53 protein-coding genes and 1 pseudogene (1 of these 54 only partly in view) are annotated in these 54,945 nt (G+C 73.2%); 32 read left to right on the plus strand and 22 right to left on the minus strand.

Annotated elements, in window-relative coordinates; all coding sequences use genetic code 11:
- Window positions 1-113 (minus strand): annotated as a pseudogene (locus ACIRRH_RS29985) (electron transfer flavoprotein subunit beta); the annotation flags it as partial.
- 373 nt (window positions 114-486) lie between these two features.
- Between ACIRRH_RS29985 and ACIRRH_RS29990 the strand changes: the two are divergent.
- Window positions 487-1,758, plus strand: a complete 1,272-nt coding sequence (locus ACIRRH_RS29990; RefSeq protein ID WP_403073623.1) for a hypothetical protein — start codon at window positions 487-489, stop codon at window positions 1,756-1,758.
- The gene (locus tag ACIRRH_RS29995; protein WP_403073625.1) at window positions 1,755-2,324 is read left to right on the plus strand and encodes a hypothetical protein; all 570 of its coding nucleotides are present in this window, start codon (window positions 1,755-1,757) and stop codon (window positions 2,322-2,324) included. The genes ACIRRH_RS29990 and ACIRRH_RS29995 overlap by 4 nt, the downstream gene beginning before the upstream one ends.
- Here ACIRRH_RS29995 and ACIRRH_RS30000 read toward each other — a convergent pair.
- Window positions 2,293-4,464 (minus strand): ATP-binding protein, encoded by a 2,172-nt coding sequence (locus tag ACIRRH_RS30000; protein WP_403073626.1) that lies wholly within the window; start codon window positions 4,462-4,464, stop codon window positions 2,293-2,295. The two genes, ACIRRH_RS29995 and ACIRRH_RS30000, sit on opposite strands and share 32 nt — an antisense overlap.
- A gap of 258 nt (window positions 4,465-4,722) precedes the next feature.
- Between ACIRRH_RS30000 and ACIRRH_RS30005 the strand changes: the two genes are divergently transcribed.
- The gene (locus tag ACIRRH_RS30005; RefSeq protein WP_403073628.1) at window positions 4,723-7,767 is read left to right on the plus strand and encodes a tetratricopeptide repeat protein; all 3,045 of its coding nucleotides are present in this window, start codon (window positions 4,723-4,725) and stop codon (window positions 7,765-7,767) included.
- Window positions 7,768-7,934: 167 nt separating this feature from the next.
- Here the strand turns inward: ACIRRH_RS30005 and ACIRRH_RS30010 are convergent, their stop codons facing one another.
- The 3 genes from ACIRRH_RS30010 to ACIRRH_RS30020 all read right to left on the minus strand — a co-directional run bounded on the left by ACIRRH_RS30010 (window position 7,935) and on the right by ACIRRH_RS30020 (window position 11,585).
- Window positions 7,935-8,732 carry a family 1 encapsulin nanocompartment shell protein gene (locus ACIRRH_RS30010; RefSeq protein WP_403073629.1) on the minus strand — a complete coding sequence of 266 codons (798 nt, stop codon included), beginning with the start codon at window positions 8,730-8,732 and terminating at the stop codon, window positions 7,935-7,937.
- 25 nt (window positions 8,733-8,757) lie between these two features.
- Entirely contained in the window at window positions 8,758-9,783 is a 1,026-nt protein-coding gene (locus tag ACIRRH_RS30015; protein ID WP_403073630.1) for a Dyp-type peroxidase, read from the minus strand.
- A 362-nt stretch (window positions 9,784-10,145) separates the two neighbouring features.
- Window positions 10,146-11,585 (minus strand): MFS transporter, encoded by a 1,440-nt coding sequence (locus tag ACIRRH_RS30020; protein ID WP_403073632.1) that lies wholly within the window; start codon window positions 11,583-11,585, stop codon window positions 10,146-10,148.
- Between the two features lie 107 nt (window positions 11,586-11,692).
- On the opposite strand from ACIRRH_RS30020, the gene ACIRRH_RS30025 reads away from it, so the two are divergent.
- Window positions 11,693-12,118, plus strand: coding sequence for a winged helix-turn-helix transcriptional regulator (locus ACIRRH_RS30025; protein ID WP_403073634.1), 426 nt, complete (start codon window positions 11,693-11,695; stop codon window positions 12,116-12,118).
- A 55-nt stretch (window positions 12,119-12,173) separates the two neighbouring features.
- On the opposite strand, the gene ACIRRH_RS30030 is transcribed toward ACIRRH_RS30025, so the two are convergent.
- Together ACIRRH_RS30030 and ACIRRH_RS30035 are read right to left on the minus strand one after the other, a co-directional pair.
- Window positions 12,174-12,797, minus strand: a complete 624-nt coding sequence (locus tag ACIRRH_RS30030) for an FMN reductase (protein WP_403073636.1) — start codon at window positions 12,795-12,797, stop codon at window positions 12,174-12,176.
- The gene (locus ACIRRH_RS30035; RefSeq protein ID WP_403073638.1) at window positions 12,794-13,891 is read right to left on the minus strand and encodes an LLM class flavin-dependent oxidoreductase; all 1,098 of its coding nucleotides are present in this window, start codon (window positions 13,889-13,891) and stop codon (window positions 12,794-12,796) included. Before ACIRRH_RS30035 ends, ACIRRH_RS30030 begins: the two co-directional genes overlap by 4 nt.
- A gap of 147 nt (window positions 13,892-14,038) precedes the next feature.
- On the opposite strand from ACIRRH_RS30035, the gene ACIRRH_RS30040 reads away from it, so the two are divergent.
- Window positions 14,039-14,800 carry a PP2C family protein-serine/threonine phosphatase gene (locus tag ACIRRH_RS30040; RefSeq protein ID WP_403073640.1) on the plus strand — a complete coding sequence of 254 codons (762 nt, stop codon included), beginning with the start codon at window positions 14,039-14,041 and terminating at the stop codon, window positions 14,798-14,800.
- A 91-nt stretch (window positions 14,801-14,891) separates the two neighbouring features.
- On the opposite strand, the gene ACIRRH_RS30045 is transcribed toward ACIRRH_RS30040, so the two are convergent.
- The 3 genes from ACIRRH_RS30045 to ACIRRH_RS30055 all read right to left on the minus strand — a co-directional run bounded on the left by ACIRRH_RS30045 (window position 14,892) and on the right by ACIRRH_RS30055 (window position 20,638).
- A complete protein-coding gene (locus ACIRRH_RS30045) occupies window positions 14,892-17,186 on the minus strand; it encodes a collagenase (protein ID WP_403073642.1) in 2,295 nt (764 codons plus the stop codon).
- 290 nt (window positions 17,187-17,476) lie between these two features.
- The gene (locus ACIRRH_RS30050; protein WP_403073644.1) at window positions 17,477-19,750 is read right to left on the minus strand and encodes a collagenase; all 2,274 of its coding nucleotides are present in this window, start codon (window positions 19,748-19,750) and stop codon (window positions 17,477-17,479) included.
- A gap of 318 nt (window positions 19,751-20,068) precedes the next feature.
- Complete coding sequence (locus ACIRRH_RS30055) at window positions 20,069-20,638, minus strand: DoxX family protein (RefSeq protein WP_403073646.1); 570 nt, start codon at window positions 20,636-20,638, stop codon at window positions 20,069-20,071.
- A gap of 212 nt (window positions 20,639-20,850) precedes the next feature.
- Between ACIRRH_RS30055 and ACIRRH_RS30060 the strand changes: the two genes are divergently transcribed.
- Together ACIRRH_RS30060 and ACIRRH_RS30065 are read left to right on the plus strand one after the other, a co-directional pair.
- Entirely contained in the window at window positions 20,851-21,447 is a 597-nt protein-coding gene (locus ACIRRH_RS30060) for a TIGR03086 family metal-binding protein (RefSeq protein ID WP_403073648.1), read from the plus strand.
- A 69-nt stretch (window positions 21,448-21,516) separates the two neighbouring features.
- Window positions 21,517-21,972, plus strand: a complete 456-nt coding sequence (locus tag ACIRRH_RS30065) for a hemerythrin domain-containing protein (protein WP_403073650.1) — start codon at window positions 21,517-21,519, stop codon at window positions 21,970-21,972.
- 16 nt (window positions 21,973-21,988) lie between these two features.
- Here ACIRRH_RS30065 and ACIRRH_RS30070 read toward each other — a convergent pair whose 3' ends face one another.
- Entirely contained in the window at window positions 21,989-22,777 is a 789-nt protein-coding gene (locus tag ACIRRH_RS30070; RefSeq protein ID WP_403073651.1) for a VOC family protein, read from the minus strand.
- Between the two features lie 386 nt (window positions 22,778-23,163).
- Here ACIRRH_RS30070 and ACIRRH_RS30075 point away from each other — a divergent pair, with 386 nt between their 5' ends.
- The 4 genes from ACIRRH_RS30075 (at window position 23,164) to ACIRRH_RS30090 (ending at window position 27,821) form a co-directional block, all read left to right on the plus strand.
- Window positions 23,164-23,841 carry a TetR/AcrR family transcriptional regulator gene (locus tag ACIRRH_RS30075; protein ID WP_403073653.1) on the plus strand — a complete coding sequence of 226 codons (678 nt, stop codon included), beginning with the start codon at window positions 23,164-23,166 and terminating at the stop codon, window positions 23,839-23,841.
- A gap of 146 nt (window positions 23,842-23,987) precedes the next feature.
- A complete protein-coding gene (locus tag ACIRRH_RS30080; protein ID WP_403073655.1) occupies window positions 23,988-25,514 on the plus strand; it encodes an MFS transporter in 1,527 nt (508 codons plus the stop codon).
- A 224-nt stretch (window positions 25,515-25,738) separates the two neighbouring features.
- Window positions 25,739-27,349 carry a cytochrome bc complex cytochrome b subunit gene (locus tag ACIRRH_RS30085; RefSeq protein WP_403073657.1) on the plus strand — a complete coding sequence of 537 codons (1,611 nt, stop codon included), beginning with the start codon at window positions 25,739-25,741 and terminating at the stop codon, window positions 27,347-27,349.
- Between the two features lie 31 nt (window positions 27,350-27,380).
- A complete protein-coding gene (locus tag ACIRRH_RS30090; protein WP_403073659.1) occupies window positions 27,381-27,821 on the plus strand; it encodes a PPOX class F420-dependent oxidoreductase in 441 nt (146 codons plus the stop codon).
- Window positions 27,822-27,935: 114 nt separating this feature from the next.
- Here the strand turns inward: ACIRRH_RS30090 and ACIRRH_RS30095 are convergent, their stop codons facing one another.
- Window positions 27,936-28,205: a DUF1876 domain-containing protein gene (locus ACIRRH_RS30095; protein WP_224280512.1), complete on the minus strand. Its 270-nt coding sequence runs from the start codon at window positions 28,203-28,205 to the stop codon at window positions 27,936-27,938.
- A 166-nt stretch (window positions 28,206-28,371) separates the two neighbouring features.
- Between ACIRRH_RS30095 and ACIRRH_RS30100 the strand changes: the two genes are divergently transcribed.
- From ACIRRH_RS30100 to ACIRRH_RS30145, 10 genes are all read left to right on the plus strand, one after another.
- Complete coding sequence (locus ACIRRH_RS30100; protein WP_403073894.1) at window positions 28,372-29,247, plus strand: YndJ family protein; 876 nt, start codon at window positions 28,372-28,374, stop codon at window positions 29,245-29,247.
- Window positions 29,244-29,864, plus strand: coding sequence for a DUF1990 family protein (locus ACIRRH_RS30105; RefSeq protein ID WP_403073661.1), 621 nt, complete (start codon window positions 29,244-29,246; stop codon window positions 29,862-29,864). Before ACIRRH_RS30100 ends, ACIRRH_RS30105 begins: the two co-directional genes overlap by 4 nt.
- Window positions 29,865-29,906: 42 nt before the next feature.
- Window positions 29,907-30,560, plus strand: coding sequence for a hypothetical protein (locus ACIRRH_RS30110; protein ID WP_403073663.1), 654 nt, complete (start codon window positions 29,907-29,909; stop codon window positions 30,558-30,560).
- On the plus strand, window positions 30,557-31,285 hold the full coding sequence (locus tag ACIRRH_RS30115) for a hypothetical protein (protein WP_403073665.1): 729 nt from the start codon (window positions 30,557-30,559) through the stop codon (window positions 31,283-31,285). The genes ACIRRH_RS30110 and ACIRRH_RS30115 overlap by 4 nt, the downstream gene beginning before the upstream one ends.
- Window positions 31,286-31,550: 265 nt before the next feature.
- A complete protein-coding gene (locus tag ACIRRH_RS30120; RefSeq protein ID WP_403073667.1) occupies window positions 31,551-31,940 on the plus strand; it encodes a thioredoxin family protein in 390 nt (129 codons plus the stop codon).
- Between the two features lie 464 nt (window positions 31,941-32,404).
- Window positions 32,405-33,139, plus strand: a complete 735-nt coding sequence (locus ACIRRH_RS30125) for an alpha/beta hydrolase (RefSeq protein ID WP_403073669.1) — start codon at window positions 32,405-32,407, stop codon at window positions 33,137-33,139.
- Between the two features lie 152 nt (window positions 33,140-33,291).
- Window positions 33,292-33,642 carry a hypothetical protein gene (locus ACIRRH_RS30130; protein ID WP_403073671.1) on the plus strand — a complete coding sequence of 117 codons (351 nt, stop codon included), beginning with the start codon at window positions 33,292-33,294 and terminating at the stop codon, window positions 33,640-33,642.
- Window positions 33,639-35,099, plus strand: coding sequence for a dihydrolipoyl dehydrogenase family protein (locus tag ACIRRH_RS30135; protein ID WP_403073673.1), 1,461 nt, complete (start codon window positions 33,639-33,641; stop codon window positions 35,097-35,099). Before ACIRRH_RS30130 ends, ACIRRH_RS30135 begins: the two co-directional genes overlap by 4 nt.
- A gap of 175 nt (window positions 35,100-35,274) precedes the next feature.
- Entirely contained in the window at window positions 35,275-36,369 is a 1,095-nt protein-coding gene (locus tag ACIRRH_RS30140) for a WD40/YVTN/BNR-like repeat-containing protein (RefSeq protein ID WP_403073675.1), read from the plus strand.
- 141 nt (window positions 36,370-36,510) lie between these two features.
- Complete coding sequence (locus ACIRRH_RS30145; protein WP_403073677.1) at window positions 36,511-37,263, plus strand: GNAT family N-acetyltransferase; 753 nt, start codon at window positions 36,511-36,513, stop codon at window positions 37,261-37,263.
- Window positions 37,264-37,298: 35 nt separating this feature from the next.
- Here ACIRRH_RS30145 and ACIRRH_RS30150 read toward each other — a convergent pair whose 3' ends face one another.
- Window positions 37,299-38,156, minus strand: a complete 858-nt coding sequence (locus ACIRRH_RS30150; RefSeq protein ID WP_403073679.1) for an EamA family transporter — start codon at window positions 38,154-38,156, stop codon at window positions 37,299-37,301.
- A 71-nt stretch (window positions 38,157-38,227) separates the two neighbouring features.
- Here ACIRRH_RS30150 and ACIRRH_RS30155 point away from each other — a divergent pair, with 71 nt between their 5' ends.
- Window positions 38,228-39,094, plus strand: a complete 867-nt coding sequence (locus ACIRRH_RS30155; RefSeq protein WP_403073681.1) for a MurR/RpiR family transcriptional regulator — start codon at window positions 38,228-38,230, stop codon at window positions 39,092-39,094.
- Here ACIRRH_RS30155 and ACIRRH_RS30160 read toward each other — a convergent pair.
- The gene (locus ACIRRH_RS30160) at window positions 39,091-39,303 is read right to left on the minus strand and encodes a hypothetical protein (protein ID WP_403073683.1); all 213 of its coding nucleotides are present in this window, start codon (window positions 39,301-39,303) and stop codon (window positions 39,091-39,093) included. The two genes, ACIRRH_RS30155 and ACIRRH_RS30160, sit on opposite strands and share 4 nt — an antisense overlap.
- A 154-nt stretch (window positions 39,304-39,457) precedes the next feature.
- Between ACIRRH_RS30160 and ACIRRH_RS30165 the strand changes: the two genes are divergently transcribed.
- On the plus strand, window positions 39,458-40,486 hold the full coding sequence (locus tag ACIRRH_RS30165; RefSeq protein WP_403073685.1) for a LacI family DNA-binding transcriptional regulator: 1,029 nt from the start codon (window positions 39,458-39,460) through the stop codon (window positions 40,484-40,486).
- A 49-nt stretch (window positions 40,487-40,535) separates the two neighbouring features.
- Here the strand turns inward: ACIRRH_RS30165 and ACIRRH_RS30170 are convergent, their stop codons facing one another.
- The 3 genes from ACIRRH_RS30170 to ACIRRH_RS30180 all read right to left on the minus strand — a co-directional run bounded on the left by ACIRRH_RS30170 (window position 40,536) and on the right by ACIRRH_RS30180 (window position 42,192).
- Window positions 40,536-41,054, minus strand: coding sequence for a GNAT family protein (locus ACIRRH_RS30170; RefSeq protein WP_363387760.1), 519 nt, complete (start codon window positions 41,052-41,054; stop codon window positions 40,536-40,538).
- 127 nt (window positions 41,055-41,181) lie between these two features.
- Window positions 41,182-41,643, minus strand: a complete 462-nt coding sequence (locus ACIRRH_RS30175; RefSeq protein WP_403073687.1) for a molybdopterin-dependent oxidoreductase — start codon at window positions 41,641-41,643, stop codon at window positions 41,182-41,184.
- 147 nt (window positions 41,644-41,790) lie between these two features.
- Entirely contained in the window at window positions 41,791-42,192 is a 402-nt protein-coding gene (locus ACIRRH_RS30180; protein ID WP_403073689.1) for a hypothetical protein, read from the minus strand.
- Between the two features lie 199 nt (window positions 42,193-42,391).
- On the opposite strand from ACIRRH_RS30180, the gene ACIRRH_RS30185 reads away from it, so the two are divergent.
- A complete protein-coding gene (locus ACIRRH_RS30185) occupies window positions 42,392-42,763 on the plus strand; it encodes a YciI family protein (protein WP_403073691.1) in 372 nt (123 codons plus the stop codon).
- Window positions 42,764-42,815: 52 nt separating this feature from the next.
- On the plus strand, window positions 42,816-44,108 hold the full coding sequence (locus ACIRRH_RS30190) for an RNA polymerase sigma factor (protein WP_403073693.1): 1,293 nt from the start codon (window positions 42,816-42,818) through the stop codon (window positions 44,106-44,108).
- Here ACIRRH_RS30190 and ACIRRH_RS30195 read toward each other — a convergent pair.
- On the minus strand, window positions 44,077-44,541 hold the full coding sequence (locus tag ACIRRH_RS30195; RefSeq protein WP_224282131.1) for a MarR family winged helix-turn-helix transcriptional regulator: 465 nt from the start codon (window positions 44,539-44,541) through the stop codon (window positions 44,077-44,079). The two genes, ACIRRH_RS30190 and ACIRRH_RS30195, sit on opposite strands and share 32 nt — an antisense overlap.
- A 119-nt stretch (window positions 44,542-44,660) precedes the next feature.
- Here ACIRRH_RS30195 and ACIRRH_RS30200 point away from each other — a divergent pair, with 119 nt between their 5' ends.
- Both ACIRRH_RS30200 and ACIRRH_RS30205 read left to right on the plus strand, forming a co-directional pair.
- Window positions 44,661-45,443: a dioxygenase gene (locus ACIRRH_RS30200; protein ID WP_403073695.1), complete on the plus strand. Its 783-nt coding sequence runs from the start codon at window positions 44,661-44,663 to the stop codon at window positions 45,441-45,443.
- A 108-nt stretch (window positions 45,444-45,551) separates the two neighbouring features.
- Entirely contained in the window at window positions 45,552-46,145 is a 594-nt protein-coding gene (locus ACIRRH_RS30205; RefSeq protein WP_403073697.1) for a maleylpyruvate isomerase N-terminal domain-containing protein, read from the plus strand.
- Between the two features lie 23 nt (window positions 46,146-46,168).
- Here the strand turns inward: ACIRRH_RS30205 and ACIRRH_RS30210 are convergent, their stop codons facing one another.
- Window positions 46,169-46,555 (minus strand): VOC family protein, encoded by a 387-nt coding sequence (locus ACIRRH_RS30210; RefSeq protein WP_403073699.1) that lies wholly within the window; start codon window positions 46,553-46,555, stop codon window positions 46,169-46,171.
- 4 nt (window positions 46,556-46,559) lie between these two features.
- The gene (locus ACIRRH_RS30215; protein ID WP_403073701.1) at window positions 46,560-47,186 is read right to left on the minus strand and encodes a GNAT family N-acetyltransferase; all 627 of its coding nucleotides are present in this window, start codon (window positions 47,184-47,186) and stop codon (window positions 46,560-46,562) included.
- 171 nt (window positions 47,187-47,357) lie between these two features.
- Here ACIRRH_RS30215 and ACIRRH_RS30220 point away from each other — a divergent pair, with 171 nt between their 5' ends.
- From ACIRRH_RS30220 to ACIRRH_RS30230, 3 genes are read left to right on the plus strand one after another with little or no spacing between them, the layout of a single operon-like run.
- Complete coding sequence (locus ACIRRH_RS30220) at window positions 47,358-48,122, plus strand: SDR family NAD(P)-dependent oxidoreductase (protein ID WP_403073703.1); 765 nt, start codon at window positions 47,358-47,360, stop codon at window positions 48,120-48,122.
- 20 nt (window positions 48,123-48,142) lie between these two features.
- Window positions 48,143-48,520: a MerR family transcriptional regulator gene (locus ACIRRH_RS30225; RefSeq protein WP_403073896.1), complete on the plus strand. Its 378-nt coding sequence runs from the start codon at window positions 48,143-48,145 to the stop codon at window positions 48,518-48,520.
- A gap of 52 nt (window positions 48,521-48,572) precedes the next feature.
- Complete coding sequence (locus ACIRRH_RS30230) at window positions 48,573-50,108, plus strand: AMP-binding protein (protein ID WP_403073705.1); 1,536 nt, start codon at window positions 48,573-48,575, stop codon at window positions 50,106-50,108.
- Here the strand turns inward: ACIRRH_RS30230 and ACIRRH_RS30235 are convergent.
- Window positions 50,101-50,877 (minus strand): LuxR C-terminal-related transcriptional regulator, encoded by a 777-nt coding sequence (locus ACIRRH_RS30235; RefSeq protein ID WP_403073707.1) that lies wholly within the window; start codon window positions 50,875-50,877, stop codon window positions 50,101-50,103. The two genes, ACIRRH_RS30230 and ACIRRH_RS30235, sit on opposite strands and share 8 nt — an antisense overlap.
- Window positions 50,878-51,038: 161 nt before the next feature.
- On the opposite strand from ACIRRH_RS30235, the gene ACIRRH_RS30240 reads away from it, so the two are divergent.
- Both ACIRRH_RS30240 and ACIRRH_RS30245 read left to right on the plus strand, forming a co-directional pair.
- A complete protein-coding gene (locus ACIRRH_RS30240; protein ID WP_403073709.1) occupies window positions 51,039-51,857 on the plus strand; it encodes a TIGR03084 family metal-binding protein in 819 nt (272 codons plus the stop codon).
- A 165-nt stretch (window positions 51,858-52,022) separates the two neighbouring features.
- Entirely contained in the window at window positions 52,023-52,664 is a 642-nt protein-coding gene (locus ACIRRH_RS30245) for a hypothetical protein (RefSeq protein WP_403073711.1), read from the plus strand.
- Between the two features lie 32 nt (window positions 52,665-52,696).
- Here ACIRRH_RS30245 and ACIRRH_RS30250 read toward each other — a convergent pair whose 3' ends face one another.
- On the minus strand, window positions 52,697-54,945 hold the 3' portion of the coding sequence (locus tag ACIRRH_RS30250) for an error-prone DNA polymerase (protein WP_403073713.1). 997 nt of this gene lie beyond the right edge of the window; only the last 2,249 of its 3,246 coding nucleotides appear in the window; its start codon lies off the right edge, out of view; its stop codon occupies window positions 52,697-52,699.

The raw sequence follows: 54,945 nt of genomic DNA on the forward strand, positions 1-54,945 counted from the left end.
TCCGACAGGAGGCCGTCCACGCCCTCCCGGTCCGTGGTGTGGTCGTCCGCGAAACGACGGTCACCCGTCGCGTCCGGGACGTGCTTCACACAGACGACGATCCTCAAGCTCATGAGCGGTTCTCCTGTCACGGGTGCACGGATGCAACTGGATCCATGGCCTCAGGCATGCCGAGGGTACTGAGTGCCAAGCCTGGCCCGGGCGCGACCCGCGCACCGCAAGCGCCACCTGGACCGGCATACCGTGTCGGCTCTCTTCGACTGGCGTCAGAGGCTCCATGGAGAGAATACGGCACTCAGTACCCTTCGTAAAGGAACTCAGTACCCTTCCCGGCTCCCCGGGGCCGTGCCGGCGGCACGGGAAGCGGACACAAGGTTTCCGCAAGCACCGACCAGGTCGCGTCATGGAATCCGCCAGACGGCGCGGGGAACATCGTCCCCGGGGCCGGCCGACGGCCCTGGCCTTGGATCAAGGAGGGGGAGAAGGATGACCTTGGTGCACGGGGAACAGGACATCGTGACGACGGACGGGAAGCCCCGGACGACGGCGGCCTGGAGCAACAACGGGCCGTGGGAGACCCTGCGGGACCGTAAGGAGGTGCTCGTGGTCGCGCAGACCATGGTGTACGCGAAGCGGCTGCACGACTTCTACTCCCTGCTCGCCCCGGACCTGCGGGTCCACGTGCAGTTCACGGTGGCACCCCACGTGTTCAACGGGGGCGCCGCGGAGATCCTCCGGGCGCTGGGCGGCACCCTGCTGCCGTGGGAGCAGGCGGTCCGGCGCGAGTTCGACCTGATCCTGGCCGCCGGTTCCCAGGGGATCGAGCAGCTGCACGGCCCGGTCGTCCGACTGCCGCACGGGGCCGGCAACATCAAGCTGTCCCGGCGCCACGCCCCGGACGGCGAGCGGGCGGCCATCGGGCTCGGTCCGGACTACCTCTACTGGGAGGGGCGGCTCGTCCCCACCTCGTTCGCGCTGGCCCACGAGGAGGAACTGCTCGAACTCCGGCGCAGCTGCCCGGAGGCACTGCCGATCGCCGAGGTGGTCGGCGATCCGTGCTACGACCGCATCACCACCGCGCTGTCGCACCGGGAGCGCTACCGGAGCGCGCTGGGGCTGCGGCCGGAGGAGAAGCTGGTGCTGGTCTGCTCCACCTGGGGCGACGGCTCGCTCTTCACCCGGCTCGACGCCGTGCTGCCCAGGCTGACCTCGGAACTGCCCCGGCACGGCTACCGGGCGGTCCTGCTGGCCCATCCCAACATCGCGGCTCAGCACTCGACCTACGCGGTGCACTCCTGGGCGAAGGCCACCGCCCGAGGGGCCGTCACGGTGATCCCTCCCGAGACGGACTGGCGGCCGCTGCTGGTCGCCGCCGACTTCGTCATCGGGGACCACGGCTCGGTCACCCTGTACGGCGCGATGACCGGCGCTCCCGTCCTGCTCGCCGAGTACCCGCACCGGCACGTCAATCCGCGCTCACCGGCCGCGCAGCTCGCCCGGACCGCGCCCGCGCTCACGCCCGGGCATCCGCTCGTCGGCCAACTCGCGTACGCCGCCGAGCAGTACCGCCCGGAGGAGTACGCGGCCATCGCCGCCCGGATCAGCTCCGAGCCGGGCCGCTTCGACCGGAACGCCCGTCGGCTGCTGTACCGCGTCCTCGGGCTGGGCCAGCCGGCACACACCCCGGATCCGGAGCCGCTCCCGCTGCCCGAGCCGCTGGACGCGATCGCGGCGGCCGAGTCGCGGCGGGCCGGATGACGGCCGCGCTGCACACGGTGCGCCTCGTGCCGGTCGGCCCTTCCGCGTACGGCGGCTCGACGACCGCGCTGTTCGAGGCCCGGGTGATGTCCACGGCCGGTATCCGCCACGGGCTGCTGGCGGCGGACCCGGCGTCCACGGCTCCGGAGGAGCGGCCGGGGCCCGGGTTCGTGGACGAGCACCTCGTGCTCGACCTCACCGAGCCGGGGGGCTTCCGCTGGCGCCGGCACGCCGACGTGCTGCACCTCGGGCCGGTTCCGGCGGCGGACGTCCACGCGCGGCTCGCGAAGCTGCTGTCCGCGTACCCCGGGTGTGCGGTGGCCACGGCCGAACACCGTCCGGGGGCGGTGCTGGTGCTCGCCCGGACCGGGGCACGGCTCGTCCTGCAGGCCTCCGGTCCGGCCGGTGAGCCGGTCCCGCCGCCGGCCCTCGGCTCGCTGGCGCACGCCTGGCTGGCGGCCGGACGGGCGCTGGGCGAACTCGACCGGATCAGTGCCGCCGGGTGCCACTCCCCGGGCTCCGGGTGGAGCCGGCTCACGCCTCCGGTTCGCCCGGGCAGGGGGTGACGGCGGATTCGGCACCGTACGCGGCGAGGCGGTCGGCCAGTCCGGCCACCTCGGCCGTGGCACCGACCTCCTGGTACCGGGCCATGGACTGCTCGAACCGGAGCCGCGCCGCGTCCGGGCGGCCGCGCAGTTCCTCGACCTGACCGGCGAAATCCAGCGCCCGCGCCTCCCAGTGCGCGGACCGCCTGGCCCGGAAGCCCGCGAGGGCCTCCTCGATGCGGGCCTCGGCAAGCTCGTACGCGCCCAGCCGGCCGTGCGCCAGGCCCAGGAAGGCCATCGCGCGGGCCGCCTCGTAGTCGTCCCCGATCGAGGAGAGCTCGCGGCCCGCCCGCTCGATGGGCTCCACCGCCTCGGCCGCCCGGCCGGCCATCAGCAGCACCTCGCCGTACGCCAGCCGGGCCAGCGCCGAACCGCGCAGGTAGTCCTCGGCCTCGCGGAGCCGGACCACCTCGTGCAGGCACTCGGCGGCCGCGTCCAGCCGACCGGCCATCCGATGGGTCTGGCTGAGCCCGTACAGCGCGTCCGCCTGCGCCAGCGGACGGCCCGTGTCCCGGGCGAGGCCAAGGGCTTCGGTGAACCAGCCCGCCGCCTCCTCCCCCTCGCCCGCGTTCCGCAGGCCGTTCCCGCCGCTGGTGAGCATCCGCAGCTCGCCGCTGCGGGAACCGGCCGCCCGGGCGGCCCGCAGACCGATCCGGTGGGCCTCGACCCACAGCCGCGCCGGGCGCAGCCGGAGGAACAACGGCCACATGGCGTCGGCAAGTTGCCAAGCGGCCGCGGGCCGGTCCAGTTCCTCGCACCAGCGAAGGACGTCGGCGAGCCGATCGCGTTCCGCATCGAGCCATTCCAGGGCCGGACCGTCGCCCTCGAACCCCCGGGGCGGGTGGACGGAGCGGGTGCGGTAGTCGCGGGCGAGGGTGCGGTGGCTCGGCGAGATCACCGCCTCAGCGGCCGTGGCCGTGGCGAGGTACCAGTCGACGACCCGGTCGAGTGCGGCCCCGGTGGGCCGGGCGTCCCGGATCCGCTCCCCGTGCGCCCGGGCGTGCAGCCGCACCAGGTCGTGGAAGCGGAACCGCTCCGGCCCGGTCTCCTCCAGCAGGTGCACATCGATCAGGCCATCCAGCAGCCGATCGGCCCCGGCCAGGTCCACGTCCGCCAGCGCGGCGGCGTTCTCCAGGGTGAACTCGGGGAACGGCAGCAGGCCCAGCAGCCCGTAGAGCCTGGCGGCGTCCGGCTCCAGCACACCGTAGGAAGCGTCCAGCAGGTCCTGCACCGTCTCCCCCTCCACGTTCAGCGCCGCCAGCCGGTCGGTGCCCCGCCCTAGCATCTCCGCGGCCGCCGCGAGCGACTGGGCCGGGCGCGCCGCGATGCGGGCCGCCGCCAGGCAGATCGCCAGCGGCAGCCCGGCGCAGGCGTCCACCACCTCGGCCGCGGCGTCACGCTCGTCGACCACCCTGCGCCGGCCGACCCGCTCGGCGAGGATCTCGGTGGAGGCCTCCGGGGCGAGCGGCACCACCGGCCGGAACACCGCGCCGTCGATGCCCAGCCCGGTGAGCCGGCGACGGCTGGTCACCACGACCACCGCGTGGTCCGAACCGGGCAGCAGCGGCCGCACCTGGGCGGCCGTCGAAGCGTTGTCCAGCAGTACCGCGATCCGCCGCTCCGCCGCCAGCGAGCGCCAGAGCGCGGCGCCCTCCTCCAGGCTCCCCGGCACCGGGGAGATCCCGAAGGCCCGCAGGAAACTGCCGAGGGCCTCGGCCGGGTCGGCGGGGCCGCCGGGTGCATAGCCGCGCAGGTCCGCGTACAGCTGACCGTCCGGGAACCGGCCGGCCTGGCCGCGCAGCCACTGTGCGGCCAGTGCCGTCTTGCCGACCCCGGCGGGGCCGGTCACCACGACGGTGACGTCCGCCGCCGCGGTGTCGGGGGCCAGCGAGCTGTCCAACGCCGCCAGGTCGGCCTCCCGGCCGATCAACCGCCTCGGGCAGGGCGGGAGTTGCCTCGGTGTGGGCAGGGCGGACGGCCCGTGCAGGTGCAGTCCGCCGTGGATGGTGCCGGCCTGCACCACCGGGCCGGAGACCGTCGTGGCGCCGGCCAGTGAGTTCCGTACCACTCCGTACGGCAGGTTGACGTCGTTCACCGGCACCCGCCGACCACGGTCGATCCTGTCACTGGCTCCCCCGGCCTCGGACGAATTATCAGTGTGGCACTAGCATGTGACGTATCGCCATGTCGAGATTATTCCCGAAAGCACGGTCACGGAACCCTGCGATGGTATGGCCGATTGCCCTGGACACATGCCATGCTCACCCGCGACACGGCAAGCTGGTAGCCAACCGGCGGGGGGCGTCACGTGAAGTTCCATCTCCTCGGTTCAGTTGAACTGTCGGTAAACGGAGAGCCATTGGCGATTCCCTCCGACAAGCGACGGCAGCTGCTGGCCGCCCTGGCCCTGGAGGTCGGAAGGCCGCTCTCCCACACCTCGCTCGCGTACCGACTGTGGGGCGAGGACCCTCCGCCCAGCGCGTTGACCAGCCTGTACAGCCATGTTTCCCACCTGCGCGCCCTGTTGAGACGAGCGGCCCAGGCCACGGGGACGAAAGAGCTCCGGGAGCCCCCCACGATCGACACCCGATCGCACACGTACACCCTGCGAGCGGACCCCTTGCTGATCGACTGGCACCGATACCTGGACCTCTCCGACCAAGCCGGACTGCTCGCCGAGAACGGGCAGGATCACCAGGCCAGAACCGTCCTGAGCCGCGCCACCAGCCTGTGGTGCGGCGAACCCCTGGCCGGCCTGCCCGGCACCTGGGCTCAGACCACCCGCGCCGCCATGGCCGACCAGCACTTCACCACCACGCTGCGCCGGATCGAGATCGACCTGCGCATCGGTCGCTTCGCCGAGCTGATCCCCGAACTCACGGCGCTGCGCGAGGACCGCCCCACCGACGAACGCCTCGCCGGCCACCTGATGACCGCGCTCCACGCCGTCGGCCGGCCCGCCGACGCACTCGCCGTCTACCCCGCCGTCGTCCGCCTGCTCCGCGCCCACTTCGCCACCGAACCCGGCGAACAGCTCACCCGACTCCATCAGTGCATGCTGCGCGGCGAACCGCTACCCGGCACGCCGAAGCGGGCCGAGGCCGTCCTGGCACCCGCGCCCCGGACCACCGAACCCGCGGACGTCCCCGGACGGCACCGGCTGATCGGCCGCGAGGACGACCTCCGCCGTGTCCTGCCCGGCCCCGACGCCCGGCACGCCCGGGGCGGCATCGTCACCGTATCGGCGATCCTCGGCATGCCCGGGGTCGGCAAGACCACCCTCGCCCTCCATGCCGCCGACCTGATGCGCGAGCACTTCCCGGACGGCTACGTCTACCTCAACCTGCGCGCCCACGTCGGCAACCAGCCGCCGCTGACCCCGGAGGCCGCGGGCGCCCTGCTGCTCAGACGCATGGGCGTGCCCGCCACCACCATCCCGCTCGACGCCGACGAGGTGTTCGCGCTGTGCGCCGAGGCGCTGTCCTCGCGCCGCGCCGTCGTCGTGCTCGACGACGCCTCGAACGCCGCTCAGGTCCGCCCGCTGCTGCCGCCCGCCCCGTCCGCCCTGATCCTCGTCACCAGCCGCCAGCGCCTCACCGAACTCCCTGACGCCCGCCCGGTGTTCCTGGACGTGCTGACGGTCGACGACGCCGCGGCCCTGTTCACCAACGTGGTGGGACCCGAGCGCTCCACGGACACCGAGAGCATCATCGAGATCGTCGAACGCTGCGGCCACCTGCCCCTCGCCATCGAACTCGCCGCCAGCCGCTTCAAGGCCCGCCCGTCCTGGACGCTGGGCCACCTCGCCCGGCGCCTCTCCCGCAAGAACGGCCGGCTGGCGGAGATCCGGACCAACTCGGCCAGCATCGCTCAGGTCTTCGAGCTGTCGTACCGCTACCTCTCCGCCGGCCAGCGATCGGCATTCCGCCTGCTCGGCCTGTATCCCGGACCGGATTTCGGCGTGCCCGCGGCAGCGGCCCTGTTCGGGCGGAGCATCGACGAGACCGACGAGGTTCTCGAAGCTTTACTGAACTGCCACCTGATCACGGAGATATCGCCCGAGCGTTACCAACTGCATGATCTTTTAAGGGAGTTCGCGGTGGCCTTGGGAGTCGAACAGAATCAGCGGGAAGCCGCGGCCCGACGGCTGCTCGGTTTCGCCCTGCACACCACCGACCGCGCGGACCACCTGCTCTATCCGCACAGATCGAGAACCCCGCTTCCGGATGATCGGCAACTCGACGACACGTTCGAGTTGTTGGGCGAAGTCGAGATGAACTCACCGGAATCGGCCAGGACTTGGCTGGAGGCCGAACATGCCGGACTGATCGCTCTGACCGCCCACGCGCACCGCACCGGGCTCGCGGAGCACGGCGCCTGGCTCGCCCACGTCCTGGCCGGCCACCTGGACGCCGAGGCCTACTGGAGCGAGGCCCAGGACCTGCACCGGGCGGCGGTCGCGCACTGGCGGTCGCAGGCGAACGACCGGCAGGAGGCGCGGGCCCTGATCGACCTGGGCGCGACACTCGCCAACGCCTCCCGCTATGAGCCCGCAGCCGAGGCCCTCGAACGCAGCCTCGCCCTCGCCCGGGCGCAGGGCGACCCGGACGCGGCGGCGAACGCCCTCAACCTGCTCGGGCGGCTGCGGTGGGAGCAGACCCGACTGCATGAGGCCCTGACGATCCAGCAAGAGGTACTGGCCATTCGGGAGGAACAGGGCGACCAGTGGAACGCCGCCCGCTGCATGGTCAACATCGGAATTCTGCACCGATCACTGGGGGACGAGGAATCGGCTCTCACCGTCTACAACGTCGCATTGTCACTTGCCCAGAAATTCAATGACCGGGCCCTGGAATTCCGGGCACTGAACAACATCGGAGAGGTCCATCTAAGCGCCGGGCGAAATGCCATGGCTCGGGAAATATTCGAGAGGATTCTGGACGCCGCCGACGACGCCATTCCCTCGCTGAATCTGTCCGTGGCCCGCGCCAACCTCGCGGAAACGCTGGAAATCCCGAACGAACTGGAAACCGCCCTCGCGCTCTACCGGTCGGCCCTGACGACGTTCCGCGAGTTCGGAACCGTCCGGCACGAGGCCGACGGTCGCAACGGGCTCGGCCAGACCCTGCTCGCCGCCGGCCGGCACGAGGAGGCCCGGGAACAGCACGAGCTCGCCCTGGAGCTCGCACGCTCCATCGGCACCGGACGCGAGCAAGCAGCTGCTCTGCGCGGCCTTGGCCGCTGCGAGGCGGCAGCCGGAAATCAGCCTGCCGCCCTCGCCTACCTGACAGCGGCCGTCACTTTGGCCGAGCAGGTCGACATCGCAGACGAGGCCGCGCGTATCCGCTCGGCACTCGCCGAACTTGAATCGCGCTTTTCATATGATCGTCACTCATCGAAATGAAGTTCGACTTTCGGACTCTGATTTTGATCTTTCAGTCTGGTTATGCGAAGCTCTGCGCATCAAGCGGCCCCTGCCGACCGAACCGGACCAGAAAGCAAGAGCGCCATGAGCATGCTCATCCACATAGCCCACCAGATCCTCATCGCCACTTCGAGCCCGATCTGGTGCTAGCCGCGTAGCACGACGGCGGCCTCTCCCGTGTACACCCGGAACGTCAGCGTCTCCTGTAGGTAGAGCTGAATCGTTTCGGCGTTGTGGGAGAGGTAGCCGACCGAGGAATCCTGGCCGAGGAACAGTTCGAAGTCGCCGCCGCGGGTGGAGAGCAGGTAGGCGCCCTCGATGGCCGGGGCCCAGATGATCTCGCCGTCGAGGAGGCGGGCGAGGTGGTTGTGGACGGGGTAGCCGTGGTCGCTGGTCTCGTTGACGGCGGTGAAGGCGGCGGCGCCGAGCAGGAGTGAGTAGGGGCCGCCGACGCCGGCGAGGCGGAGGACGGTGAGCGCGCGGCTGACGGCCTCCGGGTATTCCCGGACGTCCTCGGGGAGTTGGACCGGGGGGTTGGTGGAGGCGGCGCGGATGCCGTCGATGGCCGCGGCGCGGTAGCCCTCGAAGACGGCGCGGTCCTCGGCCAGGGCCAGGTTGCGGGCCGCGTCCTTGACCGGCTGCCAGTCCGAGTCGCGGGAGCCGCGTTCGACGTCGTCCACGGCATCGCGGCGGACGGTGAAGGGGACGCGCAGTTCGACGACCGGCTGGGCGGCGCGGGCGCGGGCCTGGATGCCGTCCGTCGGGGGGTCGATGGTGGTCAGGTGGCCGGTGCCGACGGCGGCGAGGGTGGCGCCGTCGGGGCCGTTGAGGTCGACCACCCGGCGGCCGGCGATGTGGAGCTTGAAGGTCTGGCGGGCCTCCTCCTCGATCTCCTCCCAGGCGGCGGCGGAGATCGGGGCGAGGTCCCGGTGGAGGTTGTTCATGGGCGGGTCCTGTTCGGGTGCTCTGTCAGGGGGTCTGCTTGAGGCTGCCGATGCCGAGCGAGCCGTCCCCGGGGGACGGGGCGGGAGCGGAGACAGGGGTGGGGGCGGGGGCGAAGCCGGGCGCCGGTGGCGGGGAGTCGAGGAAGTCGGCGGTCGGGACGAAGAACAGCCCGCCGGTGACGGCGGTGGAGAAGTCGAGCAGCCGGTCGGTGGTACCGGGCGGGTTGCCGACGAACATGTTGCGCAGCATCTCCTCGGTCACCCCCGGGTCCGCCGCGTAGCCGATGAAGTAGGTGCCGAACTCGCCGCCGCGGTCGAAGGATCCGAACGCCATGTTGAAGCGGACGATCTTCCGCTCCTCGCCGTCCGGCCCGGTGATCACGGTGAGCGCCACGTGCGAGTCGGCGGGCTTGACGTCGTCGGCCAGCTCGATGTCGGTGAGCTTGGTGCGGCCGACCGCGCCCTCCTGCTCCTCGACGCTCAGCGCGTTCCACTTGTCCAGGTCGTGCAGGTACTTCTGGACCATGACGTAGCTGCCGCCGGTGAACTCCGGGTCCTCCGCCCCGACCAGGGCGGCGCTCACCGCGGCCCGGCCCTCGGGGTTCTCCGTCCCGTCGACGAATCCGAGCAGGTCCCGGTCGTCGAAGTAGCGGAAGCCCTGGACGGAGTCGGCCACGGTGGCCGTCCCGGCGAGCCGGCCGACGAGTTGGCCGGCCAGCTCGAAGCAGAGGTCCATCCGCTCGGCCCGCAGGTGCAGCAGCAGGTCGCCGGGGGTGGCCGGGGCCCGGTGGCGGGCGCCGGCCACTTCCTGGAAGGGGTGCAGGGAGGCCGGGCGGGGGCCGGCGAAGAGGCGGTCCCAGAGTGCGCAGCCGATGCCGGTGACGCAGGTGAGGGCGCCCTCGGGGGCCCGGAAGCCGACGGCGCGGCGCAGTGCGGCGAGTTCGGGCAGCAGGTCGCGGACGGCCTCCTCGCGGCCGGGTTCGACGGTGAGGACCAGGAAGACGGCCGCGCTGGTCAGCGGGGAGAGCACGGCTTGCGGTTCGGCCTGCATGGTCGTGACCTCTCTCAGGACGCCCGGGAGGCGTCCCGTTCGGCGCGGTGGTCGGTGAGGATCTGCTTGCGCTGCTGCGGCGGCGCGGACCGGCTGTCCATCAGCCCCTCCTGGAGGTGGCGCCCCACCGCGGATGGACCAGCACTGATCCGATCATGGGAATGATTACATCGCAAAGCGGACAATCCGGCACCGTCGGCGCACAGCCGAACGGCCCCACCGGACGGACCGGACGGACTGGACGGCCCCGCCGGAAGCCGCTCCGACGGGGCCGTTCGACACGGACGAGCGGCGCGGACGGGCGGCGCTCCCCCACGGGATCAGGACCGCCCCCACGGGATGCAGGACCGCCCCCGCGGGCTTCAGGCCCGCCGCCGCCCGGCGCCGGTGGCGGCCACCGCGGCACCCAGCACCGCCGAGACCACCGGCACCACCAGCGCCGCCCGGAAGCCCTCCAGCACGGTGGCCCCCGACCCCAGCACGGCCAGGTTCACCGTGGTCACGACCGAGAGCCCGAGCGCCGCGCCGAACTGGAACGAGGTGTTGAGCAGCCCGCCGGCCAGCCCCTGCTCCTCCTCCGCGATCCCCTCGGTGGCCGCGATGGTCAGCGGCCCGTACGCGAGGGCGAAGGCGAGCCCGGTCAGCAGCATGGTCGGGAACATCATCGGGTACGTCCAGTCGGCGTCCACCGGCAGGAACAGCCCGTACGAGAGCGCGGCCAGCAGGAAGCCGCCGAGGATCACCCGGGCGTTGCCGAAGCGCTCCACCAGCTTCGGGGTGAGGGTCGGCGCCAGCACCGAGTCCACGCCGATCGCGAGCAGCGCGAGGCCGGTCTGGAGCGGGGACCAGCCGCGCAGGTCCTGGAGGTAGAGGGTGGCGACGAACTGGAAGCCGAAGAACGAGCCGGCGAACAGCACCGCGCCCAGGTTGGCCCGCAGCAGCGGCCCGGAGCGCAGGATGCCCAGGCGCACCAGCGGCGCGCAGGAGCGCCGCTCGACCACCGCGAACACCGCCAGCAGGGCGAGCCCGCCGACCAGCACGGCGGCGGTCGTGACGGCCCCCGCGCCCGGCTCGCCGATCCGCACCACGCCGTACACCAGCAGCAGCATCGCCCCGGTCGCGGCGGCCGCCCCGGCCAGGTCGAAGCGCCCGCCGGGGGCCCGGTCCGGCGCCGCCTCGCGGGGGATCAGCGGGACGGCCGCCACCAGCAGCGCACCGGCCAGGAGCACCGGGGCGAAGAACACCCAGCGCCAGCTGACCGCCGTCAGCAGGCCGCCCACCACCAGGCCGAGCGAGAAGCCCGCCGCGGCCGTCCCCGCGTACACCAGCAGCGCCCGGTTGCGCCGCGGCCCCTCGGGGAAGGCGGTGGTGATGATCGACAGCCCCGCGGGGGTCATGAAGGCCGCGGACAGGCCGGTGACGAATCGGGCCAGGATCAGCACCCAGCCCTCGGTGGCCAGGCCGCCGAGGCCGGAGAAGAGGACGAAGACGGTCAGCCAGAGCAGGAACATCCGGCGCCGGCCCAGCAGGTCGGCCGTCCGGCCGCCGAGCAGCATGAACCCGCCGTAGCCCAGCACGTAGGCGCTCAGCACCCAGGACAGCGCGCCGGTGGACATCCCCAGGTCCGCGCGGATCGAGGGCAGCGCCACGTTCAGCATCGCGACGTCGATGCCCTCCAGGAAGATCGCGCCGCAGAGCACGGCCAGGACGGCGGCGGACCGGCCGCCGGATCCCGTCGGGCGCTCCTCGGGCACCGGGGCGGCCTCCCGGCTGTTTTCGGGCAGGGCTGATGACACGGACACCTTGGGGCTCCTCGGAATGGGGGGTGGCGAGGGCCCCGGACGGTTCTCTTCCATCCGGTCGGTTCCCTCTTGTAACCACCCGTCATCCTCGGGCAGCATCAGGGATCGTGGAAGAAGGCACTTCAAAGGAACCGACGCACTGCGGGGGTACCGAGGACGGCTACGACGTCCTCCAGTGGGACGTCCGGGAGGACTGCGAGGTGCGGCAGATCCTGGACCGGATCGCCGACAAGTGGTCGCTCCTGGTGATCGCCCTGCTGGACCGGCAGTCGCTGCGCTTCACCGAGCTGCGCCGGGCGATCGACGGGGTGAGCCAGCGGATGCTCACCGTCACGCTGCGCCAGCTGGAGCGGGACGGCCTGGTCGAGCGGACGGTGCACCCGGTGGTGCCGCCCCGGGTGGACTACGCGCTGACCCCGCTCGGGCGGACGCTGCACGCCACCATCCAGTCGCTGGTCACCTGGACCGAGGCGCACCAGCGCGAGATCGCCGGCGCCCGGGCCGCGTACGACGCCCGGGAGGGGGCGTCCTGAACGGCGGCGAGGGGCGGGTGCGCCTCCACCCGCCCCTCGCCCGGCCCGATCCGGCTCAGACCCGCAGCGCCGCCAGCTGCTCGGCGAACGGCACCACCTGCTCGGGCAGCGCCGGCGCCGCCGGGCCGCGCCCGGCCAGCAGGGCCGCCAGCTCGCCGGCCGCCCGGTCGATCCGGCGCGGCAGGCCGTCGGTGAGCCCGTCCCCCGCCGTGCCCCAGTCGTCGGTGGCCGCGTAGACGGCGGTCGGCAGCACCACCGCGCGCAGGTAGCTGAACAGCGGCCGGACGGCGTGCTCCAGGGCGAGCGAGTGCCGGGCCGTGCCGCCGGTGGCGGCGATCAGCACCGGCTTGCCGGTGAGCGCGTCGTTGTCGATCACGTCGAAGAAGGACTTGAACAGGCCGCTGTACGAGGCCGTGAAGATCGGCGTCACCGCGATCAGGGCGTCCGCCTCCGTCACCGCCTCGATCGCCGCGCGCAGCCCGGCACCGGGGAAGCCGGTGACGAAGTTGTTGGCCAGCTCCACCGCCAGGTCCCGCAGTTCGACCACGGTGACGTCCACCTCCCGCCCCTCCGGGGCGAGTCGGCGCACGGTCGAGTCGGCGAGCCGGTCCGCCAGCAGGCGCGTCGAGGACGGCTTGCTCAGCCCGGCACTCACCACCACCAGCTTGAACGCGGTCACTTGGCCACCTCCACGGCCTTCTCGTTCCGGGCCGCGACCAGCGCGGCGTGGGTCGGCCCCTCCGGCACTCCGGCCGGGCGGCCCTTGGCGTACTCCTCGCGCAGCACCGGCACGACCTCCTCGCCGAGCAGGTCCAGCTGCTCCAGCACCGTCTTCAGCGGCAGGCCGGCGTGGTCCATCAGGAACAGCTGGCGCTGGTAGTCGCCGAAGGTCTCGCGGAAGGTCAGGGTCTTCTCGATGACCTCCTGCGGGCTGCCCACGGTCAGCGGGGTCTGCTCGGTGAACTCCTCCAGCGAGGGCCCGTGCCCGTACACCGGCGCGTTGTCGAAGTACGGACGGAACTCGCGCACCGCGTCCTGGGAGTTCTTGCGCATGAACACCTGCCCGCCGAGGCCGACGATCGCCTGCTCGGGCGTGCCGTGGCCGTAGTGGGCGAAGCGCTCGCGGTAGAGCTCGATCAGCTTCTGGAAGTGCTCCTTGGGCCAGAAGATGTTGTTCGCGAAGAAGCCGTCACCGTAGTAGGCGGCCTGCTCGGCGATCTCCGGGCTGCGGATCGAGCCGTGCCAGACGAACGGCGGGACGTCGTCCAGCGGGCGCGGCGTGGAGGTGAAGCCCTGGAGCGGGGTGCGGAAGCGGCCCTGCCAGTCCACCACGTCCTCGCGCCACAGCTGGTGCAGCAGCGCGTAGTTCTCGATCGCGAGCGGGATGCCCTGGCGGATGTCCTTGCCGAACCACGGGTAGACCGGGCCGGTGTTGCCGCGGCCCATCATGACGTCCACCCGGCCCTCCGCCAGGTGCTGGAGCATCGCGTAGTCCTCGGCGATCTTCACCGGGTCGTTGGTGGTGATCAGCGTGGTCGAGGTGGACAGGATGATGCGGTCGGTCTGCGCGGCGATGTAGCCGAGCATGGTCGTCGGCGAGGACGGGACGAACGGCGGGTTGTGGTGCTCGCCCATGGCGAAGACGTCCAGGCCGACCTCCTCGGCCTTGCGGGCGATGGCCACCATGGCCTTGATCCGCTCGTGCTCGGTCGGAGTGCGGCCGGTGGTGGGGTCGGTCGTCACGTCGCCGACGGAGAAGATTCCGAACTGCATGCTGCTCACCAGATCCCAGGTAGTCCAACTTTCAACCACCCTAGCACTCGGGCAGGGGCGGATATTCCCCCTGGCCGCCTCCCGTGCCCTGCGAGGACAATGAAGAGCACGGGCGGGTGAGGGAAGGCTCCGGAAGGGCGGCGGACGATGGGTCCGTACATCGCGGTGAGCGCGCTGAGCCACGAGGGCCTGGTGCGCGAGCACAACGAGGACAGCCTCACGGTCGGGCCGTGGACGCTCTGCGCCACCGTGACCACCAACCCGCAGACCCTGCTCTTCCCGCTCGGCCCGCCCTGCGTGGTCGCGGTCTCCGACGGTCTGGGCGGCCACCCCGGCGGCGAGGTGGCCAGCGCCCTGGTCGCCCGGCGGCTCGCCGCCGACGGGGGCACGCTGGACAGCGAGGAGGCCGTCCGCGAGGAGCTCCAGGCCTGCAACCGGGCCGTCTACGCGGCCGCCGCCGAGGAGCCGGAGCTCGCCGCGATGGGCACCACCGTCGCCGGACTGGTGCTGCTGCCCGAGCGGGTGGTGACCTTCAACGTCGGCGACAGCCGGGTCTACCGGATCACCGCGGACGGGCTGCGCCGGGTGAGCGTGGACGACAGCCCACCGCTGTCGCCCGGGCAGCGCACCACCTCGGTGGTCACCCAGACCCTGGGCGGCTCGCTCGGGCTCACCTTCGTCGAACCGCACGTCCGGGCCGCGCCGCTGGCCACCGGGGACCGGTACCTGGTGTGCAGCGACGGCCTGACCGACCCGGTGCCCGAGGAGGAGCTGGCCGGGCTGCTGGAGCGGTCGTTCGAGGGGGCGGACCGCTCGGACGGCAAGGCGGCGTTCGAACTGTGGAAGGCGGCGATCGAGGCCGGCGGACCGGACAACATCACCCTGGCGCTGGTGCAGGTCGGGGCGTAGGGGCCCGGCTCCCGGTGGAACGGACCCGCCCCGGGCGGGGCGCCGTAGCGCTCCGCCCGGGGCGGTCACCTGTCCGTTGGCCGTTCCCGGCTCAGATTTCGCTCGTGACGCTCACCCCGCTGAAGCCCTGCTGGGCGTAGAGGCTGAAGAAGACGTAGCCGGCCGGCGGGTTCGTGACGGTCAGCGTCTCGGAGTTGTCCGGGTTGGTCGACCGCGCGGTGTTGCTGTCGGTGTACGCCCAGCCGGTCGGGTTGTAGTAGAGGTCACCGTTGCCGGTGCCGCCGCTGGTGGTGATCTTCACCTGCTTGGTGCCGGCCGGCACCAGCAGGTAGAAGTGCGCGTAGTTGCCCGTGGTGGCCGCGACGTTGCTGCGGGTGCAGTTGGCGTCCAGCTGCCGGGTGTCGGTGCCGGTGCACTCCGGCAGCTGCGGCGTGGTGGGCGTGCCGCCGCCGTCGGTGGCGCAGGCGCCGGCCGCGCACCTGGTCAGCCAGCTGTCGAAGTCGGCGTCGTAGCGGGTGCCGATGGTGGTCTTGAGGATGGTGCGGGCACCGTCCCAGTCGCCGGCCCGGTACTTGGCGAGGACCGCGTCCATGTCGGAGCGGTGCTGCTCCAGCATGTAGCGCACGGCCAGGTAGCCCCAGCGGTAGACCCGGTCCTGGTCACCGTAGGCGGTGTCGAACAGGTCGCTCAGCTTGTAGGTGTGCCGGGCGGCGGCCGCGATGGCACCGTCGTTGTTGACCTTGCGGTACGAGTAGGAGACGTACTCCGCGAAGCCCTCGACCCACCAGACGGTCGGGGTGGTCATGCCGGCGTTGAAGTCGCCGTACATGTCGAACCGGCCGTCGAGGTAGTGGGTGTACTCGTGGTTGAGGTTCCAGATCTCGAAGGACGGACGGGCCCACTCGGCCTCGTAGCAGAGGAAGCGCGGCTGGTTGCCGACCGTGGCCGGCTGGCCCTCCAGGTACATGCCGCCGTTGTTGGTGTCGATGCCGTAGATCGCGGCGGCCAGCACCTGGTAGTCGAGCGAGGAGTGGAAGACCACGACCTCGATCGTGTTGTTGTTGTCGTCCTTGACCGGGCCGTTGTCCTTGGCCACCGAGTGGAAGAACGCGTCCTGGCCGGTCAGGCTGGTGCAGGCGGTGCCCAGCTGGGTGTTGTCCAGCGCCTGGGCGATCAGTTTGATGCTCGGGCTGCAGGTGTGGTTCACCGTCAGCACGCCGGCCTTGAGCTGGTCGGCCTTGTTGCAGGTGCCGTAGTACGAGCAGTTGCCGGCGTCGTAGTAGTCGACGCCCTCGGCGACCGCGGCCCACTGGTAGACGGTGCGGCCCTTCGGCTCGGACTTGTCGACCAGCCCCTTGGCGAGCGGACGGACCTTGGCCTGGAGGGCCGTGTCCTTCAGGAAGCGGGTCAGCTCCTTGGTCGCGTTGTAGACCAGCACGCCGTAGGTGTCGCCGAGCAGGCCGTTGTTGCGGGCCGCGAAGTCGGACAGCGAGTCCAGCACGCTCGGGTCGGCCTCGACGGCCGCGTCGAAGCCGGGCACCTGGTGGCCGCGGAACAGCACGGTGAACACCGGGTTGACCGCCCAGGCCATGCCGGCCGGGTTCCAGGTGTCGGCCTTGTAGTCGCCCAGCAGCCGCTTGACCACCGGCAGGTAGCGGACGTTCTCCTGCGCGCTGTCGATCAGGGTGACCGCCTCGCCCAGGATGGGCCCGTTGCCCGGGGCGACGTCACGCGAGTGCGCGCTGTTGAAGAAGGCGTCCAGGCCGGACTGGATCGCGGTCTTGAGGCCGGCGCCGTACTCGCCGACGTCCTCCTTGTGGTACCACTGCACGAAGTAGCCGGCGCGCAGGTAGAGCACCAACTGCTCGACGGAGGTGGAGTTGTCGCCGGGGTAGTTGGCCGACGCGTCGCGCAGCGCGTAGGCCACCGTGCTCATCTGCTCCTCGCGGAACGCGCCCCGCGCGTCGCCGCCGGTGAGCTGGAACAGGCTGTTGATGCACTGGATGTCGGCGTCCTTGATGTGCTGGACCAGGTCACTGCCGGTCCGGCCGGAGAAGTCGCCGACGGTACAGGGCTTTTCGGCCGCCGCGCCGAGGCTGAAGGCCTTGGCGGTCGGCCGGACCTCGGCCGGCCGGGTGTCGACCGGGAGCGGGGCGCGCTGGTCCGCCGATGCCAACTGCTGCCCGTTGTCGGCTCGTTCGGTGGCGCCGGTGGCGGGCTGCGGGGCCGGCCCGGTCGGGACGGGCGCGGGCGTGCCGCCCGGGGTGGGGGTGGCGGGGGCGGCCTGGGACTGCGGGGCGAACAGGCCGACCGCCAGGAACAGGGACAGGACGAGCGTCAACAAGCGTGCCAGCTGCGGGAGTCGCAGCAGACGTGAAGGACTCACGTGGGGGCCTCCGGGCCGTCGTCGACCGCGACGTGGGGCCGCGGCCGGTGGGGGTGTCGAGGACCGTTGGTGACGGCGCCGCGTGGGGGCGGCGGTTCCGTCGGGCACGGCGGGGGATGTGACATGTACCATGGCACATCTCACATGGCCTTGGGAACCCGGGGCATTGTGCGCAGTTTGCGGGGAATTGGGTCAGGAAACGTGATGGTGGTCCGCCAACAGGCCGCCCCGGGCGGGGCGCCGTAGCGCTCCGCCCGGGGCGGTCACCTGTCTGGTCTGCCGGATTCGGCTCAGAATTCGCTCGTGACGCTCACCCCGCCGAAGCCCTGCTGGGCGTAGAGGCTGAAGAAGACGTAGCCCGCCGGCGGGTTGCTGACGGTCAGCGTCTCCGAGTTGTCCGGACCGGCCGAGCGCGTGACGTAGGAGTTGGTGTACGCCCAGCTGCCCGGGTTGTAGTAGAGGTCACCGTTGCCGGTGCCACCCTTGGTGGAGACCTTCAGCTGCTTGGTGCCCTGCGGCACCCAGACGTAGAAGTGCGCGTAGTTGCCGGTGGTCGCCGCGATGTTGCTGCGCACGCAGTTGGCGTCCAGCTTCCGGATGTCACCGCCCGCGCACTCCGGCAGCTGCGGCTCGCCCGGGGTGTCGGCGGCGCAGGCACCGGCGGCGCACTTGGTCAGCCAGCTGTCGAAGTCGGCGTCGTAGCGGGTGCCGATGGTGGTCTTCAGGATGGTGCGGGCACCGGTCCAGTCACCCGCGCGGTACTTGGCCAGGACCGCGTCCATGTCGGAGCGGTGCTGCTCCAGCATGTAGCGCACGGCCAGGTAGCCCCAGCGGTAGACCCGGTCCTGGCTGCTGGTGGCGTACACGGTGTCGAAGAGTTCGCTCAGCTTGTAGGTGTGCTGCGAGGCCACCGCGATGGCACCGTCGTTGACGACCTTGCGGTACGAGTAGGAGACGAACTCCGCGAAGCCCTCGACCCACCAGTCGATCGGGAGGACCTGGCCGGCGTCGTAGTCGCCGTACACGTTGAACCGGCCGTCGAGGTAGTGGGTGTACTCGTGGTTGAGGTTCCAGATCTCGAAGGACGAGGCCCACTTGTTCTCGTAGCAGAGGAAGCGCGGCTGGTTCCCGACCTGGGCCGGGTTGCCCTCCAGATACATGCCGCCGTTGTCGGTCCTGATGTCGTAGATGAGCGCAGCGAGCACCTTGTAGTCGAAGTCCGTGTGGAAGACCACCACTTCGATCGTGCTGTTGTTGTCGTCCTTGACCGGGCCGCTGTCCTTGGCCACCGAGTGGAAGTACGCGTCCTGGTTGGTCAGGCTGGTGCAGGCGGTGCCCAGCTGGGTGCTGTCCAGCGCCTGGGCGATGATCTTGATGCTCGGGCTGCAGGTGTGGTTCACCGCCAGGTTCGCGGCCTTGAACTTCGCCGGGTCGTCACAGGCGCCGTAGTACGCGCAGTTGTCCTTGTCGCGATGCAGCACCGACCAGGCCAGGGCGCCGCGCTCGTACATGCTGGGGCCGCTCTGCGAGGACTGCGCAAGCAGGTCGCGCACGGACGGGCGCAGCTTGGGCAGGAACTCCGGGTACTGCATGAACCGGCCCAGCTCGGTGGCCGCGTTGAAGACCATCGTGCCGAGGCCGGTGCCGAGCAGGTCGCGGTTACGGTTCGCGAACGCGTACAGGGCGTCCATGACGCCCGGGTCGGCGTTGACGGCGGCGCGGTACCCGGCCTGGTCGGGGCCGCGGGAGAGCGCGAAGAACACCGGGTTCACCGCCCACGCCATGCCCGCCTTGTTCCAGCTGGCGCTGTCGTAGTCGGTGAGCAGGCGCTTGAAGACGGGCAGGTAGTGGGCGGCGTCCTGGGTGCTGTCGATCAGCGTGGTCGCCCCGAACAGCGGGCCCGCGTTGTCGGGCGTGATGTCCCGCGAACGGGGGTTGGCGTAGAACGCGTCCAGTGCGGCACGGCTGGCGGTGCGCAGACTGTCACCGTAGGAGCCCACGACGTCCTCGTTGTAGAACTGGACGAAGTAGCCGGCCTGCAAGTAGTACATCAGCTCCGAGATCGAGCCGCTGTCGTTGCCCCGGTAGCTGTTCGCGGCATCGCGCGCCGCATACGCCACGGTGACCATCTGGGACTCGCGGAACGCGTTGGCGGCGTCGCCGCGGCCGATCTTGAACAGCGAGTCGATGCACCAGTAGTCGGACGACTTGATCTGCTGGACCAGGTCACTGCCGGTGCGGCTGGTGAAGTCACTGACATTGCAGGGCTTCTCGGCCGCCGCACCCAGACCGAGGGCCTTGGCCTGCGGCTGCTGCTTCGGCGGCAGGCCGGGCACCTGGGGCGACAGCGGCTCGGGCAGTGGCTGCTCTGAGGCGAGACGCCTGCCTCCGTCCGCCTTCGCCAGGGTCTTGTCGGCCGGATTCTCGCCGATGGCCGACGGCGGCGCCAGTCGGGTGGGCGTGCCTGCGGGGGTCTTGTCGCCGGGGGTGGGAGCGGCGGGGGCGGCCTGGCCGAGCGGGGCGAACACGCCGATCGCCAGGACGAGGGTCAGAACGAGCGTCAACAGTCGTGCCAACTGCGGGACTCGCAGTAGGCGTTGGCCATTCACGTGGGGGCCTCCGGGCCGTCGACGGCCGCGGTTGGGGGCGCGGCCTGCGGTGGAGCGAGGACCGTCCGCAGCAGCACCGCGTGGGGCGGGTCCGCCGTGGATTCAGTGGGGATGTGACATGTACCATTGCACACATCACACAACATTGTGAAGACCTTTACCCAAGGTCTACTCACTCGCAAAAGCGTGAAGGGCATGGCGACGGGTCGTCACCATGCCCTTTCCACTGACGGAACGGGGAATTCCGGGTGTTCTCCGGCCGCCCCCGAGCGGCTACTTGCGGAGCAGCAGGATCACGCCCGCCGTCACCAGCCCGACCACGACGGCGGCCACGCCGTACGCCAGGCGGTGCGCCCGCAGCACCGGCAGGAAGCGGTCCACGGCGTAGCGGCCGGGGCCGGTCAGGGCGAGCGCGGCGGCGCCGGCGGTCAGCAGCAGCTCGTACTCGCTGCCCTTCGGGGCGAAGAATCCGCCGCCCCAGGTGACGGCTGTCGCGTTGACCATCGTGCCGGCGATCGCGGCACCCGCGAGCGGGGTCAGCAGGCCGACGGCGAGGGCGAGTCCGCCCAACGTCTCGGTGAGGCCCGCCACCACGGCCATGGCGTGGCCGGCCGGGTAGCCGCTCATGGTGAAGAACTGACCGGTGCCGTCGATCCCGCCGCCGCCGAACCAGCCGAACAGCTTCTGGCTGCCGTGCGCGGCCATGGTCAGGCCGAGGACCAGGCGCAGGAGCAGGAGTCCGGCGTCATAGGCGTGCGGGGAGGTCGTCGCGGGCCCGGAGGTGTCCCGGGCCGGGCTGACGGTGCTGGTGGCGGCGGTCGTGCTCGGGCTGCTGCTCGGCATGCGCGTCTCCATCGATCGGGGTTCGGTCGTCGTCCGGCACGGCCGGACGTGGTCACGGGTCGTGGTGGTGCGGCCGGCAGGGGTCGTCACCCCGCGCCATTGTTCAAATTTGAACCTGCCGCTCTCCCGACCGTACCTCGAAGTTCGAATTTGAACAACTGACGGTCCGTCGGCGACTCGCGGGCCCCGCCCGGGCCGGGGAGGGTGGAGGCATGGCTCAACGCAGGCAGCACCGACGGGAGCCGCGGACCGGCACCCCGTACCCCGAGGCGCTGGACGCCTTCGGCGAGCGCGTCCGGCTGATCACCCCCGGCCAGTGGGACTCCCCCACCCCGTGCGGCGACTGGTCCGTCCGCGACCTGGTCAACCACCTCACCGGCGAGCAGCTCTGGGTGCCCGAACTGCTGATGGGCGCCACCATCGGCGAGGTCGGCGAACGCTTCGACGGCGACGTGCTCGGCGACGACCCGGCCACCGCCTGGGCCGACGCCGCCGAGGCCGCCCGGGAGGCCTGGGCCGTCCCGGGCGCCACCGAGCTGACCGTCCACCTCTCCTACGGGGACGTCTCCGGCCAGTACTACCTGGACCAGCTCACCACCGACCTGGTGATCCACTCCTGGGACCTCGCCGAGGGCATCGGACGGCGCACCCGGCTCCCGGCCGGGCTCGTCGAGTTCGCGCTCGGCGAGTTCGCCGGGTACGGGGACCTCTCCGGCAGCGGGCTCTTCGACCCGCCGCTGCCGGTGCCCGGGGACGCCGCCCCGCAGACCCGGCTGCTCGCCCTCACCGGGCGGCGGGACGGAGGGTGACCGGACGCGCCTCCCGGTGCCGGATACTGGAAGTCGGGGGAAGTCTTCCGTGCGAGAGGCGGGCGGGCCATGAGCCGCAGGCCTGACATCCTCGGCGAGTTCACCGCCGACCACCGGGCGGCCATCGAACTGCTCGACCGGATCGAGGCCGCACCGGCCGACGACCCCGGGCGCGGCGAGCTGCTCTCCCGGCTGACCGACCTGCTGTTCACCCACTGCGCCGCCGAGGAGGAGCATCTCTTCCCGGTGGTGCAGCACGACGTGCCCGACGGCGGGGCCCTGGTGTTCCGCAGCATCCAGGACCATCTGGCGATCGGGCAGTACCTGGCCGACCTCCAGGGGCTCGGACCGGCCGACCCGGCCTTCGACACCCTGCTGCACGGCCTCGCCGAAACCCTGCGGCGGCACCTGCGCGGCGAGGAGGAGCAGCTCTTCCCGGCCACCCGCAAGACCCTGCCGGCCGCTGCCCGCGCCGCACTGGGCGACCGGCTGCGGGCGGAGCGGGCGGAGCTGGACGCCCCCTAGAACGCCGCGGGCCTGCTCAGCCCTTCGGGCTGATCACGGCGAACCGGGCGCCCTCGCGGTCCCGCAGCCGTGCCACCCGCCCGTACGGGGAGTCGAAGGCCGGCCCGATCGCCCCGCCGCCCAGCTCCACGGCCCGGGCCAGCGCCCGGTCGGTGTCCGGGACGGCGAAGGACACCTCCCAGTGCGGCGGCATCCCGGCCGGGCCGCCCGCCTGCTCCCTGGCCAGCGCCGCGACGCTGTGGCCCTCGGCGCGCAGCACCACCCGGTCGTGCTCCCAGCGGACGTCGAAGCGCTCCGGGTCCCGGCCGTCCCAGCGGAACACCTCGCCGTAGAACAGCGCCGCCGCGAACGGGTCCGGGGTGCGCAGCTCGATCCAGACCGGCGCCCCGGGCAGGTCCAGCTTCCGGGCCCGGCCCGGCGGACCCTCCCAGATGCCGAACACCGCGCCCACCGGGTCCGCCGCGAAGGCCACCCGCCCGGCGTCGAAGGCCAACGGGCCGACCGCCAGGGTGGCACCGCGCTCACGCACCGCGTCGGCGGCGGCGTCGGCGCTCTCCGTGCCGAAGTAGCTGGTCCACGCGAGCGGGACCGCCCCGAAGCCGGCGACGCCCAGCCCGGCCACCGCCTCCCCGCCGGTCACCGCGTGCACGTACGGCCCGAAGCGGTCCGGACCGGGCTCGAACTCCCAGCCGAGCAGCGGCCCGTAGAACTCCTCGGCATCCCGCAGGTCCCGGGCCATCAGGCTCACCCAGCACGGCACGGCCGCCACACAGCGCACCTTGGCGGCCATCTCACCGCTGCCCATCGCGAACCTCCTCGCCCACCCGGCCGCCGGGCCCCTCCCGACTCCCACGGCCCACCGGCCGCCCGGTACGCCCACAGCCTAGGCCGCCACCCGCACCACCCCGGGGAAGCCATGCCCGGGATCGGCGCACCCGGTTCCTGATCGGTGTCCAGGGAAGTGCCCGTGGGGTCGGGGAGGTGGACGGCCTTGCCGAAGGGGAGGGTCCGGACGGTCTCGTGGCGGACACCGTCGGGCCGGGTTCCGACGGCAGGGGAATCCGGCCACCGGCTCGCCGATGTGGCGCAGGTCACGCCGGGAGGGGAAATTCCGGGGACGGATTCCCCGTTTCCGAGTACGTTGGCAGAACCGGGGAGAATTTCCCCGTATCCTGATGAGGAGCAGTCGCCGTGACCACCACCGCCGAGCCGGTCCGTCCCGCGGGGAGCGCGCACACGCCGAAGCTGCGTGCGGACGCGAGCCGGAACCGGGAGCGGATCGTGCTGGCGGCCCGGGACGCGTTCGTCGAGCACGGTGCGGATGCGCCGCTGGACGAGATCGCGAAGCGGGCGGGGGTCGGCAATGCCACCCTGTACCGGAACTTCCCGGACCGGGTGGCGCTGATCCGCGAGGTGGCGGTGCTCGTCAAGAACCGCGTCCTGGCGCTCGCCGAGACGGCGACGGCAGAGGCGGACGCTCCTGACGGCGGCGGCCCGTTCGACGCCCTCCAGCGGTTCGCGCACGCGTCCGTCGGGGAGAAGGTCGGCGGCCTCTGCACCTTGTTCAGCAACCATGTCGACCCGTACGACCCGGAGTTGACCGAGATCCGGGAACGCCTGCAGGCCGCCGTGGGCGGGCTGATGGAGCGCGCCCGGGCCGCGGACGAGCTGCGGTCGGACGTCGACCACGGTGACCTGTTCATCGCGATGAGCCAGCTGACCCGGCCGCTGCCGAACACCTCCTGCCGACTGCTCGACGAGTTCGTCCACCGGCACCTGCAGATCTTCCTGGACGGCCTGCGCGCGCCGGCCCGTTCGGCCCTGCCCGGCCGGGCCGCGACCTTCGAGGACTTCCAGCCCCAGAACTGACCGACCACCAGTACCGACCGTCCGGCGACGCGCTGCCGCGCCGCGGCACGCCCTTCTACCGCACGTTCCCCGTACGGCAACCCACCGTTCCCGTACGGCACTTGACCGTTCACGCACACCACACGCACCGTGAAGCGAGTACCCCCATGCCTCAAACCGACGCCCGACCGGCGACGCTGCCCGATCCCAGGCGCTGGAAGACGCTGATATTCATCGGCCTCGCCCAGCTGATGGTCGTCCTCGACGCGACCATCGTGAACATCGCCCTGCCGTCCGCACAGCGCGACCTGGGCATCTCCGACGGCAACCGCCAGTGGGTGATCACCGCCTACGCGCTGGCCTTCGGCGGCCTGCTGCTGTTCGGCGGCCGGATCGCGGACCTCTGGGGCCGCAAGCGGACCTTCATCGTCGGCCTGACCGGCTTCGCCCTCGCCTCCGCGCTCGGTGGCGCCGCGGCCAACACCGCGATGCTGCTCGGCGCCCGCGCTCTTCAGGGCGTGTTCGGCGCGCTGCTCGCGCCGGCCGCGCTGTCGCTGCTCGCGGTGACCTTCACCGAGGCCAGGGAGCGCGCCAAGGCCTTCGGCATCTACGGTGCGATCGCCGGTGGCGGTGGCGCCATCGGTCTGATCCTCGGCGGCCTGCTCACCGAGTACATGAACTGGCGCTGGACCTTCTTCGTCAACATCCCGTTCGCCATCGTGGCCGCCGCGGGCGCCGTGCTGGTGATCCGCGAGCCCGCCGAGGGCCGCAACCGCAACCGGCTGGACGTCCCCGGCGTGCTGCTGGTGACCGCCGGCCTGGTCTCGCTGGTCTACGGCTTCACCCGCGCCGAGTCCGACGGCTGGTCGTCCGGCAGCACCGTGGGGCTGTTCGTCGCGGCCGCCGTGCTGCTGTCCGCCTTCGTCGTGGTGGAGCGCCGGGTCAAGGCCCCGCTGCTGCCGCTGCGCGTGGTGCTCGACCGCAACCGCGGCGGGGTGTACCTGTCGCTGGGCATGGCCGTGATCGGCATGTTCGGTCTGTTCCTCTTCCTGACCTACTACCTCCAGATCGTGCTCGGCTACAGCCCGGTGCTGACCGGTGTGGCCTTCCTGCCGATGGTGGCGGGCATGATCACCGGCTCGACCCAGATCGGCGCCCGGCTGATGACCCGGGTCCCGGCCCGCTACCTGATGGCGCCGGGCTTCCTGGTCGCCTCGACCGGCATGTTCCTGCTGGCCCACATCGGCCTGGACACCTCCTACCCGGCGCTGATCCTGCCCGGCCTGGTCCTGATGGGCCTCGGCATGGGTACCGCGTTCATGCCGGCCATGAGCCTCGCCACGCACGGCGTCCAGCCGCGCGACGCGGGCGTGGCCTCGGCGATGGTCAACACCTCGCAGCAGGTCGGCGGCGCCATCGGCACCGCGCTGCTGAACACCATCGCGGCCAGCGCGACCACCGGCTGGCTGACCTCGCACGCCACCGCGGCGGCCGCCTCGCCGGAGGCCGCCAAGGCGCTCCAGTTCCAGGGCATGGTGCACGGCTTCTCGACCGCGATCTGGGTGTCCTTCGGGATCCTGGTGGCGGCCGCCGTGGCCGCCTTCACCTTCGTCAACGCCGGCCGGCCGAGTGCCGCGGCGGGCTCGGACACGGGCGCGGCGAAGGAGAACGAGGTGCCGGTGCTGGTGCACTGACGCCCTTGGGGTTGCTCGGGTGCGTACGCGGCCCGTCCGGTGTCCTCCGCGACACCGGACGGGCCGTTCGGCGTTTCCGGCCCGGGCCGCTCGCCGTTCCGGCCCGAAGGGACCCGTGCGGAAGAGACCCCCCGGGTAGAAGTGGGGATGACTCCCCGATTATGGTGGGCGCCAGTGCGAATCGGGGACTCCTCCCCGTTTCCTTCGGACCGAGGTGCGTGCACATGACCCGGAATCAGAGCCCTGGGCGGGGGCAGCGGGCCGCCGACTGGGCGGACGGCCGGCTGGGGATCTACTCCCTGGCCAGGGCGAACCTGCGGAAGATCTTCCCGGACCACTGGTCCTTCATGCTGGGCGAGATCTGCCTCTACACCTTCCTGATCATCATCCTGACCGGTGTCTGGCTGACGCTGTTCTTCAAGCCCAGCATGGGTGAGGTGGTCTACGCCGGCTCGTACGTGCCGCTCAAGGGCGTTCCGATGTCCGAGGCCTACGCCTCCACCGTGGACATCAGCTTCGAGGTGCGCGGCGGCCTGCTGATCCGGCAGATCCACCACTGGGCGGCGATCGTCTTCGTCGCGGCCATGTTCGTCCACATGATGCGGGTGTTCTTCACCGGCGCCTTCCGCAAGCCGCGCGAGATCAACTGGGTGTTCGGCTTCCTGCTGCTCTTCCTCGGCATGCTGGACGGCTTCTTCGGCTACTCGCTGCCGGACGACCTGCTGTCGGGCACCGGCATCCGGTTCATCGAGGGCGCGATCCTCGCGGTGCCGCTGGTCGGCACCTACGTCCAGATGTTCCTGTTCGGCGGGGAGTTCCCCGGCCACGACATCGTGCCGCGGTTCTTCACCATCCACGTGCTGCTGATCCCGGGGATCATGCTCGGCCTGCTGGTGGCGCACCTGATCCTGGTCTTCTACCACAAGCACACCCAGTGGGCGGGCCCGGGCAAGACCGAGAAGAACGTCGTCGGCATGCCGCTGATGCCGGTCTACATGGCCAAGGCCGGCGGGTTCTTCTTCCTGGTCTTCGGCATCATCGCGCTGGTGGCGGCGGTCGCGACCGTCAACCCGATCTGGGCGTACGGCCCGTACCGTCCGGACCAGGTGTCCACCGACGCCCAGCCCGACTGGTACATGGGCTTCGCCGAGGGCCTGATCCGGATCATGCCCGGCTGGGAGGTCGGGCTGTGGGGGCACACCCTCAACCTCGGGGTGCTCATCCCGTTCACGCTGTTCCCGCTGATCCTGGGCGCCATCGCCGTCTACCCGTTCGTGGAGGGCTGGGTGACCGACGACAAGCGGGAGCACCACCTGCTCGACCGGCCGCGCAACGCGCCCGTCCGCACCGCGCTCGGCGCCGCCTGGATCAGCGTGTACCTGGTGGCGCTGGTGGCCGGCGGCAACGACCTCATCGCCACCCACCTGCACCTGTCGCTCAACGCCATCACGTACGCCGCCCGGGCCGGCTTCTTCGTCGTCCCGGTGGTCGTCTTCGTCGTCACCAAGCGCTGGTGCCTCGGCCTCCAGCGCCGGGACCGCGACAAGGTGCTGCACGGGCGCGAGACCGGCGTCATCAAGCGCCTGCCGCACGGCGAGTTCACCGAGGTGCACGCCCGGCTCTCGCCGCAGGAACTGCACCGGCTCACGGCGCACGAACAGCCCCGCCCCCTCGAACTGCCCGCCCCGGTGGACGAGAATGGAGTGGCCCGCCCGGCGGGGGTGCTCACCCGCACCCGGACCCGGCTCTCCCGCGGGTTCCACGGTGAGAGCGGCCGGATCCCCAAGCCCACCGCCGAGGAGTTCCGCGAGATCACCGAGGGCCACGGGCACTGACCCGCACCCCCCGATGGCACAGGGAGGACAGGTGCACCACCGAACCGACCGGCTCGCCGACAGCAGATACCTCCTGCTCACCACCTTCGGCGAGGACGGCAGCCGGATGGAGTCGCAGCTCTGGGTGGTGCCGGACGGCACGGCCCTCGGGGTCTGGACTCCGGCCCACTCCGGCGAGGCCGAACGGATCCGCCGCCACCCCCGGGTACTGATCGGCCCCTGCGACGCCCACGGGCGCCCCACCGGCCGGCAGGTCCCGGCGCGGGCGCGGCTCTGCGACGCCGACGACACCGCGCGCTACCGCACCTCGCTGATCAACAAGTACGGACTGACGGCGCTGATCGCGCTGGCCCGCAGCCGGTTCCGGGTGGGGCTCGCCGGGACGGTCGGCATCCGGATCACACCGAACGAGCTGGAACAGCGGCTGGTCGGTCCGGAGTGGCAGCCGCCGGCCACCTACTGCGCCAACTGACGGAACGTCGATCCCTGTCGAGTGCCGGGGCCCCGGAACGGGCGGCTCCGGCACTCGGCGTTTCCGGAGCCGCTTCCGGAGCTGCTCCCGGGCCGTCGCCCGATCACCAGGAGGTCACGACAGCGGGTGGGTCGGGACCGGGCTGACCTCCTGGATCTCGCCGTGGGCCTTGGTGAGCAGCTGCGAGGCGAGCTCGTTGAGTGCGCGGGCCCCCGCGATCTCCTCGCCCACCCGCAGCTGTTCCGGGTCGGCGGGGTGGCGGCTGCTGTATCCGTGGGCGCGCAGTTCGCTCCCGTCGCCGAGGCGCAGCAGCGCGGCGGCGCTGGTCCGCGGCCCCTCCTCGCGGAACTCCATCTCGATGTGCCAACCGACCAGAGTCTTCATGGCGGATCACCTCCATCGGTTACTCCTCCAGAGTGCGCCGCACCCACCGTGAACACCAGGCCAGCCGGGTCGGGCAACATCGGAGGGGAAGTTGAACGCGTTCAACTCAGCCGCGTAGAGTCGGCGGCGAAAGATATTTGAACGCGTTCAAGGGGGTGTGTCCACGATGGGGAAGGGCACCACGGAACTGGTCGACCTGCTGATCCTGCTCGGCATGGGCGCCGTCGTCCCGCTCGGCCTCGCCCTGGTCGACGAGCCCGGCCTCGCCCGGGTCCGCCGGCTCTGGCCGCTCGCCGCGGTACCCGGCGCGCTCTCGGTCTGGCTGCCCCGCGGCGGCCCGGCCGCCGGCTGCGCCGTGCTCTACGCGCTCGGCACCCTGGCCGTCGCCCTGCACGCGCCGCTGCGGCTGGCCCGCACCCGTTCGCTCGCCCCCGCCGAGGTCGCGGTGCTCACCGCGCTCGCCGCGCCCTCGGTGGCCGGGGTCGCCCTGGTCGCCGAACGCTCCGGGTACCCTCTGTTCGGCTTCGAACCGCACATCCTGGCGCTCACCGTCCCGCACTTCCACTACGCCGGGTTCACCGCCGCCCTGGTCGCCGGACTGGTCTGCCGCGCCGCCCGCCCGGGCTCGGCCGCGGCCCGCTGCGCGGCGCTCAGCGTCCCGGCCGGCACCCTGCTGGTGCTGGCCGGGTACTTCCTCGGCGACTGGTGGCAGTTCGCCGGGGCCGCCGTACTGACCACCGGGATGTGGCTGGTCGGCCTGGTCACCTGGCGCGAACTGCGCCCCCGCGGTGGCGATCCGGTCACCGCCCGGCTGCTCGCCGCCTCCTCGGTCGTCCTCGCGCTCACCATGCTGCTCGCCCTGTGGTGGGCGCTCGGCCGGGCCGCCGGACTCCCCCACCCCACCCTGGCCTGGATGGCCGCCACCCACGGCGTCGGCAACGCGCTCGGCTTCGCGCTCTGCGCCCTGCTCGCCTGGCGCCGGCTCGCCGCCGACCGCCCCCGCACCACCACCCCGGTCAAGACCCCGGAGACCGCCCGGTGAACGACTACAACTACCCCGAGCAGGGCGCCAGCCGCACCGGCGAACTGCCCGCCGGCTACAACCACCTGCGGCACAGCGCCCTCATCGGCCACGGCCGCCCCTCGCTGGAGGCCGCCGGCGCCGCCCTGCTCGACTGGCGGATGCACCGGCTCGCGGGCGTCCGGATCGACTCGACGGCCGACCGGGCCGCCCCGGGCGTCGCCGTACGCTGCGCCATCGGCCTCGGCCCGCTGCGGGCCGGCGCCCCCAACCGGGTGCTGGCCGCGTTCGACGGCCCGGACCGGTACGGCTTCACCTACGGCACCAGGGCCGGGCACCTGGCCCGGGGCGAGGAGACCTTCCTGGTCGAACTGGCCCCGGACGGCGCGGTCCGGTTCTCCGTCACCGCCTTCAGCCGCCCGGTCGCCTGGTACGCCCGGCTCGCCGGCCCGCTGCTCCCGCTCGCCCAGCGCGCCTTCGCCCGGCACTGCGGGCACGTACTGGCCCGGATCGCGGCGGGACCGGTCGGGCGGCGGACGGTCGGGCGGCGGACGGTCGGGCAGCGGACGGTCGGGCAGCGGACCGTCGGGCGGCGGACGGTCGGGCCGGGTCACGGCGGCGCCTGGCGGCAGGGGTAAAACCGCTGGTCGGGACGGTGGGCTGTCCTGGATGATCGGCGGATGATGTCGATGCGCCCGGTCCTGGAGATCTTCGCCCCCGACGGCTTCGCGCTCTGGCCGACGAGCAGTCACGCGCCGCACCTGGAGCTCACGCTGAGCGGGCGGCTGACGCCGGCCGAGGTGGGTACGGCGGTGTGGCGGTTGGCCGCCTGCAACGACGTCGAGCCCGACCCCGAGCAGGCCGAGGAGCGCGGCCCCCGGCCGGCGGACCCGCTGGGTGCCTTCCTGCACGGGCTGCTCACCGAGCCGCACCCGTACGCCCCCGGCGGGCTGGTGCTGAGCGACTCGGCCACCGGCGCCGTCTTCGAACCGGGCTGCTGCAACGGCCTGGAGGACTGGCGCGAATGGCGGGACGTCACGGACGGCTCCGGCACCGCCTGGTTCGGCCACGACCCCGATGCCCGGGCCGAATGCATCGGCCGGGTCGTCCGGCTGACCCAGGACGCCGGGGACCGCGAGGACGGCGAGGACCGCGACGACACGGTGATCGAGCTGCCGGTGGACGAGCTGCGCCGGCTGCTCGCCGGGGTCGAGGGGGACCTGCTCGACTTCCTCGCCCTGGCGGCGAGTTGGGCCGGGCAGCAGGTTCCCGAACACGCCGAGACCGTCACCGCCGCGCTCGCCCGGGCACTGGACCTGGAGCCGCCGGCATGACCAGCTTCCACACCCACCGGGCCCTGGTGCACGACCCCTCGCTCCCGCTGCACCGCCGGCACCGCGCGCTGCTCACCTGTCTGAACCGCTTCTCCCCCTACGGCTTCCAGGCGACGTACCATCACCTGACCCTCAGCGCCCGGATGCCGCGCCACCTGCCGGCCGACCCGGACGCGCTGGTCCGCGCGGTGGACGAGCTGCACGAGGCGCGCGAGCTGTGGCGGGCCCGGGCCGAGGAGTACGCGGCGCAGCGGCGGGCGCAGAAGCGGGCCCGGCAGCGGCAACCGCCGGAGCCGGCCTGGTGGCGCTGGTCCTGGGACTCGCCCGACCTGGCCTGGCGCTACGACCCCTTCCTGCACCCGCCGTTGCGCCTGCCCGACTACGTCCGGCGGCAGAACGCGCTGATGGATGGCGCCGAACTGCCCGGCTGTCCGGCCTGCGGGGAGCAGGGCCCGACGGTGACGGTCGCGACCGCCCACGGCCACGCCGGACTGTGCCGCTGCTGCGCGCGGGTGCTGACGCCCTGCGGCTGCGGGCAGTGGCACCGCTTCGAGCCGGGGCTGCGGGTCAGCTGGAGCCGGATCTGGCGACTCGAACACATGACCGACGCCGGCGGGCCCAGCCCGCACTGGCCGGGTGTCCGGGGCGCGGCCCGGATCGAGCGGCTGGAGTCGTACACGGTCCGCTGGAAGTCAGGCGTGATGCACTGGGACCGCGGCCGGTAGCGCCCCGCCGGACGAACCGTAGCCGGCGATCGGGGCGGCCGCCGCGATGCCGGACACGGTCGGCGCGACGGCCCGGCGGGTGCGGAGTGTGTTGCGCACGGGGCGCCCCCCGCGAGAGGGACGAACCGGGCACCCTTCCGTACGGGCGGTGGCCGCCGGCTGCTCGACCCCGGCGCCCGGGACCGCCGGAATACCCCGTCGACCAGGACCGTTGTGGCGGGCACATGGTCGGAAGCACCACCGCCGGACGGGAAGGAACCGCGAGATGAGCAGCACGGTCGAGCTGACCAAGGAGAACTTCGACGACATCGTCCCGGGCCCGGAAGGCAAGGACTTCGTCTTCATCGACTTCTGGGCCGGGTGGTGCGGGCCGTGCCGCCAGTTCGCCCCGGTGTACGAGAAGGCCGCCGAGCGCCACTCTGACCTGGTCTTCGCCAAGGTGGACACCGAGGCGCAGCAGGAGCTGGCCGCCGCGTTCGACATCCAGTCGATCCCGACGCTGGCGATCATCCGCGAGGGCGTGCTCATCTTCTCGCAGCCCGGAGCGCTGCCGGAGGCGACGTTCGAGGACCTGATCGGCCAGGCCCGCAACCTGGACATGGCCGAGGTGAAGCGCAAGGTCGCCGAGGACCAGGCGGCCGGCGGCCAGGCCTGACCCGGACGCCCGAGGGCCGGGGAGCGCCGTCTCCCCGGCCCTTCGCCGTACCGGGCCCCGGCCCTCACGCCGGCTCGGCGCCCGAGGCGGCGACTCTCGGTCCCGGTAGGCGGCCCGCACCCGGCGCCGGCGGCGAGCCGCCTCCGCCAGGGTGAACAGCCCGGCGGCCGGGCCGGGGACGGCGGTAAGGCCGAGTGTCTGCTCGACGGCGCGGACGCGTTCGCGCAGTAGCGGCGGCAGCACCCGCCGGATCTTGGCGAGGGCGGTCTCGGTGGCCCCCTCCCCCACCGACAGGCCGAAGCTGCGGCCGGCCAGCAGGCGGCGAGGCGGAGAAAATTCGGGCGACGTCCGTCCGGATCCGAACCTAGGGTCGGCGGTGGAGAAGGCCCCATCGCGGCGAAGCCCTCCCGCGGGCCCGTCGAGGCCTCCTCCGGGCATCCCCGTCGACGAAGGAGAGATCCACCATGAGCACGTTCGTACTGGTCCCCGGGTTCTGGCTCGGTGCCTGGGCCTGGGACGAGGTGGCCGCGCCGCTGCGCGCGGCCGGGCACCGGGTGTACGCCGTCAGCCTGCCCGGGATGGCCGAACGCGCCTCCGAGACGGGCGAGTTCGGACTGGAGGAGCAGATCGCCGACCTGGCCGGACTGCTGGTCCGGGAGGACCTGTCGGACGTCGTCCTGGTCGCCCACAGCGGCGCCTGCGCCCCGGTGGGCGGGCTCGCGGACCGGCTGCCCGAGCGGATCCGCCGGGTGGTCTACCTGGACAGCCGCCCGCTGGTCGACGGCGCGTCGGTGTACGACCTGTGGCAGCCCGACTTCCGGCGGATGGCCGACACCTCAGTGGTCGACGGCCGCCTCCCGATGCCGTCCTGGGAGTTCCAGTCCGAGCACGGCGTGAGCACGGCGGGGCTGGACGAGGCCACCCTCGCCCGCATCCGTTCCCGCGCCACCTCGCACCCGGCCGGGGCGTTCCGGGACCGGCTGCGGCTGACCGGTGCCGGGGCCGCGCTGCCGCAGGCGCTGGTCTCCTGTTCCTTCCCGCTCTCCCAGCTGCGCGAGCTGATCGCCTCCGGACACCCGTACTTCGCCGGGTTGTCCGGGCCGAACTGGGAGATGCGTGAACTGCCCACCGGGCACTGGCCGATGTTCTCCCGCCCGGCCGACACGGCGGCGGTGCTGGCGGAGCTCGCCGCGCTCTGAGCCCGCCGGTCCGTCCACCGCCGGGCCCCGTTCTGTCCTGTCCGTGTCCTCGGTTCGTCCGACGGCGCCCTCCGTGTGTCCGTCCGTCGCGCAACCGCGCCCGGACCGGCAGGATGGGGCCCACGCCGTACCCGAGCGAAGAGCGAGCATCCGTGCGCGAGCAGCCCAGCCGTACCGAACCGCCGGACACCGTGCCGGAGTTCCGGCCGGACCGCGGTCCGAGGCCACTCGCCCCGCTGCACGCCGCATCCGGCACCTGCGCCCTGGTCACCCTGCGGACGCGTGACGGGCGCGAGAAGTGGCCGCCGGAGGCGGTCCGGGTCAGGCTCGGGTACGGAACCGAAGGCGGCCGCGGCCCGCTCTCCCGGAGGCTCGCCCTCACCGGCGGCCCGGACGGGAGCCGGCGCGCCCGGCCGCTCGACATCCGCGAGCGCACACGCACACCCGCCACCCTCGCCCAGCGGGCCGGGGTGGCCATCGAGACGACGGAGGACCGGGCATGACCAGCACCGCCGAGGAGTACGACGTCATCGTCCTGGGGGCCGGCCCGACCGGCGAGAACGTTGCCGACCGGACGGTCGCCGCCGGGCTGCGCACCGTGATCGTGGAGGCCGAGCTGGTCGGCGGCGAGTGCTCCTACTGGGCCTGCATGCCCAGCAAGGCGCTGCTGCGCCCGATGGCCGCGCTGGACGACGCCCGCGCGGTGGCCGGCTCCCGCGAGGCGGTCGGCGACCGGCGGCTGGACCCGGCCGCGGTGCTGGCCCGGCGGAACTCCTTCACCTCCGACTGGCAGGACGACGGCCAGGTCCGGTGGCTGCGGGACACCGGCATCGAGCTGGTCCGCGGCCACGGCCGGCTGGCCGGGGAGCGGACGGTGACGGTGGAGGCCGAGGACGGCAGCGAGCGGGTGCTCACCGCCCGGCACGCTGTCGCGGTGTGCACCGGCAGCCGCCCGCTGCTGCCCGCGCACGTGCCGGGGCTCGCCGAGATCCACCCGTGGACCAACCGGGAGGCGACCGGCTCGCAGACCGTCCCCGGGCGGCTGGCGGTGATCGGCGGCGGGGTGGTCGGGGTGGAGATGGCCGCCGCCTGGCGGGCGCTCGGCTCCGAGGTGGTGCTGCTGGTGCGCGGTGACGGGCTGCTGCCACGGATGGAGCCGTTCGCGGGCGAGCTGGTGGCGGACGGCCTGCGGGCGGCCGGGGTGGACCTCCGCTTCGGCACCGAGGTCACCACGCTGGAGCGGGCGGACGGCTCCGGGCCGGTGACCCTGACGCTCGCCACCCGGGACGACCAGGGCGACGGCGGGACGCTGACCGCCGACGAGGTGCTGTACGCGACCGGCCGGGCCCCGCGCACCGCCGACATCGGGCTGGAGCAGGTCGGCCTGAAGCCGGGCGGCTGGCTGGAGGTGGACGACAGCTGCACGGTGCTCGGCGTGGACGGCGAGTGGCTCTACGCCGCCGGGGACGTCAACCACCGGGCGCTGCTCACCCACCAGGGCAAGTACCAGGCCCGGATCACCGGCGCGGCGATCGCCGCCCGCGCCCAGGGGCGCCCGCTGGACACCTCGCGCTGGGGCACGCACGCCGCGTCCGCCGACCTCGCGGGCGCGCCCCAGGTGGTCTTCACCCAGCCCGAGGTCGCCGCCGTCGGTCTGACCCGGGCCGCCGCCGAGGCGGCCGGGCTGCGGGTGAAGGCCGTCGACCACGAGATCGGCTCCGTCGCCGGGGCCTCGCTCTACGGCGACGACTACCGCGGCCGGGCCCGGGTGGTCTTCGACCTGGACCGGGAGGTGATCGTCGGCGCCTGCCTGGTCGGGCCCGGGGTGGCCGAGCTGCTGCACTCGGCGACCGTCGCGGTGGTCGGCGAGGTGCCGATCGACCGGCTCTGGCACGCGGTGCCCTCGTACCCGACGATCAGCGAGGTCTGGCTGCGGCTGCTGGAGGACTGCCGGGGGTAGCGCCCCCGGACGGGCGGCCTTCCGGCCGGACGGGCGCTCGAACGGACGGACGTTCGAACGGACGACGGCCTCCCGGGTGACCGGCGCGGCGAGGTGTGACCACCGGTGGACGGCGGGACACTGGCAGTCGGGGGCCGTCCCGGGGGGCCGAGTTCGTGACCAGGTGGTGTGAGGCATGACCGAGGTGCTGTTGGCCGTCGGAACCGAGAAGGGCCTCTTTCTCGGCCGCAGCCGCGACCGGCTGACGTGGAAGTTCAGCGGGCCGCACTTCCCGATGAACGCGATCTACTCCATCTCCATCGACCGCCGTGACGGCCGGACCAGAGTGCTGGCCGGGGCCGACAGCAGCCACTGGGGGCCCTCGGTCTGGCGCTCCGACGACCTCGGTGCCAGCTGGTTCGAGCCGACCCAGCCGGCCATCCGCTTCCCCGAGTCCACCGGCGCCTCGCTCACCCGGGTCTGGCAGCTCCAGCCCGCCGGAGCGGAGGCCCCCGGCGTCGTCTACGCGGGCACCGAGCCGGCCGCGCTGTTCCGCTCCAGCGACGGCGGCGAGACCTTCGCCCTGGTCGAGCCGCTCTGGAACCACCCGCAGCGGCCGCAGTGGGGCGCCGGCTACGGCGGCCAGGGCCTGCACACCATCCTGACCGACCCGCGCGACCCGCAGCGGCTACTGGTCGCCGTCTCCAGCGGCGGCGTCTACCGCAGCAAGGACGGCGGCGACAGCTGGGAGCCCTCCAACACCGGCCTGCGCGCCGAGTTCTTCCCGCAGGAGAGCCAGTACCCCGAGTTCGGCCAGTGCGTGCACAAGATCGCTCCGGACCCGGTGCACCCGGACCGGCTCTACCTCCAGAACCACGGCGGCGTCTACCGCAGCGACGACTGGGGAGGCAGCTGGCGCTCGATCGTGGACGGGCTGCCCGCCGAGTTCGGCTTCGCCGTGGCCGCCCATCCGCGCCGGGCCGACACCGCCTACCTCTTCCCGCTCGGCGGCTCGGACGACCGCATCCCGCCCGGCCGCCGCTGCCGGGTCTTCCGCACCACCGACGGCGGTACCAGCTGGCAGCAGCTCGCCGAGGGCCTGCCCGGCGAGGACCACTACGGCATCGTGCTGCGCGATGCCCTGCGCACCGACGACGCCGACCCGGCCGGGATCTACTTCGGCAACCGGACCGGCGACGTGTACGGCAGCAGGGACGAGGGCGAGAGCTGGTCACTGCTGCTCTCCCACCTGCCGGACGTGCTCTGCGTCCGGGCGGCGGTGGTGGCCTGAGGCGGCGGTGGTCTGAGGCGGCGGTGGTCTGAGGCGGCGGTGGCCTGAGGCGGCGGTGGCCTGAAATAACCGGTTGCCGAACGGCAGGGCCTCGGTGAGCATGGGCCGCCGACGAACGATCGCACGATTGTGGGGTGGGCCATGGCCGAGGACTGGGTGGTCAGGCGGGGTAGCGACGGCGAGCCGGTACTGCGCTACCTGCTGGACGAGCGGGAGGGGCGGCCCTGGGCCGACCTGCTGGAGGTCCTGGACGAGTCGGTGGACGCCGCCGGGTTCATCCGGGCCGAGCTGCCCGGCTGGGTGGTCTCCAGTTCTCCCGGGCTCGGGCAGGAGCTGGTGGCGCGCGGCGCGCGGGTACTGCGGCACGCCCACACCTTCCGCCGCGACCTGCGCGCCGATCCCCCGCCCGCCGACTGGGCCGGGACGCCGCTGCGCGATGGCCTGCGGGCGGTGCCCTGCGACCGCGCGCCCGAGGAGCTGTACGAGGCCTGGCGGGCGGCCTTCCCTCCCGGCCACATCGACCACTACCCGGGCGAGAAGGCCCAGGTGCTGGCCGAGCGTCTCGGACTGCTGCTCGAAGGGAAGAGCATCGGCCCGGTGCTGCCGTCCAGCCTGCTCGCGGTGGACACGGAGGACCGCGTGGTCGCCGGGCTGATCCTCACCGACCGCGACGGCCGGCCCTGGGTCGCCGACGTCTTCCGCCACCCGGAGCGCGGCTACCGCGGCCTCGGCGCGGACCTGCTGCGCAGGGCGATCGGGGACGCCGCCGCGCGCGGGCTCGCCGACGTGACCCTGGTGGTGTCCGAGGGCAACCCGGCCCGCCGGGTCTACGAGTCGCTGGGCTTCGTGCTCCAGGAGACCTCGCTGACGGTCGTCGTACCCGACGCCGGCTAGGAACGGACGCCGGATCTCGCCCGTGCCCCGGCGGTTCAGGGCCGGGCGAGTTCCAGGACGGCAATCCCGCCCAGCACGGTGAGCGCGGCGGTCAGCCGCAGCCGGCCGAGGCGCTCGCGGAACACCACGGTGGCGATCAGCGCGGCGATGACGATGCTGGTCTCGCGCAGCGCCGCGATCGTCGCCAGGTTGCCCCGGGCCTGCGCCCACACCACCAGCCCGTACGCCGTCAGCGAGAGCACCCCGCCGGCGATGCCCAGCGGCACCGCCCGGCCCGCCCCGGCGAGCAGCCCGGGACCGCGCCGGACCCGGACGATCAGCGCCAGCAGTGGCCCCTGGAGCAGGAAGAGCCAGGCCACGTAGCCGCCGACCGTCCCCGCGTGCCGCACGCCGCTGCCGTCCAGCACCGTGTACACCGCGATCATCACGCCCGTTCCGGCCGCGGCCCCGAGGGCGGGCAGCTGCGCCCGCCCGGGTATCCCCCGGGCGAAGGCCAGCCCGATCAGACCGCAGGAGATCACCAGCACGCCCAGCAGCTCGCCCGCGCCCAAGTGCTGACCGAGCAGGGCGGCCGATATCAGCGCCACCAGCAGCGGCGCGGTACCCCGGGCGATCGGGTACATCTGGCCGAAGTCGCCCAGCTGGTAGGCCCGCAGCAGCAGGAGCGTCGACGTCACCTCGACGGCGACCGAGGCCAGCAGGTACGGCCAGGCGGCGGCCGCCGGCAGCGGGTTGAGTGCCACCAGGACGAGCGCGCACGCCGTGTACGTCAGGTTGATCAGCGTGAAGCCGACCAGCTTGTCCGGGATCCGGTGCGCCAGCCCGTTCCAGACGGCGTGCAGCACGGCCGCCGTGAGCACGGCCACCGGCACGGCCGGGACGCCTCCGAACATCACGAACCTCCCCTCGAACGGCCCACCGGAACCGACGGGCCCGGAACCGGATTCCACGCTACCGTAGATCCATGGAAGAGCGTTCCGAATTTTTCACGCCCCTGGAATCCCGGCTGGCGGCACGGATCCGGGCCCAGCTCGGCGAACTGCGCGGCACCGAGGCCCGCGTCGCCCGGGTGGTGCTCGACCGGGGCGCCGACCTGGTGCACCTGAGCGTCAGCGACGTCGCGACGCTGGCCGGCACGGCCCCCTCCTCGGTGGTCCGGGCCTGCCAGCGGCTGGGCTTCCGCGGCTACCAGGAACTGAAGATCGCCGCCGCCCGACAGGCCCCCGCCGCCGCGCCCGTACCCGCGGACGAGGGCGACCCGGCGGCCCGGGCGCTCGCCGAGACCCTGCGCGCCGCCCGGGCCGCCCTGGACGGCCTCACCGCCACCCTCTCCGCGGCCGACCTGCGGGCGGCCGCCGGACTGCTGGACGGCGCGAGCCGGGTGGTGCTACTCGGCGCCGGACTGTCCGGCGCGGTGGTGCTCGACCTCGGGTACCGGCTGCGCGCGCTCGGCCTGCTGGTGGACGCCCCGGCCGACCCGATCACCGCCCAGCTGGCCGCCGCCGGACTCGGGCCCGGCACGGCCTGCCTGGCCGTCAGCCACACCGGCGCCACCCGCAGCGTGGTGGACGCCGCCCGCCTGGCCCGCGAGGCCGGGGCCGAGGTGCTGGCACTCACCAGCTACGCCCGCTCCCCGCTGACCGAAACGGCCACCCTGACCCTGGTCGCGGGCGGCCAGGACCTGGTCTTCGGCCTGGAGACCACCGCCAGCCGGCTCGCCCACCTGGCCGCCGTGGACGCGCTCGCCCAGACGCTGCTGGCCCTGCGCGGCCCCCGCGCCGAACGCGCCCTCGGCCTGTCGGCGGACGTCACCGCGGACTACGCGTACTAACCGCGACTGGAGCGCTCGTCGAGGTAGAGCAGCAGCCCGGCCGCGCAGAACAGCAGGATCGCCACCAGTACCGCGTACGGGCGCCAGGGCGCGACCCTGGGCACCGGCGGCGCCACCCGCGTGGCCCGCACCCGGGCGTGGATGCGGACCCGCGGCCGGGCCGCCGGGCGCGCGCTCCGGGCGGCCCGCCGGTGCGGCGGCGCGCTCATCGGCCCACTCCCACGGTCGGCGGGCGGCTCCGGATGCCGCCCGTCCCGCCACCCTCCGGGCGGCCACGGCCGGGACGCAACCGCAGGAGGCCGACCGGGCGGCCGGAGGCTCGGCAAACACCCTGGTCGCAGGGGCTGTGTAGGCTCAACGGTCATGGCGAGGGTGACGCGGGACGATGTGGCGCGGGTGGCGGGGACGTCCACGGCGGTCGTGAGCTACGTGATCAACGACGGACCGCGGCCGGTGGCGCCGGCGACCAGGGCGCGGGTGCTCGCGGCGGTCGAGGAGCTCGGCTACCGGCCGAACCGGGTCGCCCAGGCGATGGCCAGGCGACGGACCAACCTGCTCGGGATGGTCGTGCCGGACGCCCGCCAGCCCTTCTTCGCCGGGCTCGCGCACGCCGTCGAGCAGGCCGCCACCGAACACGGCCGGCTGCTGCTGATCGGCAACTCCGACTACGCCGACGAGCGCGAGGCGCACTACATCCGCGCGTTCCTCGGGATGCAGGTGGACGGTCTGATCCTGGTCACCCAGGACCCGGCCACCCCCGGGCTGACCGGCTTCGACGTGGCCGACGGCACCCCGGTGGTGCTGCTGCACCACCGGGCGGAGAGCGCCGACGGCGTCGCCGTGGTCGCGGACGACGAGGGCGGAGCCCGCGAGGTGGTCCGCCACCTGCTCGGGCACGGCCATGCCGAGGTGCACTGCTTCGGCGGCACCCGCGCGCTCAGCCCTCACGACCCGGTCACCGGGCGGACGGCCGGCTGGGTCGCCGCGCTGGAGGAGGCCGGGCTGCCCACCGAGGGGCGGCTCACCCCGGCGCCGTTCGACCGGATCCGGGCGCACGCCGAGGCCCTCACCCTGCTCGCCCGGCCCGACCGGCCCTCCGCCGTGTTCTGCGCGACGGACGACCAGGCGATCGGCCTGCTGCGGGCCGCCGACGACCTCGGCATCCGGGTGCCGGAGGACCTCGCGGTGGCCGGCTTCGACGACATCGCCGAGGCGGTGATCGCCGGACCGGCGCTGACCACCGTCACCACGGCACAGGACGAGATGGCCCGCGCCGCGCTGGATCTCGTCCTCGGCGGGCCGGAGCGCCGCGCCCAGGGCACCCGTACCTTCCCGGCCCGGCTGGTGGTCCGGCGCTCCTGCGGCTGCCCGCCGGCCGGGGCCCGGGACTGACGCCGGACCGGGGACGGACGCCGGCGCCGGCGCGGACCCCTCGGTCTTCTCAGTCCTCGAGCAGCTCGTCCGCGAGCAGGTCCATCAACAGGTTGTCGTGCCAGGTGCCGTCCGGGCCGCGCTCGTACTGGCGCATGGTGCCGACGGTGCGGAAGCCGACCTTGGCGTAGCAGCGGATCGCGGCGAGGTTGTCCGCGGCCGGGTCGATCACCAGCCGGTGGTAGTGGTGGTCGTGCACCAGGTGCCGGGCCATCGTGCGCACGGCGTCGGTGCCCAGGCCCAGGCCGTGCACCGTCGGGTCGAGGTAGAGGTCCATCCCGGCGTGCCGGTACTCGTCGTCGTTGTTGGCGTACCACTGGATGGCGCCGACCACCTTGCCGCCGAGTTCGATCGCGAAGGTCTCGGTTCCGGGCGATTCCAGGTCGTTGGCGACCTCGTCGGCCAGGTCGTCGCCGCCCCGCCAGCGGGCGAACACCTCGGGCGTGCCACGGATGGCCGCCAGCGCCGGGATGTCCTCGCCGGTGGCCGGGCGGAGCGTGACCAAGGTGCCGTGCAGAATCGTCCCCATATGGGGCATGTTGGCACGGAAACCCCGCTCCGGCGAGTGTTTTCGGGCGCCGCCCGATCCCTTCCGGCGTGCGGCCGCGAGGCGGGACGACAGGGGCCGGGCAGCAGCCCGACGAGGCGGCCGGGTGTCAGGTGGCGGGGCGCGCCGGGTCGCCGAGGGGGCCGAGCCAGACGGCGGTGACGGCGCTGACGTAGCGGGCGCCGCAGTGGTCGTCGGGGACGACGAGCTGCGGGCCGGTGGCGTCCAGCGGGGCCCCGTCCATGCTGGTGGCGAGCAGGATCTCCTGCCCGCCGAAGTCCGGGTCGATCTCGGCCCAGGAGACCACCGCCCGGTGGCCGTCGGCGCCGACCACGGAGAGCAGGAAGCGCAGCCGCTGCTTGCGGCCGGAGAAGTCGATCCGGGGCCGGGCGGCGCGCAGCACGTCCAGCAGCGCCGGACCCTCGTAGCCGTGGCGCTGCTCGCCCGCGGTCCGGCAGTCGAAGCCGACCTCGACCCGGCGGGCGGGAAGGGCGCGCAGCTCCGCCACCGTCAGCTCGGCGGGGCGGTCGAGGTGGCCGTGGAGTCGGACGGTGGGTCTCGCCGGGGTCATGGGTGCTCCCTCCTCGCGGGCCACGGCGCCGTGGCCCGCGAGGAGGACTACCCGAGGGACCGCTCGGGCATTCGCAGCTGCCAGGCTGAAAGCCGCCATTCATCCGCAACTGCGATGGCTGGCCCAGGTTTCAACCGGAATCTGCGATCAGTCCCCATCGAACCGCAGCGCCCGGCGGACGTGGCGGGCGTCGCCCGAGGCGCAGCCGATCAGGACCACGTCCTCCCCGTCCCGGCACTCGAACACGGTCCAGCGCTTCTCGATGGTCTCCGGGTCTCCCTCGCGCCGCTTCCGGACCTCGACCAACACCAGGTCGCTCGGCAGGTAGCGGGCGCGCGCGTTGGTCCCGCGCAGTGGCGAGATCGCGAGCGCGGTGGCCGAGGCGTGCAGGAACTCCGCGGTCGGACGGCAGTACGGCCGGGCACCGGCGACGCAGCCGTCGAAGACCACCACCCGCCCCTCGGCGAAGGCATCGCGTTCCTTCCGCTCCTCCGCCCTCGCCACCGCCACCAGCACGTCGACGACCGCACCGAGAATGTCCACGAGCATCCGTGTCTCCCCCCACCGCTCGTTCGTACGCACCATTCGACCACGGGCGGCTCGGATGCCACGCCCCCGGCCCGCGCCCGGGCGCGGATCGGGAAGAGCCGGAAATATTCTTCGCAGCGGGTGTCGATCCGGCACCGGCCCGTTCGACGCAGGGGTGAGAGGCGGGGAGAAGCCCCGCCCGCACGACCGAGGAGTCACCATGCCGCGTTTCATGACGCTGATCCGCATCGACGAGCAGTCCCGCGCCGGGTGGGAGCCGGACCCGGGCTTCGAGCAGCGGATGGGGGCCCTGTTCGAGGAGATCACCAAGGCCGGCGTGATGCTGGAGACCGCCGGCCTCACCCCGACCTCCCAGGGCACCCGGCTGACCTGGAGCGACGGGAAGATCAGCTGCACCGACGGGCCGTTCACCGAGACCAAGGAGGTCGTCGGCGGCTACGCCATCCTCCAGTGCAAGGACCACGCCGAGGCCCTGGAGTGGACCCGGCGCTTCCTCCGGGTCCACCCCGCGCACTGGCCGGTGGAGGCGGAGGTCCGGCAGATCGAGGAGATGCCGGAGCCGCCGAAGTAGCAGCCGTGGCAGCGTTTGCCTCCCTCTCCGCCGGCTGCTCTGATGGGTGGCCGTGACGGAGAGGGCTGCTACCCACGAGACCGCGGCGACGGCCGTCGAGACGGTGTTCCGGATCGAGTCCGCGCGGATCATCGCCGGGGTCGCCCGGATCGTCCGGGACGTCGGCATCGCCGAGGAGCTGGCGCAGGACGCGCTGGTGGCCGCGCTGGAACGGTGGCCGCGGGAGGGCGTCCCGGACAATCCGGGTGCCTGGCTGACGGCCACCGCCAAGCACCGTGCGGTCGACCTGGTCCGCCGCCGGGAGGTCTACGCCCGCAAGCTCGCCGAGGTCGGGCGGTCGGCGGAGGAGGTGCCGCCCCCGGAACCGGCCGAACCGGACGGCATCGACGACGACCTGCTGCGGCTGATCTTCACCGCCTGCCACCCGGTGCTGTCGGCGCAGGCGCGGATCGCGCTCACCCTCCGGCTGCTCGGCGGGCTGGCCACGCCGGAGATCGCCCGCGCCTTCCTGGTGCCCGAACCGACGGTGGCGCAGCGGATCGTCCGGGCGAAGCGGACGCTGGCGAAGGCGGCGGTGCCGTTCGAGGTGCCGTACGGGGAGGACCGGACGCAGCGGCTCTCCTCGGTGCTGGAGGTCATCTACCTGATCTTCAACGAGGGCTACTCGGCGACCGCGGGGGACGATCTGCTCCGCCCCCGGCTGTGCGAGGACGCGCTGCGGCTGGCCCGGGTGCTGGCCGCGCTGATGCCGGCCGAGCCGGAGGCGCACGGGCTGGCCGCGCTGCTGGAGTTCCAGGCCTCGCGCACGGCCGCCCGGACCGGTCCGGACGGGAGGCCGGTGCTGCTGGCCGAGCAGAACCGGTCCCGCTGGGACGGGCTGCTGATCCGGCGCGGCTTCGACGCCCTGCAGCGGGCGGGCACCGGGCCGTACTCGGTGCAGGCCGCGATCGCCGCCTGCCACGCCAAGGCGCGGCGCTACGCGGACACCGACTGGGTGACCATCGCCGCGCTGTACGAGCGGCTGCTGGCGCTGTCACCGTCCCCGGTGGTGGCGCTGAACCGGGCGGTGGCGGTCTCGATGGCCCGGGGCCCGGCCGCGGCGCTGGAGCTGGTCGACGAGCTGGCGGCGGAGCCGGCGCTGCGCGGCTACCACCTGCTGCCGAGCGTACGGGGAGACCTGCTGGCCCGGCTGGGGCGGCCGGCGGAGGCCAGGGCGGAGTTCGAGCGGGCGGCGGGGCTGACCCGCAACGAGCGGGAGCGGGAGCTGCTGTCGGAGCGGGCGGCCTCGCTCGACGGGAGCCGGCGGACAGACCTCAGGCGTCCTCCAGGCGCAGCCGGGCGCTGACCGTGCCGAGGCCCTCGGCGAGCACCGCGAGCTGCTCGCGGGTGAGCACGTCGATCAGCAGCTCGCGCACCAGGGCGACGTGTCCGGGTGCGGCCTGGCGCAGTGCCTCCCGGCCCCGGTCGGTGAGTTCGGCGATGACGCCGCGCACGTCGCTGGGGCAGGAGCGGCGGGCGACCAGGCCCGCCCGCTCCAGCTGGGTGACCTGGTAGGTCAGGCCGCTCTTGGAGGTGACCAGCTTCTCGGCGAGTTCGGTCATCCGCAGGGAGTCGCCGGGGGCGGCGGACAGGTGCACCAGGATCTCGTACTGCTGGTGGGAGAGTCCGGAGTCCTCCTTGAGCTGGCGTTCCAGCCGCCGGTTCAGCAGGTTGCTCGCGGTGACGAAGCCCCGCCAGGCGGCCGCCTCGTCCGGGTCCAGCCAGCGGGGTTCGTTCAGTGGGGACATGGGACGAAGCCTACCCCTGTTGTTCAAATTCGAACGAGGGTGTACCGTCGACGGAGAAAGACGTTCAAATTTGAACTACCTATTCGGTCAACGGTCCCGAGGAGGACGCCATGAGCACCGCGGCCCCCGAGCGCATGCCCGCCCTGTACCTGTCGCACGGCGCGCCGCCGCTGGCCGACGACCCCATCTGGCCGGGCGAGCTGGCCGCCTGGTCCGCCGACCTGCCCCGGCCCAGGGCCGTCCTCATGGTCTCCGCCCACTGGGAGGAGGCCCCGCTCGCCCTCGGCGCCGTGACCACCATCCCGCTGGTGTACGACTTCTGGGGCTTCCCCGAGCACTACTACCGGGTCCAGTACGCCGCCCCCGGCGCGCCTGAGCTCGCCGAGCGCGTGCGCAAGCTGCTGCGCGCCCCCGGCACGCCCGTCCAGGACATCCCCGACCGCGGGCTCGACCACGGCGCGTACGTCCCGCTGGTCGAGATGTACCCGGACGCCGACATCCCGGTGCTCCAGGTCTCGCTGCCCACCCTCGACCCACAGCGGCTGATGGAGATCGGCCGCAAGCTCGCCCCGCTGCGCGACGAGGGCGTGCTGATCGTCGGCAGCGGCTTCTTCACCCACAACCTGCGGGCGCTCAGCAGCGACGGCCGGGTCACCTCGGTGATGGCCGAGTTCGACGACTGGGGCCGGCGCGCCCTGGAGGCCCACGACCTGGACGCGCTGCTCGACTTCGAGCACAAGGCCCCGGCCGGGCGCCTGGCCCATCCGCGCACCGAGCACTTCGCCCCGCTGTTCGTCACCCTCGGCGCCGGCGAGGCCGACCTGGACAGCCAGCGCAGTGTCATCGACGGGTTCTGGATGGGCCTGGCCAAGCGCTCGATCCAGCTGGGCTGAACCCCTCACGAGGAACATCGTGTGAAGCGCTCGCCGGTCATCGGACGAACTCCCTGCGCGGGTCCGGGCGCCGGGCCTATCCTGTGACGCTCCGCCGAAGGAGTGATCATGCGCAACGGCGACGCCGTACGAACCGCCCTGGACGTCTCGCTGGCGGTCCTCACCCCGCACACCGGGGACCGCGACTGGGACGTGCCCGCCGGACTCCTGGAGTGGAGCTGCCGCGACACCGCCGCCCACATCGCCCACGACCTGCTCGCCTACGCCGGACAGCTCGCCGCCCGCCCCCGGGACCGCTACCTGCCGCTGGACCTCACCGTGCGGCCCGAGGCGGACCCGGCCCAGGTGCTCACCGTGGTCACCGCCGCCGGGTGGCTCCTCGCCACCGCCCTGGACGCCGCCCCGCCCGAGCTGCGCGCCTACCACCACGGGCCGTGCGAGCCGCTCGGCTTCGCCGCGATGGGCGTCGCCGAGACCCTGCTGCACACCCACGACATCACCAGCGGCCTCGGCCTGCCCTGGCAGCCGCCCGCCGAGCTGTGCCGCTTCGTACTCGGCCGGCTCTTCCCGGACGCGCCGCAGGAGCCGGACGCGCACCCGGCGGAGGTCCTGCTCTGGTGCACCGGGCGCGGGGAACTGAACGGCCGCCCGCGCGAGTCCTCGTGGATCTGGCGGGCGGCCAGGGGTGAGTGGCCGGACTGATCCGGTCGGTCAGGCGCTCTCGGTCAGGCGCTCTCGGTGGCGGTGCGCTCGGCCGGGCTGCGCTCGACGCAGAACTCGTTGCCCTCCGGGTCGGCCAGGGTGACCCAGCCCTTGCCGTCCGGGGTGCGGTGGTCGGCCAGCACGGTGGCGCCCAGGGCGACCAGGCGCTCCACCTCCTCGTCCCGGCTGCGGTCCTGCGGCTGGAGGTCGAGGTGGGTCCGGTTCTTCACCGACTTGCCCTCGGGCACCCGGATGAAGAGCAGCGAGGCGCCGGCGGAGTTCACCACCGCCTCCTCGTCGCCCGGGTTGTCGTCCTCGCCCACGGTGCCGTCCAGCGCCTGGGCCCAGAAGGTGGCCAGGGCGTGCGCGTCGGCGCAGTCGATCGTCACGTGCCGTACCAGAGAAGCCATGCGGCTACTCTGACCTGCCCCGTTCGGGTTCGTCCAGCCCTTTCCGGGAGTGCCGGTGGCCGTCCAGCGGGAACGGCGGGAAGGCCGGGAGCACTTCCTCGAACGGGTAACCGGCCTTCTCCGCGACCCGGCAGGAGGCGGGGTTGTCCACCTGGTGCAGCAGGTCGATCCGGCGCAGGCCGTCCTCGGCGAAGGTGGCGAAGGCCCAGACGGTGAGGGCCTCCACCGCGCGCGGCGCCACCCCCCGGCCGCGGGCCGGGGCCGCCGTCCAGTAGCCCACCTCGGCGCTCTCCCCGCCGGGCGTGGGGTACTTGAGCGCGACGTTGCCGACCAGCTCGCCGGCGTCCAGGACGGCGAAGGAGTACCGGGTGCCGACCGCCCGGCCCTCGTACTGGAGACGCAGCCAGTGCGCGGCCTGCTCGGCGTCGTCCACCGGGGTACGGGTGAAGCGGCGCAGGGTCTCGTCCCGGTAGGCCTCGATCAGGGCGGGTGCGTCGGCGTCCTCGAAGGGGCGCAGCAGCAGGCCGTGGGCCGTCAGGGGCGGCGCGGCGACGGTCACTTGAGGCCCTCCCACCAGGACGTCGATGCCGCCGACGGCCTCGTAGAGCGTGCCGGACGGTTGGTCGTTCATGGATGTACTCCCCGTGGGTGAACCGTGCGTTGCGACCTTCCTAGCAGGCGGAGGGCCCGGGCGCGCTCGGACGGCGGGGCCCCGGCCCGCTGTTCGCGCCGGGCTCAGCAAGCGGAGGGCGGGGCTCCCGCTTGACGCTGACGTTGGCGGCAGGGTCGGAGGGTGGGGCCCATGAGCGAAGAGAGCGGGACGCAGGGCAGGGTCGTGGTGGTCACCGGGGCCGGGACGGGCATCGGGCGGGAGACGGCGCGGGCCTTCGCGGCCGAGGGGGCGCGGGTGCTGGCGGTCGGGCGGCGGTTCGAGCCGCTGGCCGGAACGGCGGCCGCGCACCCGGCACTGATCGAGCCGCTGGCCGCGGACGTGACCGGGCCGGACGCACCGGAGGAGATCGTCCGGGCGGTGCTGGAGCGGTTCGGGCGGCTGGACGTGCTGGTCAACAACGCCGGGATCGTGGACGGCCGGCAGGGCCTCGGCGGCTTCGACCGGGCGGGCGTCGAGACGCTGCTGGCCACCAACCTGGTCGCCCCGGTGCTGCTCGGGCAGGCCGCGCTGCCCGCGCTGGAGCGGAGCCGGGGCGTGGTGGTCAACGTCAGCACCGCCGTCGGGCAGCGCGGCTGGCCGAGCAACTCGGTGTACGCGGCGAGCAAGGCGGCGCTGGAGACGGTCACCCGCAGCTGGGCGGTGGAGCTGGCGCCGCGCGGGATCCGGGTGGTGGCGGTGGCGCCCGGGGCGATCGACACCCCGATCGGCGACCACTCCGGGTACGGTCCCGAGCAGCGGGCGGCGATCCGGAAGTGGCAGATCGAGCACACCCCGCTGGGCCGGATCGGCCGCCCGGCGGAGGTGGCCTGGGCGATCACCCAACTCGCCTCGCCACAGGCCTCGTTCGTGACCGGCGTAGTGTTGTCGGTGGACGGCGGCGCGCTGGTGGGCTGACCGGGAGGGGACGGGTGGCGGTGCGGATCGGCGAGCTGGCGGCCCGGACGGGCAGTACCGCGCGCGCTCTGCGGCACTACGAGCAGGCCGGGCTGATCGACTCCGAGCGCGCGCCGAACGGCTACCGCGAGTACGGCGAGTCGGCGGTCGTCCGGGTGCGCAACATCCGCGCGCTGGTGGCCGCCGGGCTCACCCTGGAGGACCTCCGGCCGCTGCTGGGCTGCCTGGACGGGGACGTGCTGTCGAGCCGGCCGTCCGAGCGGGTGCTGGAGATCGCCCGGCAGCGGCTGGCGGTGCTGGAACGCCGGATCGCCGCCCAGACCGAGGCCCGGGACCGGCTGATGGCGGCGCTGGCGGCGGCCGGGGTGGGCGGGGACGGGGTGCATACGGACGGGTGACACCCCCGATCGGGGGTGTGCAGGGGTCGGACGGGAGAGGACAGTGGGCGCCATGCAGATTCCACTCTCCGTGATGGACTTCCTCGACCGGGCCGAGCTGGTCTACGGCGACCGGGTCGGCATCGTCGACGAGCCGGTGCAGCCGGCCGAATCCTGGGGCGAGCTGAGCTACCGCAGGGTCGCCGAGCTGGCCCGGGCCCAGGCCGCCGGGCTGGACCGGCTCGGCGTCGGGCCGGGCGAGCGGGTCGCGATCGTCTCCCACAACTCGGCCCGGCTGCTGACCTCGTTCTTCGGGGTGAGCGGGTACGGCCGGGTGCTGGTGCCGGTGAACTTCCGGCTGAGGGCCGAGGAGGTGTCGTACATCGTCGAGCAGAGCGGCGCCTCCGTGCTGCTGGTCGATCCCGAGGTCGCGGACGCCCTGAGCGGGGTGGTGGCCAAGCACAAGTTCGTGCTCGGCGCGGACAGCGACGCCGTGCTGTACGACTTCGACGGCACCCCGCGGCGGTACGCGGTGGACGAGAACGACACCGCCACCATCAACTACACCAGCGGAACCACCGCCCGCCCCAAGGGCGTTCAGCTCACCCACCGCAACGTCTGGCTGAACGCGACCCTGATGGGCCTGCACTACGGCGCGAGCGACCGGGACGTCTACCTGCACACCCTGCCGATGTTCCACGCCAACGGCTGGGGCCTGCCGTTCTCGCTCACCGGTCTGGGCGCCCGGCACATCGTGCTGCGCAAGGTGGACGGCGCGGAGATCCTGCGCCGGGTCGAGCGGCACGGGGTGACCTTCCTGTCCGGCGCTCCCGCTGTGGTCCAGATGGTGCTGGACGCGGCCGCGGACTGGGACGGCCCGGTGCCCGGCCGGGACCGGGTGCGGATGATCGTGGCCGGCGCCCCGCCGCCGACCTCGGTGGTGCAGCAGGTCGAGGAGCAGCTGGGCTGGGAGTTCATGCAGCTCTACGGCCTGACCGAGACCTCCCCGGTGGTCACGGTCAACCGCTCGCGGGCCGAGTGGGACGTGCTGCCGGCCGCCGAGCGGGCCGAGAAGCTGGTGCAGGCGGGCGCCCCGGCGCTCGGCACCCAGCTGCGGGTCGACGCCCAGGGCGAGGTGCTGGTGCGCTCCAACACCGTGCTGGACGGCTACTGGCAGCAGCCCGAGGCGAGCGCCGAGGCGCTGCGGGACGGCTGGTTCCACACCGGCGACGGCGGCACCCTCACGGACGGCCAGCTGACCATCTCCGACCGCAAGAAGGACGTCATCATCAGCGGCGGGGAGAACGTCTCCTCGATCGAGGTGGAGGACTGCCTGTACGACCACCCGGCGGTGGCCGAGACGGCGGTGATCGGGGTGCCGCACGAGAAGTGGGGCGAGACGGTGAAGGCACTGGTGGTCCTCCGGGAGGGCCACGGGGCGGTCACCGAGGCCGAGTTGATCGCGCACTGCAAGCAGCGGCTGGCCGGCTACAAGTCGCCCACCACGGTGGAGTTCCGGGACGCCCTGCCGCGCACCGCCACCGGGAAGCTGCAGAAGTTCCGGCTGCGCGAGCCGTACTGGACCGGGCGGGATCGCCAGGTCAACTGACCAGCCCCGACTCCCGGGCCGCGAGGGCGAGTTCGGTCCGGTTGCGGACACCGAGCTTGTGCATCGCGGACTTGAGGTAGCCCGTCACCGTGTTGCAGGTCAGGCCCAGTCGGGCGGCGATCTCCGGGTTGGTCCGGCCGGTCGCCGCCCACCGCAGCACCTCGTGCTCGCGCGGGGTCAACGGCGGTGCGGGGGCGGCCTGGCGGGGCTGTTCGCGGCTCCAGGCGGCGGCCCCGGCGAGCGCCCGGGCCGCCGCCTTCGCCAGCGTGCCGACCGCGGAGATCCGCACGTCCCCGAACGGGACGACGGCGCGCAGCGAGGCGTACACCACGCCGTGCACGGTGCCGCCGCCCATCAGCGGGACGGTGAGCATCGCGTACAGGTCCTCGGCGGCCACGGCCGCGTCGTAGTGGTGTGAAATGGTCGTCGCCGCACGGTAGTCGGGCACCCAGGTGGGCGCGCGCTCGGCGAGCGCCCGGCCGCCGAGGCCGAGGCCGGCCGGGACGGGTACGTCGTGCAGCAGGTCGGCCCGGGTGCCGGCCCAGTGGCGCAGCACCATGCCCTCGCTGCCGGGGCGGCCCCCGGGCAGCGGCTCGGGCACGCCGACCAGGCCGACGTCGGCGCCGCACTCGGCCACCACCCGGCGGGCGAGGTCGCCGAGCACGGCGTCCCGCACCAGCTCGGCGGCGCGCGCGGCGAGTTCGGGGTCGTCGGGTTGCGCAGCGCCGTCGACGGGTTGCGCAAAGTGGGGGTCCGCAGCCCTGGTCATCGCGGAATTGTCACACGCTGTGGAGCCGGTGGCGAGAGCCCTGACATGCGTGTTTCGTGGAGTCGCGGACGCCGGCGGGCGGCCGGACGTAAGGTGCGGCCGTGCGCTACCGGCGGGTAGCAACCGCCCGCCGGCAACTGCCTTGACCGGAAGGGGAAGCGATGACCGACCCGAACGCCCCGGGCGACGTCCTGGGCGGGCTGCTGGCCGACCTGCGGGCCGAGAGCGCGGTGCTGGACGACCTGGTCGCCGGGCTGCCGCCCGAGGGCTGGGCCCGCCCGACGCCCGCCGAGGGCTGGACGGTGGCGCACCAGATCGCCCACCTGGCCTGGACCGACGACTGGACGGTGCTGGCCGCGCGAGACCCGGAGGGCTTCGACGCGTCGCTCGGCGGGCGTTTCACCGAGCCGTCGGCGGCCGCCGCAGGCCCGGTCGAGGAGGGTGCCCGCGCGGGTGCGACCGCCGAGCCCGCGGCACTGCTCGCCCGCTGGCGGGCCGGGCGGGAGGAGGTGTCGGCCGCGCTCTCCGCAGCCCCGGCCGACGTCCGGCTGCCCTGGTTCGGCCCGCCGATGAAGCCCGCCTCGATGGCGACCGCCCGGCTGATGGAGACCTGGGCGCACGGTCAGGACGTCGCGGACGCGCTCGGCGTCACCCGCGAGCCCACCGACCGGCTGCGGCACATCGCCCACCTGGGGCTGCGCACCCTGGGCTTCGCCTTCGGCCTGCACGGACTGCCCGCGCCCGAGCGCCCGGTCCGGCTCGAACTGACCGCGCCCGACGGCGGGGCCTGGTCCATCGGCCCGGCCGGGGCGGAGGACGTGGTGGCCGGCCCTGCCCTGGACTTCTGCCTGCTGGTGACCCAGCGCCGCCACCGGGACGACCTCGCGCTCACCGCCACCGGGCCGGTCGCCACCGCCTGGCTGCCGATCGCCCAGGTCTTCGCCGGGGCGCCGGGCAAGGGGCGGCAGCCCGGGGCGTAGGGCAAGGGGCGGCGGCCCGGGGCGTAGGGGCAAGGGGCGGCAGCCCGGGGCGTAGGGCAAGGGGCGGCGGCGTGGGGCGTAGGGCAAGGGGCGGCGGCCCGGGGCGTAGGGCGCGCATCGGGCCCGGGCGTGGCACTGTCGGATCCCCGGGGTTGAATGGCGGGCATGAACGACCTGCTCAGCCGCCTGCCCGCCATCCCCGACCTGCGCGACCGCTGCCGCGCCCTGGCCACCCTCGACGCGATCCTCAGCCCGGACGACTGGGAGTCGCGGTACCACTCCTTCGACGCCTCCTGGGACGAGGGCGAGGAGATGGCCTCGATGCGCAACGGCGAGGGCGACGACTGGTTCGTGGTGTTCTCCCCCGTCGGCGCGTACGGGCGCGGCTTCGACCATGAGGCGCCCAACGCCCCGGAGCTGCTCACGGCCGTGCCCGAGGAGTTCCGCCGCTTCGCCGAGGAGCCCGCCTTCGGGGACGAGGACGGGCCGACGGTCACCCGCTGCTTCTGGCGCGCCCCCGGGGACGACGCCTGGCACGGCGCGGCCGCCGAGCGCGGCGGCGAGCACCTGTTCGCGCTGCTGGCCGACGGTTCGGCCGAGGCCTACCGGGCGTGGGCCGAGGACTGCTTCGAGCCGGAGCACGAGCCGGCCCTCGCCGCGATCGAGCACGTCCTGGCGCTGCGCCCGCTCACCCCGGCCGTGGTGGCGGCGCTCAACCCGGACACCGACCTCGACGAACTCTCCGCGGACCTCACGGAGATCGGCTACCCGCGGATCTCCGACCTCGCCGACGATCCCGCCTCCTGACCCCGCTCCCCGGCCACCCCGCCGCGCCCCGCTCAGAGGCCGATCCGGAGCGGGGTGAGCCAGGTGGCGATCAGGTTGGTGGCGCCCCGGTCGCGCTCGATGTGGCCGTGGACCAGCAGCCCGGCCCGGTCCAGGGCGGTGCGGCGCTGCGACTCCCAGACCGGGCGGTTGCAGATCACGTTGATCAGCCCGGTCTCGTCCTCCAGGCTGAGGAAGAGCACCCCGCCGGCCGTCGGCGGCCGCTGCCGGTGGGTGACCAGGCCGCCGACCACCACCGCCGTGCCCGGTGGGACGCCCGGGAGCTGGGCGGCACAGAGGGCGCCGCCGCGCTCCAGTTGGGTGCGCAGGTGCTGGAGCGGATGGCTGGTGGCGGAGGTTCCGGTGGCCCACAGGTCGGCGATGGTCTCCTCGACCGGGCTCATGCCGGGCAGCTCCGGCGCCTCGGCGCCTGGGGTGGTGCCGGGGATCAGCTCGGCCGAGATACCGGCGAACGCCCCCGCCGCCCACAGCGCCTGACGTCTCGTCAGACCGAAGCAGTCGAAGGCTCCCGCCGTCGCCAGCGCCTCCAGGACGGGCCCGGGCAGGCCGGTGCGGCGGGCGAAGTCCTCCAGGCCGGCGTACGGCTGCCCGGCCACGATCGCCTCGGCCTGCGGGGTGCCGATGCCACGCACCGTCTCCAGGCCGAGCCGGATCGCCGGCTGCGGGCGTCCGGCGGTCAGCGGTGGTTTCGGGGTCGGCCCCCGGTACGGCTCCAGGGTGGGCCGCGCCCCGCTGGCGTTGACGTCCACCCCGCGCACCCGCACGCCGTGCCGCCGGACGTCCGCGACCAGGCTGAGCGGCGAGTAGAAGCCCATCGGCTGGTTGGCCAGCAGGGCGCAGGTGAAGGCCGCCGGGAAGTGGTGCTTCAGCCAGGCGCTGGCGTACACCAGGTAGGCGAAGCTGATCGCGTGGCTCTCCGGGAAGCCGTAGCTGGAGAAGGCCTCGATCTTGCCGTAGACGTCCTCGGCCACCTCGGGCGGAATGCCGCGCTCGGCCATCCCGCCCAGCAGCCGCTCGCGCAGCCGGGCGACCCGCTCGTGCGAGCGCTTGGCGCCCATCGCCTGCCGCAGCCGGTCGGCCTCCGAGGGGGTGAACCCGGCGCAGTCGATGGCGAGTTGCATCATCTGCTCCTGGAACAGCGGCACCCCCAGGGTCTTGCCGAGCGCGTTCTCCATCAGCGGGTGCGGGCAGCCGGCCGGCTCCGCCCCGGCGCGGCGGCGCAGGTACGGGTGGACGGAGCCGCCCTGGATCGGGCCGGGGCGGATCAGCGCGACCTCGACCACCAGGTCGTAGAAGTGGTCCGGCTTGAGCCGGGGCAGGGTCGCCATCTGCGCCCGGGACTCGACCTGGAACACGCCGACGGTGTCGGCCCGGCGCAGCATCGCGTACACGCCCGGGTCGTCGTCCGGGATGGTGGCCAGGTCGTAGCGCAGGCCGTGGTGCTCCGCGACCAGGTCGCAGGCGTCGTGCAGGGCGGCGAGCATGCCGAGACCGAGCAGGTCGATCTTCACCAGACCGGCGCCGGCGGTGGACTCCTTGTCCCACTGGAGCACGGAGCGCCCGGGCATCCGGGCCCACTCGGTGGGGCAGATCTCGCCGATCGGCTCCCGGGTGAGCACCATGCCGCCCGAGTGGATGCCCAGGTGGCGGGGCAGGCCGTGGAGCTGGGTGGCGAGCTGGAGCACGTCGGCGGGGATGACGGCGTCCGCGCCGGGGGCGGAACGGAAGTCGGTCTGCCGGCTGAACGCGTCCACCTGCCCCTGCGGGTAGCCGAGCACCCGGGCGGCGTCGCGGATCGCCAGCCGGGGCCGGTAGGTGATCACATTGGCGACCTGGGCGGCGTGCTCGCGCCCGTAGCGGCCGTAGACGTACTGGATGACCTCCTCGCGGCGGCGGTTCTCGATGTCCAGGTCGATGTCGGGCGGCCCGTCCCGGGCGGTGGAGAGGAAGCGTTCGAACAGCAGCTTGTAGTGGATCGGGTCGACGGCGGTGATCCCGAGGGCGTAGCAGACCGCCGAGTTGGCGGCCGAGCCGCGGCCCTGGCACCAGATGTCCCGGCTCCGGCAGAAGTCCACGATGTCGTGCACGATCAGGAAGTAGCCGGCCAGGTCGAGGTCCTCGATCACGTCCAGCTCCTTGGCGAGCTGGCGGCGGGCGGCGGCGTTGCCGGAGCCGAAGCGGGCCGGGCCGCCGGCCGCGACCAGGGCGCGCAGATGGCCGATCTCGGTCTCGCCCGCGGGGA

It is taken from the genome of Kitasatospora sp. NPDC101235, assembly GCF_044767505.1.
Classification (GTDB): Bacteria; Actinomycetota; Actinomycetes; order Streptomycetales; family Streptomycetaceae; genus Kitasatospora.

Excerpts from the sequence above, each read along its gene's own strand:
- ACIRRH_RS29990 (WP_403073623.1), top strand. The coding sequence starts at position 487 with ATGACCTTGGTGCACGGGGAACAGGACATCGTGACGACGGACGGGAAG.
- ACIRRH_RS29995 (WP_403073625.1), top strand. The coding sequence starts at position 1,755 with ATGACGGCCGCGCTGCACACGGTGCGCCTCGTGCCGGTCGGCCCTTCC.
- ACIRRH_RS30010 (WP_403073629.1), bottom strand. The coding sequence starts at position 8,732 with ATGAACAACCTCCACCGGGACCTCGCCCCGATCTCCGCCGCCGCCTGG.
- ACIRRH_RS30015 (WP_403073630.1), bottom strand. The coding sequence starts at position 9,783 with ATGCAGGCCGAACCGCAAGCCGTGCTCTCCCCGCTGACCAGCGCGGCC.
- ACIRRH_RS30035 (WP_403073638.1), bottom strand. The coding sequence starts at position 13,891 with ATGCAGTTCGGAATCTTCTCCGTCGGCGACGTGACGACCGACCCCACC.
- ACIRRH_RS30040 (WP_403073640.1), top strand. The coding sequence starts at position 14,039 with ATGGGTCCGTACATCGCGGTGAGCGCGCTGAGCCACGAGGGCCTGGTG.
- ACIRRH_RS30055 (WP_403073646.1), bottom strand. The coding sequence starts at position 20,638 with ATGCCGAGCAGCAGCCCGAGCACGACCGCCGCCACCAGCACCGTCAGC.
- ACIRRH_RS30060 (WP_403073648.1), top strand. The coding sequence starts at position 20,851 with ATGGCTCAACGCAGGCAGCACCGACGGGAGCCGCGGACCGGCACCCCG.
- ACIRRH_RS30065 (WP_403073650.1), top strand. The coding sequence starts at position 21,517 with ATGAGCCGCAGGCCTGACATCCTCGGCGAGTTCACCGCCGACCACCGG.
- ACIRRH_RS30070 (WP_403073651.1), bottom strand. The coding sequence starts at position 22,777 with ATGGGCAGCGGTGAGATGGCCGCCAAGGTGCGCTGTGTGGCGGCCGTG.
- ACIRRH_RS30080 (WP_403073655.1), top strand. The coding sequence starts at position 23,988 with ATGCCTCAAACCGACGCCCGACCGGCGACGCTGCCCGATCCCAGGCGC.
- ACIRRH_RS30085 (WP_403073657.1), top strand. The coding sequence starts at position 25,739 with ATGACCCGGAATCAGAGCCCTGGGCGGGGGCAGCGGGCCGCCGACTGG.
- ACIRRH_RS30095 (WP_224280512.1), bottom strand. The coding sequence starts at position 28,205 with ATGAAGACTCTGGTCGGTTGGCACATCGAGATGGAGTTCCGCGAGGAG.
- ACIRRH_RS30100 (WP_403073894.1), top strand. The coding sequence starts at position 28,372 with ATGGGGAAGGGCACCACGGAACTGGTCGACCTGCTGATCCTGCTCGGC.
- ACIRRH_RS30110 (WP_403073663.1), top strand. The coding sequence starts at position 29,907 with ATGATGTCGATGCGCCCGGTCCTGGAGATCTTCGCCCCCGACGGCTTC.
- ACIRRH_RS30115 (WP_403073665.1), top strand. The coding sequence starts at position 30,557 with ATGACCAGCTTCCACACCCACCGGGCCCTGGTGCACGACCCCTCGCTC.
- ACIRRH_RS30120 (WP_403073667.1), top strand. The coding sequence starts at position 31,551 with ATGAGCAGCACGGTCGAGCTGACCAAGGAGAACTTCGACGACATCGTC.
- ACIRRH_RS30125 (WP_403073669.1), top strand. The coding sequence starts at position 32,405 with ATGAGCACGTTCGTACTGGTCCCCGGGTTCTGGCTCGGTGCCTGGGCC.
- ACIRRH_RS30135 (WP_403073673.1), top strand. The coding sequence starts at position 33,639 with ATGACCAGCACCGCCGAGGAGTACGACGTCATCGTCCTGGGGGCCGGC.
- ACIRRH_RS30140 (WP_403073675.1), top strand. The coding sequence starts at position 35,275 with ATGACCGAGGTGCTGTTGGCCGTCGGAACCGAGAAGGGCCTCTTTCTC.
- ACIRRH_RS30145 (WP_403073677.1), top strand. The coding sequence starts at position 36,511 with ATGGCCGAGGACTGGGTGGTCAGGCGGGGTAGCGACGGCGAGCCGGTA.
- ACIRRH_RS30150 (WP_403073679.1), bottom strand. The coding sequence starts at position 38,156 with ATGTTCGGAGGCGTCCCGGCCGTGCCGGTGGCCGTGCTCACGGCGGCC.
- ACIRRH_RS30155 (WP_403073681.1), top strand. The coding sequence starts at position 38,228 with ATGGAAGAGCGTTCCGAATTTTTCACGCCCCTGGAATCCCGGCTGGCG.
- ACIRRH_RS30160 (WP_403073683.1), bottom strand. The coding sequence starts at position 39,303 with ATGAGCGCGCCGCCGCACCGGCGGGCCGCCCGGAGCGCGCGCCCGGCG.
- ACIRRH_RS30165 (WP_403073685.1), top strand. The coding sequence starts at position 39,458 with ATGGCGAGGGTGACGCGGGACGATGTGGCGCGGGTGGCGGGGACGTCC.
- ACIRRH_RS30170 (WP_363387760.1), bottom strand. The coding sequence starts at position 41,054 with ATGGGGACGATTCTGCACGGCACCTTGGTCACGCTCCGCCCGGCCACC.
- ACIRRH_RS30175 (WP_403073687.1), bottom strand. The coding sequence starts at position 41,643 with ATGACCCCGGCGAGACCCACCGTCCGACTCCACGGCCACCTCGACCGC.
- ACIRRH_RS30180 (WP_403073689.1), bottom strand. The coding sequence starts at position 42,192 with ATGCTCGTGGACATTCTCGGTGCGGTCGTCGACGTGCTGGTGGCGGTG.
- ACIRRH_RS30185 (WP_403073691.1), top strand. The coding sequence starts at position 42,392 with ATGCCGCGTTTCATGACGCTGATCCGCATCGACGAGCAGTCCCGCGCC.
- ACIRRH_RS30200 (WP_403073695.1), top strand. The coding sequence starts at position 44,661 with ATGAGCACCGCGGCCCCCGAGCGCATGCCCGCCCTGTACCTGTCGCAC.
- ACIRRH_RS30205 (WP_403073697.1), top strand. The coding sequence starts at position 45,552 with ATGCGCAACGGCGACGCCGTACGAACCGCCCTGGACGTCTCGCTGGCG.
- ACIRRH_RS30210 (WP_403073699.1), bottom strand. The coding sequence starts at position 46,555 with ATGGCTTCTCTGGTACGGCACGTGACGATCGACTGCGCCGACGCGCAC.
- ACIRRH_RS30215 (WP_403073701.1), bottom strand. The coding sequence starts at position 47,186 with ATGAACGACCAACCGTCCGGCACGCTCTACGAGGCCGTCGGCGGCATC.
- ACIRRH_RS30220 (WP_403073703.1), top strand. The coding sequence starts at position 47,358 with ATGAGCGAAGAGAGCGGGACGCAGGGCAGGGTCGTGGTGGTCACCGGG.
- ACIRRH_RS30230 (WP_403073705.1), top strand. The coding sequence starts at position 48,573 with ATGCAGATTCCACTCTCCGTGATGGACTTCCTCGACCGGGCCGAGCTG.
- ACIRRH_RS30235 (WP_403073707.1), bottom strand. The coding sequence starts at position 50,877 with ATGACCAGGGCTGCGGACCCCCACTTTGCGCAACCCGTCGACGGCGCT.
- ACIRRH_RS30240 (WP_403073709.1), top strand. The coding sequence starts at position 51,039 with ATGACCGACCCGAACGCCCCGGGCGACGTCCTGGGCGGGCTGCTGGCC.
- ACIRRH_RS30245 (WP_403073711.1), top strand. The coding sequence starts at position 52,023 with ATGAACGACCTGCTCAGCCGCCTGCCCGCCATCCCCGACCTGCGCGAC.